57 protein-coding genes and 1 pseudogene are annotated in these 55,650 nt (G+C 61.0%); 24 read left to right on the forward strand and 34 right to left on the reverse strand.

Going from position 1 to position 55,650, the window contains the following annotated elements; translation table 11 throughout:
- Window positions 1-183: 183 nt before the first annotated feature.
- From paaK to paaY, 11 genes and pseudogenes are all read right to left on the reverse strand, one after another.
- Window positions 184-1,488: pseudogene (gene paaK / locus ACIPHN_RS14420) on the reverse strand (phenylacetate--CoA ligase PaaK); the annotation flags it as partial.
- Window positions 1,489-1,539: 51 nt separating this feature from the next.
- Complete coding sequence (gene paaI, locus ACIPHN_RS14425) at window positions 1,540-2,016, reverse strand: hydroxyphenylacetyl-CoA thioesterase PaaI (RefSeq protein WP_400437221.1); 477 nt, start codon at window positions 2,014-2,016, stop codon at window positions 1,540-1,542.
- Window positions 2,009-3,553 (reverse strand): 3-hydroxyacyl-CoA dehydrogenase, encoded by a 1,545-nt coding sequence (locus ACIPHN_RS14430; protein ID WP_400437223.1) that lies wholly within the window; start codon window positions 3,551-3,553, stop codon window positions 2,009-2,011. The genes paaI and ACIPHN_RS14430 overlap by 8 nt, the downstream gene beginning before the upstream one ends.
- 1 nt (window position 3,554) lies before the next feature.
- Window positions 3,555-4,346, reverse strand: coding sequence for a 2-(1,2-epoxy-1,2-dihydrophenyl)acetyl-CoA isomerase PaaG (gene paaG / locus ACIPHN_RS14435; RefSeq protein WP_400437560.1), 792 nt, complete (start codon window positions 4,344-4,346; stop codon window positions 3,555-3,557).
- Window positions 4,347-4,373: 27 nt separating this feature from the next.
- Window positions 4,374-6,053, reverse strand: a complete 1,680-nt coding sequence (gene paaN / locus ACIPHN_RS14440; protein WP_400437224.1) for a phenylacetic acid degradation protein PaaN — start codon at window positions 6,051-6,053, stop codon at window positions 4,374-4,376.
- 24 nt (window positions 6,054-6,077) lie between these two features.
- Complete coding sequence (gene paaE, locus ACIPHN_RS14445) at window positions 6,078-7,151, reverse strand: 1,2-phenylacetyl-CoA epoxidase subunit PaaE (RefSeq protein WP_400437225.1); 1,074 nt, start codon at window positions 7,149-7,151, stop codon at window positions 6,078-6,080.
- 55 nt (window positions 7,152-7,206) lie between these two features.
- Window positions 7,207-7,785 carry a 1,2-phenylacetyl-CoA epoxidase subunit PaaD gene (gene paaD, locus ACIPHN_RS14450; RefSeq protein WP_400437226.1) on the reverse strand — a complete coding sequence of 193 codons (579 nt, stop codon included), beginning with the start codon at window positions 7,783-7,785 and terminating at the stop codon, window positions 7,207-7,209.
- Window positions 7,782-8,534: a 1,2-phenylacetyl-CoA epoxidase subunit PaaC gene (gene paaC / locus ACIPHN_RS14455; protein ID WP_400437228.1), complete on the reverse strand. Its 753-nt coding sequence runs from the start codon at window positions 8,532-8,534 to the stop codon at window positions 7,782-7,784. The genes paaD and paaC overlap by 4 nt, the downstream gene beginning before the upstream one ends.
- Window positions 8,535-8,548: 14 nt before the next feature.
- Window positions 8,549-8,833: a 1,2-phenylacetyl-CoA epoxidase subunit PaaB gene (gene paaB, locus ACIPHN_RS14460; RefSeq protein WP_400437230.1), complete on the reverse strand. Its 285-nt coding sequence runs from the start codon at window positions 8,831-8,833 to the stop codon at window positions 8,549-8,551.
- Window positions 8,834-8,929: 96 nt separating this feature from the next.
- On the reverse strand, window positions 8,930-9,916 hold the full coding sequence (paaA, locus tag ACIPHN_RS14465) for a 1,2-phenylacetyl-CoA epoxidase subunit PaaA (RefSeq protein WP_400437232.1): 987 nt from the start codon (window positions 9,914-9,916) through the stop codon (window positions 8,930-8,932).
- A gap of 115 nt (window positions 9,917-10,031) precedes the next feature.
- Entirely contained in the window at window positions 10,032-10,634 is a 603-nt protein-coding gene (paaY, locus tag ACIPHN_RS14470) for a phenylacetic acid degradation protein PaaY (protein WP_400437234.1), read from the reverse strand.
- A 371-nt stretch (window positions 10,635-11,005) separates the two neighbouring features.
- Here paaY and ACIPHN_RS14475 point away from each other — a divergent pair, with 371 nt between their 5' ends.
- The 9 genes from ACIPHN_RS14475 (at window position 11,006) to ACIPHN_RS14515 (ending at window position 23,209) form a co-directional block, all read left to right on the forward strand.
- Window positions 11,006-11,626, forward strand: coding sequence for a TetR/AcrR family transcriptional regulator (locus tag ACIPHN_RS14475; protein WP_400437235.1), 621 nt, complete (start codon window positions 11,006-11,008; stop codon window positions 11,624-11,626).
- An 80-nt stretch (window positions 11,627-11,706) separates the two neighbouring features.
- On the forward strand, window positions 11,707-12,852 hold the full coding sequence (locus ACIPHN_RS14480; RefSeq protein ID WP_400437237.1) for an ABC transporter substrate-binding protein: 1,146 nt from the start codon (window positions 11,707-11,709) through the stop codon (window positions 12,850-12,852).
- Between the two features lie 119 nt (window positions 12,853-12,971).
- Window positions 12,972-15,032, forward strand: coding sequence for a phenylacetic acid degradation bifunctional protein PaaZ (paaZ, locus tag ACIPHN_RS14485; RefSeq protein WP_400437239.1), 2,061 nt, complete (start codon window positions 12,972-12,974; stop codon window positions 15,030-15,032).
- Window positions 15,033-15,283: 251 nt separating this feature from the next.
- Entirely contained in the window at window positions 15,284-16,336 is a 1,053-nt protein-coding gene (locus tag ACIPHN_RS14490) for a branched-chain amino acid ABC transporter permease (protein WP_400437241.1), read from the forward strand.
- Between the two features lie 10 nt (window positions 16,337-16,346).
- Window positions 16,347-18,137 (forward strand): ATP-binding cassette domain-containing protein, encoded by a 1,791-nt coding sequence (locus ACIPHN_RS14495; protein ID WP_400437243.1) that lies wholly within the window; start codon window positions 16,347-16,349, stop codon window positions 18,135-18,137.
- Window positions 18,137-18,937, forward strand: coding sequence for an ABC transporter ATP-binding protein (locus ACIPHN_RS14500; protein WP_400437245.1), 801 nt, complete (start codon window positions 18,137-18,139; stop codon window positions 18,935-18,937). The genes ACIPHN_RS14495 and ACIPHN_RS14500 overlap by 1 nt, the downstream gene beginning before the upstream one ends.
- 147 nt (window positions 18,938-19,084) lie before the next feature.
- Window positions 19,085-20,557: a pyridoxal phosphate-dependent decarboxylase family protein gene (locus tag ACIPHN_RS14505; protein ID WP_400437246.1), complete on the forward strand. Its 1,473-nt coding sequence runs from the start codon at window positions 19,085-19,087 to the stop codon at window positions 20,555-20,557.
- 11 nt (window positions 20,558-20,568) lie between these two features.
- Complete coding sequence (locus ACIPHN_RS14510; protein ID WP_400437248.1) at window positions 20,569-21,807, forward strand: RimK family alpha-L-glutamate ligase; 1,239 nt, start codon at window positions 20,569-20,571, stop codon at window positions 21,805-21,807.
- Entirely contained in the window at window positions 21,800-23,209 is a 1,410-nt protein-coding gene (locus ACIPHN_RS14515) for a hypothetical protein (RefSeq protein WP_400437250.1), read from the forward strand. Before ACIPHN_RS14510 ends, ACIPHN_RS14515 begins: the two co-directional genes overlap by 8 nt.
- Before the next feature lie 110 nt (window positions 23,210-23,319).
- Here the strand turns inward: ACIPHN_RS14515 and ACIPHN_RS14520 are convergent, their stop codons facing one another.
- From ACIPHN_RS14520 to ACIPHN_RS14545, 6 genes are all read right to left on the reverse strand, one after another.
- The gene (locus tag ACIPHN_RS14520) at window positions 23,320-24,648 is read right to left on the reverse strand and encodes a purine-cytosine permease family protein (RefSeq protein WP_400437252.1); all 1,329 of its coding nucleotides are present in this window, start codon (window positions 24,646-24,648) and stop codon (window positions 23,320-23,322) included.
- Window positions 24,649-24,777: 129 nt separating this feature from the next.
- Entirely contained in the window at window positions 24,778-25,755 is a 978-nt protein-coding gene (locus ACIPHN_RS14525) for a biotin-dependent carboxyltransferase family protein (RefSeq protein ID WP_400437254.1), read from the reverse strand.
- Window positions 25,745-26,626 (reverse strand): allophanate hydrolase subunit 1, encoded by an 882-nt coding sequence (locus ACIPHN_RS14530; RefSeq protein ID WP_400437256.1) that lies wholly within the window; start codon window positions 26,624-26,626, stop codon window positions 25,745-25,747. Before ACIPHN_RS14530 ends, ACIPHN_RS14525 begins: the two co-directional genes overlap by 11 nt.
- Before the next feature lies 1 nt (window position 26,627).
- Window positions 26,628-28,016, reverse strand: a complete 1,389-nt coding sequence (locus ACIPHN_RS14535; RefSeq protein ID WP_400437257.1) for an acetyl-CoA carboxylase biotin carboxylase subunit — start codon at window positions 28,014-28,016, stop codon at window positions 26,628-26,630.
- Between the two features lie 9 nt (window positions 28,017-28,025).
- On the reverse strand, window positions 28,026-28,274 hold the full coding sequence (locus tag ACIPHN_RS14540) for an acetyl-CoA carboxylase (protein ID WP_400437259.1): 249 nt from the start codon (window positions 28,272-28,274) through the stop codon (window positions 28,026-28,028).
- A 42-nt stretch (window positions 28,275-28,316) separates the two neighbouring features.
- A complete protein-coding gene (locus tag ACIPHN_RS14545; RefSeq protein WP_400437261.1) occupies window positions 28,317-29,075 on the reverse strand; it encodes a 5-oxoprolinase subunit PxpA in 759 nt (252 codons plus the stop codon).
- Between the two features lie 129 nt (window positions 29,076-29,204).
- Here ACIPHN_RS14545 and ACIPHN_RS14550 point away from each other — a divergent pair, with 129 nt between their 5' ends.
- Window positions 29,205-30,122: a LysR family transcriptional regulator gene (locus tag ACIPHN_RS14550; protein WP_400437262.1), complete on the forward strand. Its 918-nt coding sequence runs from the start codon at window positions 29,205-29,207 to the stop codon at window positions 30,120-30,122.
- Here the strand turns inward: ACIPHN_RS14550 and ACIPHN_RS14555 are convergent.
- Both ACIPHN_RS14555 and ACIPHN_RS14560 read right to left on the reverse strand, forming a co-directional pair.
- Complete coding sequence (locus ACIPHN_RS14555; protein ID WP_400437264.1) at window positions 30,076-30,273, reverse strand: hypothetical protein; 198 nt, start codon at window positions 30,271-30,273, stop codon at window positions 30,076-30,078. The genes ACIPHN_RS14550 and ACIPHN_RS14555 overlap by 47 nt on opposite strands.
- A gap of 1,058 nt (window positions 30,274-31,331) precedes the next feature.
- Entirely contained in the window at window positions 31,332-31,631 is a 300-nt protein-coding gene (locus ACIPHN_RS14560) for a hypothetical protein (protein WP_400437265.1), read from the reverse strand.
- A gap of 687 nt (window positions 31,632-32,318) precedes the next feature.
- On the opposite strand from ACIPHN_RS14560, the gene ACIPHN_RS14565 reads away from it, so the two are divergent.
- Window positions 32,319-33,032 (forward strand): hypothetical protein, encoded by a 714-nt coding sequence (locus tag ACIPHN_RS14565; RefSeq protein ID WP_400437267.1) that lies wholly within the window; start codon window positions 32,319-32,321, stop codon window positions 33,030-33,032.
- Window positions 33,033-33,342: 310 nt separating this feature from the next.
- On the opposite strand, the gene ACIPHN_RS14570 is transcribed toward ACIPHN_RS14565, so the two are convergent.
- The 11 genes from ACIPHN_RS14570 to ACIPHN_RS14620 all read right to left on the reverse strand — a co-directional run bounded on the left by ACIPHN_RS14570 (window position 33,343) and on the right by ACIPHN_RS14620 (window position 40,375).
- A complete protein-coding gene (locus tag ACIPHN_RS14570; protein WP_400437269.1) occupies window positions 33,343-33,792 on the reverse strand; it encodes a type II toxin-antitoxin system MqsA family antitoxin in 450 nt (149 codons plus the stop codon).
- A 333-nt stretch (window positions 33,793-34,125) separates the two neighbouring features.
- On the reverse strand, window positions 34,126-34,527 hold the full coding sequence (locus ACIPHN_RS14575; protein ID WP_400437271.1) for a phage antirepressor KilAC domain-containing protein: 402 nt from the start codon (window positions 34,525-34,527) through the stop codon (window positions 34,126-34,128).
- 12 nt (window positions 34,528-34,539) lie between these two features.
- A complete protein-coding gene (locus tag ACIPHN_RS14580; protein ID WP_400437273.1) occupies window positions 34,540-34,782 on the reverse strand; it encodes a hypothetical protein in 243 nt (80 codons plus the stop codon).
- Window positions 34,783-35,538: a hypothetical protein gene (locus tag ACIPHN_RS14585; protein WP_400437274.1), complete on the reverse strand. Its 756-nt coding sequence runs from the start codon at window positions 35,536-35,538 to the stop codon at window positions 34,783-34,785. It lies immediately after the preceding gene.
- A gap of 70 nt (window positions 35,539-35,608) precedes the next feature.
- A complete protein-coding gene (locus tag ACIPHN_RS14590) occupies window positions 35,609-36,232 on the reverse strand; it encodes a hypothetical protein (protein ID WP_400437276.1) in 624 nt (207 codons plus the stop codon).
- A 142-nt stretch (window positions 36,233-36,374) separates the two neighbouring features.
- Window positions 36,375-36,644, reverse strand: a complete 270-nt coding sequence (locus tag ACIPHN_RS14595; protein WP_400437277.1) for a hypothetical protein — start codon at window positions 36,642-36,644, stop codon at window positions 36,375-36,377.
- Window positions 36,645-36,684: 40 nt separating this feature from the next.
- The gene (locus ACIPHN_RS14600; RefSeq protein ID WP_400437279.1) at window positions 36,685-37,566 is read right to left on the reverse strand and encodes a hypothetical protein; all 882 of its coding nucleotides are present in this window, start codon (window positions 37,564-37,566) and stop codon (window positions 36,685-36,687) included.
- 24 nt (window positions 37,567-37,590) lie between these two features.
- On the reverse strand, window positions 37,591-38,328 hold the full coding sequence (gene arsH, locus ACIPHN_RS14605; RefSeq protein ID WP_400437281.1) for an arsenical resistance protein ArsH: 738 nt from the start codon (window positions 38,326-38,328) through the stop codon (window positions 37,591-37,593).
- Entirely contained in the window at window positions 38,294-38,722 is a 429-nt protein-coding gene (arsC, locus tag ACIPHN_RS14610) for an arsenate reductase (glutaredoxin) (RefSeq protein ID WP_400437283.1), read from the reverse strand. Before arsC ends, arsH begins: the two co-directional genes overlap by 35 nt.
- Before the next feature lie 24 nt (window positions 38,723-38,746).
- Window positions 38,747-40,027 carry an arsenic transporter gene (locus ACIPHN_RS14615; protein ID WP_400437285.1) on the reverse strand — a complete coding sequence of 427 codons (1,281 nt, stop codon included), beginning with the start codon at window positions 40,025-40,027 and terminating at the stop codon, window positions 38,747-38,749.
- 12 nt (window positions 40,028-40,039) lie between these two features.
- Entirely contained in the window at window positions 40,040-40,375 is a 336-nt protein-coding gene (locus ACIPHN_RS14620) for an ArsR/SmtB family transcription factor (protein WP_400437286.1), read from the reverse strand.
- 209 nt (window positions 40,376-40,584) lie between these two features.
- Between ACIPHN_RS14620 and ACIPHN_RS14625 the strand changes: the two genes are divergently transcribed.
- A complete protein-coding gene (locus ACIPHN_RS14625) occupies window positions 40,585-41,280 on the forward strand; it encodes a helix-turn-helix domain-containing protein (protein WP_400437288.1) in 696 nt (231 codons plus the stop codon).
- 25 nt (window positions 41,281-41,305) lie between these two features.
- Window positions 41,306-42,010 carry a hypothetical protein gene (locus ACIPHN_RS14630; RefSeq protein WP_400437290.1) on the forward strand — a complete coding sequence of 235 codons (705 nt, stop codon included), beginning with the start codon at window positions 41,306-41,308 and terminating at the stop codon, window positions 42,008-42,010.
- Between the two features lie 153 nt (window positions 42,011-42,163).
- Here the strand turns inward: ACIPHN_RS14630 and ACIPHN_RS14635 are convergent, their stop codons facing one another.
- The 4 genes from ACIPHN_RS14635 to ychF all read right to left on the reverse strand — a co-directional run bounded on the left by ACIPHN_RS14635 (window position 42,164) and on the right by ychF (window position 46,950).
- Window positions 42,164-43,261 (reverse strand): hypothetical protein, encoded by a 1,098-nt coding sequence (locus ACIPHN_RS14635; RefSeq protein WP_400437291.1) that lies wholly within the window; start codon window positions 43,259-43,261, stop codon window positions 42,164-42,166.
- 304 nt (window positions 43,262-43,565) lie between these two features.
- Window positions 43,566-44,408 carry a hypothetical protein gene (locus ACIPHN_RS14640; RefSeq protein ID WP_400437293.1) on the reverse strand — a complete coding sequence of 281 codons (843 nt, stop codon included), beginning with the start codon at window positions 44,406-44,408 and terminating at the stop codon, window positions 43,566-43,568.
- On the reverse strand, window positions 44,398-45,669 hold the full coding sequence (locus ACIPHN_RS14645) for a tyrosine-type recombinase/integrase (protein ID WP_400437294.1): 1,272 nt from the start codon (window positions 45,667-45,669) through the stop codon (window positions 44,398-44,400). Before ACIPHN_RS14645 ends, ACIPHN_RS14640 begins: the two co-directional genes overlap by 11 nt.
- 189 nt (window positions 45,670-45,858) lie before the next feature.
- On the reverse strand, window positions 45,859-46,950 hold the full coding sequence (gene ychF, locus ACIPHN_RS14650; RefSeq protein ID WP_400437296.1) for a redox-regulated ATPase YchF: 1,092 nt from the start codon (window positions 46,948-46,950) through the stop codon (window positions 45,859-45,861).
- 378 nt (window positions 46,951-47,328) lie between these two features.
- Here ychF and ACIPHN_RS14655 point away from each other — a divergent pair, with 378 nt between their 5' ends.
- From ACIPHN_RS14655 to hisG, 11 genes are all read left to right on the forward strand, one after another.
- A complete protein-coding gene (locus ACIPHN_RS14655; RefSeq protein WP_400437298.1) occupies window positions 47,329-48,132 on the forward strand; it encodes an ABC transporter ATP-binding protein in 804 nt (267 codons plus the stop codon).
- On the forward strand, window positions 48,129-48,908 hold the full coding sequence (gene mlaE, locus ACIPHN_RS14660; protein ID WP_400437299.1) for a lipid asymmetry maintenance ABC transporter permease subunit MlaE: 780 nt from the start codon (window positions 48,129-48,131) through the stop codon (window positions 48,906-48,908). Before ACIPHN_RS14655 ends, mlaE begins: the two co-directional genes overlap by 4 nt.
- 91 nt (window positions 48,909-48,999) lie before the next feature.
- On the forward strand, window positions 49,000-49,476 hold the full coding sequence (gene mlaD / locus ACIPHN_RS14665) for an outer membrane lipid asymmetry maintenance protein MlaD (RefSeq protein ID WP_400437301.1): 477 nt from the start codon (window positions 49,000-49,002) through the stop codon (window positions 49,474-49,476).
- Entirely contained in the window at window positions 49,473-50,207 is a 735-nt protein-coding gene (locus ACIPHN_RS14670) for a VacJ family lipoprotein (RefSeq protein WP_400437303.1), read from the forward strand. The genes mlaD and ACIPHN_RS14670 overlap by 4 nt, the downstream gene beginning before the upstream one ends.
- Before the next feature lie 218 nt (window positions 50,208-50,425).
- On the forward strand, window positions 50,426-51,067 hold the full coding sequence (locus ACIPHN_RS14675; protein WP_400437305.1) for a phospholipid-binding protein MlaC: 642 nt from the start codon (window positions 50,426-50,428) through the stop codon (window positions 51,065-51,067).
- Between the two features lie 40 nt (window positions 51,068-51,107).
- Window positions 51,108-51,401, forward strand: coding sequence for a lipid asymmetry maintenance protein MlaB (locus ACIPHN_RS14680; protein WP_400437307.1), 294 nt, complete (start codon window positions 51,108-51,110; stop codon window positions 51,399-51,401).
- 316 nt (window positions 51,402-51,717) lie between these two features.
- On the forward strand, window positions 51,718-52,638 hold the full coding sequence (locus tag ACIPHN_RS14685) for an ABC transporter ATP-binding protein (protein WP_400437309.1): 921 nt from the start codon (window positions 51,718-51,720) through the stop codon (window positions 52,636-52,638).
- Window positions 52,635-53,399, forward strand: coding sequence for an ABC transporter permease (locus tag ACIPHN_RS14690; protein ID WP_400437311.1), 765 nt, complete (start codon window positions 52,635-52,637; stop codon window positions 53,397-53,399). Before ACIPHN_RS14685 ends, ACIPHN_RS14690 begins: the two co-directional genes overlap by 4 nt.
- 38 nt (window positions 53,400-53,437) lie before the next feature.
- Window positions 53,438-53,674: a BolA family protein gene (locus ACIPHN_RS14695; protein WP_017453768.1), complete on the forward strand. Its 237-nt coding sequence runs from the start codon at window positions 53,438-53,440 to the stop codon at window positions 53,672-53,674.
- A gap of 9 nt (window positions 53,675-53,683) precedes the next feature.
- Window positions 53,684-54,934, forward strand: coding sequence for a UDP-N-acetylglucosamine 1-carboxyvinyltransferase (murA, locus tag ACIPHN_RS14700; protein ID WP_400437313.1), 1,251 nt, complete (start codon window positions 53,684-53,686; stop codon window positions 54,932-54,934).
- Window positions 54,935-54,962: 28 nt separating this feature from the next.
- The gene (gene hisG, locus ACIPHN_RS14705; protein ID WP_400437315.1) at window positions 54,963-55,613 is read left to right on the forward strand and encodes an ATP phosphoribosyltransferase; all 651 of its coding nucleotides are present in this window, start codon (window positions 54,963-54,965) and stop codon (window positions 55,611-55,613) included.
- The last annotated feature ends 37 nt before the right edge of the window (window positions 55,614-55,650 follow it).

Raw genomic sequence — 55,650 nt, forward strand, 5'->3', positions numbered from 1 at the left:
GGTGGTGTGCGTTTGGGCGTGGTTGTTGTTTTTGGGTGGTGGGTTGTTGTGGGGTTGGGGGTGGGGGCGGGGGGGGGGGGGGGGGCGGCCGCCCCGGCGCCGGGGCCGGGGGGGGCGGGGGGGGGGGGGGGGGGGGGGGGGCCCGGGCGGGCCCCCCCCCCCCCCCCCCACGGCCGCATCGGCCTTCCTGCGGTTGTCGATCACGCGCTTGGCCTTGCCCACCGAGGAGCGTTCGATCATGCCCGCCGGGACTACCGTGACCTTGGTGGAGATACCCACATAGGTCTTGATGCTGTGCTGCAGCTCGCGCTCCAGCGCCTCCACGTGCTCGGCCGAGGCATCCTCGCGCAGCTCGGCGAAGACGCACATGCTATCCATGTGGCCATGGCGCTCGATCTGCAGCTGGTATTGCGGCGCCAGTTGCGGCAGCTTCAGAATCAGTTCCTCGATCTGGGTCGGGAACACGTTCACGCCACGGATGATGAGCATGTCGTCGGAGCGGCCGGTGATCTTGCCGATGCGGCGCATCGAGCGCGAGGTCGGTGGCAACAGGCGCGTGAGGTCACGCGTGCGATAGCGGATCATCGGCAGCGCTTCCTTGGACAGCGAGGTAAAGACCAGTTCGCCTTCCTCGCCATCGGGCAGCACTTCGCCGGTCTCGGGATCGATGATCTCGGGATAGAAGTGGTCTTCCCAGATCACCGGGCCATCCTTGCTCTCGATGCACTCGCAGGCCACGCCCGGTCCCATCACTTCCGACAGGCCATAGATATCGACGGCGTCGATGCCGGCGCGTTCCTGGATCTCGCGGCGCATGGCATCGGTCCAGGGTTCGGCGCCGAAGATGCCGACCTTCAGCGAGCTGGCCGCCGGGTCCAGGCCCTGGCGCTGGAATTCCTCGATCACGTTGAGCATGTAGGAGGGCGTGACCATGATGATGCTGGGCTTGAAGTCCTGGATCAGTTGCACCTGCTTCTCGGTCTGTCCGCCCGACATGGGGATGACGGTGCAACCCAGCTTCTCGGCGCCATAGTGGGCGCCCAGGCCGCCGGTGAAGAGGCCATAGCCATACGAGACCTGCAGGATGTCACCGGCGCGGCCACCGGCGGCACGGATAGAACGCGCCACCACGGTGGCCCAGGTATCGATATCGTTCTTGGTGTAGCCGACTACGGTGGGCTTGCCGGTGGTGCCGCTGGATGCATGCACGCGCGCGACCTGTTCGCGCGGTACGGCGAACATGCCGAAGGGGTAGTGGTCGCGCAGGTCCTTCTTGGTGGTGAAGGGGAACTTGCCGAGGTCGGACAGGCTCTTGAGGTCGTCCGGATGCACGCCGGCGGCATCGAAGGCATTGCGGTAGTGGGCCACGTTCTCGTAGGCGTGTTTCAGGCTCCACTTCAGGCGTTGCAGCTGCAGTGCCTGCAGCTCGTCGCGGCTGGCGGTCTCGATCGCTTCCAGGTCACCGGGTTGGGGAATGCGGGTGGTCATGTCGTTCTCCAGTCTCTGTTGAATTGTGTCTTGTTTTTGTACGTATCGCTATCACAGCGCCGCTTGCAGTCCGGCAATGACCTCGCCCTTGATGCGGTAGGATTTCCCGCGGAACAGGGCGATCAGCTTGCCATCCTGGTTGCTCACCGTGATGTCGTAGACGCCGGTGCGCCCGGCCAGCATGCGTTCCTGCGCGTGAGCGGTCAGGACATCGTTGCGAAAGGCCGGCGCCACGTATTCGATGCTGCAACCCGATGCCACGGTATTGAGGTTACGGCTGTTGCAGGCGAACGCAAAGGTGCTGTCGGCCAGGCAGAAGATGAAGCCGCCATGGCAGGTGGCATGGCCGTTGAGCATGTCACCGCGCACCAGCATGCTCATGCGGGCATGGCCGGGGCCGACGTCGAGGATCTTCAGTCCCAGCGCCTGCGAGGCGTTGTCGCGCGGGTACATGGCTTGCACGGTGGCCTCGGCCAGGGCTTGCGCCTGTTCCGGGGTGGGTGGGGACGCTTGCGTTGTATCACTCATGGAAAGTCCTTCCGGAAGCTTGCAGACGTTGGATCAGCGGCGAGACCCGGTAGCGGTCCTCGCCATAGGTTTGCGACAGGTTGCGCAATACTTCGCCCACGGTGCGAATGCCGATGGCATCGGCCCAGGCCAGCGGACCGCGTGGATAGTTGACGCCCTTTTTCATCGCCATGTCGGCATCGGCGATGCTGCAGACTCCCTGGTTGACGGCGTCCGCAGCTTCATTGGCCAGCATGCAGACGGTGCGCATGACAGCCAGGCCCGGCACATCGGCCAGGCGCGTGACGGCAAAGCCGCAGGCCTGGAGCACGGCCGTGATCGACGACAGGGCGGCCGGCTGGCATTGGTCGGCTGCCGCCACGGCCAGACGGGTGGCCTTCTCATAGTCCAGCGCCAGGTCGACCACCACGGTGTCGGGGCAGTTGAAGTCGTAGGCGCGCTGGGTGGCGCTGCGGCCATCCGTGATGAAGAGGCGACCCGAACCCGCCTTCATCAGCATGTCGCTGGCGTGGGCCGGGTGCAATTCGACATGACCCTTGAGGCGTTCACGCAGCACCTGGACCAGCGGATGGTTGCCATAGAGTTGCACCGTCGGGGCAGGCAGGGGGCAGGGTTCTTCGGTCGCCGGCGCGGGAGCGGACTGCTTGCCGTCCGCGCCATAAGTGTAGAAACCGCGTCCGCTCTTGCGTCCCAGGTAACCGGCGTTGACCAGCTCCTGCTGGATCAGCGAGGGCGTGAAGCGGGGATCGTTGAAATAGGCACGGAACACCGATTGCGTCACGGCGAAATTGACGTCGTGGCCGATCAGGTCCATCAGTTCGAACGGCCCCATGCGAAACCCTCCGCACTCGCGCAGCAGGGCATCGATGGTATGCGCTTGCGCGGCCTGCTCGTGCAGCAGGCGCAGGCCTTCGGCGTAGTAGGGACGGGCCACGCGATTGACGATGAAGCCCGGTGTGGACTTGGCAAACACGGGCGACTTGCCCCAGAGCCGGGCGGTGTCGTACACGCGTTGCGCCACCAGCGCATCGCTGGCCAGGCCATGGATGACTTCCACCAGTGCCATCATCGGCACCGGATTGAAGAAGTGCATGCCCACCAGGCGCTGCGGCCGATGCAGCCGGGCGGCGATGCTGGTGATGGAGAGCGAGGAGGTATTGCTGGCCAGGATGCAGTCGTCGGCAACGATCTCCTCCAGCCGGCCGAACAGTTCCTGCTTTACGTCCAGCTGCTCGACGATGGCTTCCACCACCAGGCCGGCACCGGCCAGGTCTTCCAGCACGTTGGCGGCGCGCAGGCGCATGCTGGCGGCATGGGCGGATTCGCCGCTCATCTTTTCCCGGATGACCAGCTTGTCGTACATGGCGCGGATCTGCGCGATGGCTTTCTCGGCCGCGCCCGGGCGGGTGTCGAACAGGTAGACGACATGGCCGGCGGCGGCGGCCACCTGGGCAATGCCGGCCCCCATGGTACCGCTGCCGATGACGGCCACCGTGACCGATGGCGGCAGGGCGTGTGTGGCGGAATGCGCGCTCATGTCATTGCCCCGTGAATTGCGGTGCGCGCTTTTCCAGGAAGGCAGCCACGCCTTCGCGGTAGTCGCGGCTGTGGCCCAGGGCGCGCATGCGGTCGCGTTCCAGGTCCAGTTGTTGTTCCAGCGTGTTGGCCGGGCTCTGGTAGAGCGTGGCCTTGGTGGCGGCCAGGCCCTTGGTCGGTGCCTTGGAGAAGTGCAGTGCCATGGCGCGGGCCTGCTCCATCAACTGGTCGTCGTCGATGCATTTCCAGATCAGGCCCCACTGCTCGGCCTGCTCGGCGCTGATCTTGTCACCCAGCAGCGCCATGCCCATGGCGCGTGCCGTGCCCACCAGACGCGGCAGGAAGTAGGTGCCGCCGGTATCGGGGATCAGCCCCAGCTTGCAGAACACTTCGACGAAATTGGCCGAGCGTGCCGCCAGCACGATGTCGCAGGCCAGCGGGATATTGGCGCCGGCGCCGGCGGCCACGCCATTGACGGCGCAGATCACCGGGAAGGGCAGGGCGCGTAGCGACTTCACCAGCGGGCCGTAGTATTTCTCGATGGATTCGCCCAGGTCGACGGCGGAGTCGCCCGGCTTGACGGCGCGGTCGCCCAGGTCCTGGCCGGCGCAGAAGCCCCGGCCGGCGCCGGTCAGCAGCAGCACGCGCACCGAGGCATCGGCCTGCAGGCGGGCGATGGCGTCGCGCAGTTCCAGGTGCATGGCGACGGTGAAGCTGTTGAGCTTGTCCGGGCGATTGAGGGTGATGACGGCGATGCCGTCGCGGTTTTCGAAGAGGATGGATTCGTAGTGCATGGCAGTGGAGGAAGTCATGGAGGCAGCCTAGGCGGGATTGGGGACCGGTTCGCGGGTTTGCACTACGCGGAAACGCTTGGCCACGAAGGCCGCATCGGCCAGCGCGCAATTGGCGGCCGGGTTGGCGCCGGTGCCGTGGAAGTCACTGAAGGCAGCCGACTGGTTCACGAAGACGCCACCGGTGAGATTGAGCGACAGCGCCACGCCGGCATCGGCCGCTGCGTCTTGCATCACCTGCTTGACGGCGGCATCGGTGCTGTAGCCCGACAGGGTCAGTGCACCGTGTTCGCTGGCGGTGCGCTGGGCCAGCGCAATCGCGGTGGCGGTGTCGTCGACCGGGATGATGAAGCTGACCGGGCCGAAGTATTCCTGGGTGATGGCCTCGTTGCGTCGCGCCTGCACCACCAGGGGCGTGCGGATGCGTGCATGCGGGAATTGCGGATGAACCAGGGTGGTGCTCTCCAGCAGCACCTGGCCGGCCTGGCGGGCCGTATCGATGCGCTGCAGGACGGCCTCGTTCTGGATCGCGCCCAGGAATTCGACCGCCTTGGCCGCGTCCACCGTCAACCTGGACAGGGCGCGCACGATGGCCTGCGCCACGTCCTCGAAACCGACCCGCCCCTCCGGTGTGGCGATGCCTTCCTTGGGGATGTAGATGTTCTGTGGCGTGGTACACATCTGGCCCGAGTACAGCGCTAGCGAAAAGGCAATGTTGTGCGCCATCCCGGCCAGGTTGTCGGTGCTGTCGATGATGATCTGGTTGATGCCGGACTTCTCGGTATAGACCTCCGCCTGCCGGGCCTGGCTTTCCAGCCAGTTGCCGTTGGCGCTGCTGCCGGTGAAGTCGATCAGGCCGATCTCCGGGCGCAGGGCCAGGGTGCGGGCCATCTCGCTATCGGCGGCATCATGCGCGGCCAGCGTGACGATGTCCGGGTTGAAGCCGGCCTCGGCGATGACCTGGCGCGCCACCTCCACCGTGATGGCCAGCGGCAGGATGGCACCCGGATGCGGCTTGACGATGACCGCATTGCCGGTGGCCAGGTTGGCGAACAGGCCGGGGTAGCTGTTCCAGGTCGGGAAGGTGCAGCAGCCGATCACCAGGCCGATGCCGCGCGGCACGATGCGCCAGGACTTGTTCATCACCAGCGGCGCATGCTTGCCTTGCGGCTTTTCCCATTGGGCCGTGGCGGGGATGGCGCGCAACTGCTGCCAGGCGCAGGCGATGGCTTCCAGCGCGCGGTCCTGCGCATGCGGGCCACCGGCCTGGAAGGCCATCATGAAGGCCTGGCCGGTGGTGTGCTGGACCGCATGGGCGATCTCGAAGCTGCGCGCGTTGAGGCGCGCGACGATCTCCAGCGCCACGCCGGTCCAGACCTGCGGGCCGGCATGGCGCCAGCCGGCCGCGGCCAGCTGCATCGCCGGCAGCAGGCGATCGAGATCGGGGCGCGGATAGCGGATGCCCAGGGCGAAGCCATAGGGCGAGACCTCCGCCCCGACCCGCTGGTCGCCACCGGCCTGCTCCGGCGTGAACACGAAGGGGTGTTCCAGCCTTGCCTCGTAGGCCAGGCGGCCGGCCTCGGCAGCGCCCTCGCCATAGATGCGCGGGCTGGGCGATTCGCTATGGGGGCTCCAGTAGCCGCGCTGTTCCAGGGCCTGTACGGCCTGCTCCAGCGTGTCGCGGTGCCGTTCGAAAAATGCGGTGCTCATGCGTTCTCCCTTGATGCCGGTGGCTCAGTTGTCCTGGTCGAAGTCCAGCAAGACCTTGTCGCTCACCGGGAAGGACTGGCAGCTCAGGACGAAGCCGCGCGCGATTTCATAGTCTTCCAGGGCGTAGTTGGCATCCATGTCGACCTTGCCTTCGACCACCTTGCAGCGGCAGGTGGCGCATACGCCGCCCTTGCAGGAGTAGCGCAGGTCGATGCCATGCTTCAGGCCTGCCTCCAGCACCGATTCCTTTTCCTTGTCCATGGTGAAGACGTTGTGATAGCCATCGACGATGACGGTCACTTCACACTCCTTGTTGCCCACCACCGGGCGCGCCGTATTGCTCTTGTGCTGCGGCAGGGTGGCGGCGAACAGTTCGGTCTTGATGCTGGACTTGGCCATGCCATGGGCCTGCAGCGAGGCCGATACCGCCTGCACCATTTCCTCGGGGCCGCACAGGAAGGCGGCATCGATATCCTTGAGATTGATCCAGGAGGCCAGGAAGGCATCGCACTTGGCGCGGTCGATGCGGCCATTGAACAGCTCCACGTCCTGCTGCTCGCGGCTCATCACATAGACCACGTTGAGGCGTTCCAGGTAGGCGTCCTTGAGGTCGCTCAGTTCTTCCTTGAAGATCACCGAGGACGAGGCGCGGTTGGCATAGACCAGCGTGAAGTGGCTATGCGGCTCGGTCAGCAGCGTGGTCTTGATGATCGACATCATCGGCGTGATGCCGCTGCCGGCGGCAAAGGCCAGGTAGTGCTTGCGGTTGGCGGCATCCAGGGGGACATTGAAGTTGCCCATGGGCGGCATCACCTGGATGCTCTGGCCGGCCTTGAAGGTCTCGTTGGCCCAGTTGGAAAACAGGCCGCCCGGATTGCGCTTGATGGCCACCCGCAATTGCCGCTCCTGCACGGCCGAGCAGATCGAATAGGAGCGGCGCAGGTCTTCGCCACCGATCTCCGAGCGCAGCGTCAGGTGCTGGCCCTGCTGGTAGGCAAAGGTATCCTGCAACTCGCCTGGCACGGCGAAGGAGACCACGATGGTGTCGCGGGTTTCCTGCTTCACGTTCGAGATGGTCAGTGGATAGAATTTACTCATGATGTTGTGCCTTCTGTTCTGGTGGACCGGGCCGGCATATCCGTAGTGGGCCGGCTCAGTGGGCCTTGAAGTAATCGAACGGCTCGCGGCAGTCCTTGCACTGATAGAGCGACTTGCACGAGGTAGAACCGAACTGGCTCACGCAGACCGTCTGCATCGAGCCGCAATGCGGGCATTGCACTTGCGGTGCCGCATGCTGGCGCGGGCTGATGCCACGGATGTCGATGACCTGCTGGGCCGGTGGCGCGATGCCGTACTGCTTGAGGTTGCGGCGGCCTTTCTCGCTCATCCAGTCGGTGTTCCAGGCCGGTGCCAGCTGCGTGCGGATGGTCACCTGCGGCAAGCCCTTTTCCTGCAGGGCAGTGGTGATCTCGTCGGCGATCAGGCGCATGGCCGGGCAACCGGAATAGGTGGGCGTGATGACCACGGTGCAGCAGAGCGCGTTGTTGGCGTTGGCATCGGCATCGGCATCGGCGGCGCGGGTGATTTCGACGTCGCGCACGATGCCCAGGTCCACCACCGAGATCACCGGGATCTCGGGATCGGGGACCGCTTCCAGCCATTCCCAGACGCTGGCCTTGATGGTGGCGAGCGCGTCCGGGCCGGCCTGCGCAACGAGGAGGGGATCGCTCACCAGCTGGCTCCCGGATAGGTGCGTTGCAGGAACTGCATCTCCGCCAGCAGGTAGCCGAGGTGTTCGGTGTGGCGACCGGCCTTGCCACCGCTCTGCATCCACAGGCCGGCGGCCGGGATCTGCAGGGTGGCCTGCAGCAGTACATCGGTGACGTGCTGCTGCCACTTCTGTTGCACCTCGTGCAGCGGACGCGCCAGGCCCTGCTGCACCATGGCCTCATCCAGTGCATCGGCGCTGAACAGTTCGCCGGTGTACATCCACAGCGCATCGATGGCGTCCTGCATGCGGCGGTGGCTTTCCTCGTTGCCGTCACCCAGGCGGATGATCAGGTCGGTGCTGCGGCGCACGTGGTAGGTGACTTCCTTCAAGCTCTTCTGGGCGATCTCGGCGATGCGCGCATCGCTGGACTCGCACAGTCCTTCGAGGACGAAGTAATGCCACACATCGAAGAGGAACTGGCGCGCCAGCGTGTCGGCGTAGCTGCCGTTGGGCAGCTCCACCAGCAGCAGGTTGTGGAACTGGTGGGCATCGCGCAGGAAGGCCAGCTGGTCTTCGCTGCGGCCCTGGCCCTCCAGTTCAGCGGCATAGGTGAGCCACATGCGGGCCTGGCCGATCAGGTCCAGCGAGACATTGATCAGGGCCATGTCTTCTTCCAGCGCGGGACCCTTGCCGCACCATTCGGAGAGGCGTTGCGAGAGCACCAGGGCGTTGTCACCCAGGCGTCGCACGTAGTCGGTTTTCTGTGTCATGTCGTTCTCCGGCCTCAGAGGTTCTTCAGTTCCGCCGGCATGGGGAAGAAGGTCGGGTGGCGATAGACCTTGCTGTTGGAGGGCTCGAACAGCGGCGCCTTGTCGCCCGGGCTGGAGGAGACGATGTCGGCCGCGCGTACCACCCAGATGCCTACGCCTTCGTTGCGGCGGGTATAGACGTCGCGCGCATTGTTGACGGCCATCTCGCCATCGGGGGCGTGCAGGCTGCCGACGTGTTTATGGGCCAGGCCGTGCTGGCTGCGGATGAAGACTTCCCAGAGGGGCCATTCCTTGCTCATGATGTTTTCCTTGTTGGCGGGCCGGCCTAGGCGCGGCCACTGGCATGTTGTTGACGGAGTGCTTGCTTGACTGGACGGTAAATCAGGGATCAGGGATCAGGCAGCCTTGCGGGCCTCTTGCTTGTCGGCATGCGCCACCAGGCCTTCGCGGAACCACTGGCCGTCGTCGTAGGCTTTCTTGCGGGTGGCGATGCGTTCGCGGTTGCAGGGACCATTGCCGCGCACGACCTCATGGAATTCATCCCAGTTGACCTGGCCAAAGTCGTAGCGGCCGCGTTCCTCATTCCACTTCAGGTCGGGGTCCGGCACGGTCAGGCCCAGGTATTCGATCTGCGGGACGGTCTGGTCGACCATGCGCTGGCGCAGTTCATCGTTGGAGAACAGCTTGATGCGCCATTGCATCGATTGCGCGCTGTTGACCGACTCGGTATCGGAGGGGCCGAACATCATCAGCGCCGGCCACCACCAGCGGTTCAGCGCATCCTGCGCCATCTGCTTCTGCTCGGGCGTGCCGCGGCACAGCGCCAGCATGATGTCGTAGCCCTGGCGGGCGTGGAAGGATTCCTCCTTGCACACACGCACCATGGCGCGCGAATAGGGGCCGAAGGAGCAGCGGCACAGCGGGATCTGGTTGATGATGGCCGAGCCATCCACCAGCCAGCCGATGGCGCCCATGTCGGCCCAGCTGATGGCCGGGTAGTTGAAGATGCTGGAGTATTTGGCGCGACCGGCGTGCAGGTCGTCCAGCAGCGCATCGCGCGACACGCCCAGGGTCTCGGCGGCACTGTAGAGGTAGAGGCCGTGGCCGGCCTCGTCCTGGATCTTGGCCAGCAAGATGGCCTTGCGCTCCAGCGTCGGGGCGCGCGTGACCCAGTTGCCCTCGGGCAGCTGGCCGACGATTTCCGAGTGGGCGTGCTGCGAGATCTGGCGCACCAGGGTCTTGCGATAGGCCTCGGGCATCCAGTCCTTGGGCTCGATCTTGACGCCCTCATCGATGCGCGCCTGGAAGGCGCGTTCTTGCGGCGACATGTCGTCCAGGGTACGTACCTTGGACAGGCCGGTTTCTACCATTTGTGCATACATGCTGCTTCTCCGTGAAAGGGTGGCACGCTGAGTGACGGGCGTACACGGTCCTGGCCGCATTGGCCCGCTTCAGGTGGGTAAAACCAAAAAACTGAAAACTGCGAGGTCCGGTTGGCTAGGCCCGCTTGGCTGCAATGAGCGGCTCTACCTGCGGGGTGACCAGCCTGGGACGGTTCTCTTCGATCTTGCTCAGGGGTGTTGCTTCACACATGCTGCGCAGGCAGCGCTTGGTCAGGTCGTGATAGGTGCGGGTACCGGCCTGCTTCCAGCTGATCTCTTCCTCGCTCAGGGCACGCACCACCTTGGCGGGAACGCCCGCCACCAGCGTGCGCGGCGGCACCTGCATGCCGGCCCGCACAAAGGCGCTGGCCGCGACGATGGCCTGTTCGCCGACCACCGCTTCATCCATCACCACCGCATTCATGCCCACCAGCGCATCGCGCTTGACCACGCAGCTGTGCAGGACGGCGCCGTGGCCGATGTGGCCGTTCTCTTCCACCACCGTATCGTGGCCGGGGAAGCCGTGGATCACGCAGGTGTCCTGCACGTTGGCCCCACGCTGCAGCACGATGCGACCGAAGTCGCCGCGCAGGCAAGCCGCCGGGCCGACATAGCAATCGGGGCCGACGATGACGTCGCCGATCAGTACCGCCGTCGGATGGACATAGGCGTCCGGGTCCACCACCGGGATCACGCCTTCGATTGAATAGCAGGGCAAGGTCGTCTCCTTTGTCGGCAAGCCACCGCTGTGGCTGCTACCGGTTCGTTGCAGCGGCACGGCTTTGCGCTTCATTTCCGGTCGTTTCAGGTCCGAAAAAAGCATTTGCCTGTCGCTGTTTTTTAGGGAATAATAATTTCGACCGACCGGTTGGTCAATAATGTTTTGAAGTTTTTTTGCTGACCGGTGGCGGCAAAGCATCGATGGCGATGGCCATCTGGGCGGGGCCTCTGTATTTCCAGCCGCATCCAGCCAGGACGCGGATCCCGAATTGCAGCAGCAGCGGGATCCAGGTCAAGGCAAATGCAGCGAAAGAGTTTTGATTTGCGGCACAATCATGACTTTGCGGAAATAACCAAGAGGACGCACTTATGCCACGCAAGCGTGCAGCGGGATACGAGAACCAGCGCGAAGCCATCATCGAACAGGCGGCAGCCTTGTTCGCGCGCAATGGTTTCGTGGGCACATCGATGAATGAAGTGGCGCTGGCATGTGGCCTGTCCAAGGCCTCGCTGTATCACTACTTTGCCGACAAGCATCAGCTGCTGATGCACATCTGCGAGAACCACATCGACCGCCTGTGCGGCCTGGTCGATGAAGTCGCGCAGCAGGACCTGAGCCCGGAGCCGCGTTTGCGGCTGCTGGTGCAGCGCTTCGTGGAGGAATACAGCGATGCGCAGAGCCAGCACCGGGTGTTGACCGAGGACGTGCGCTTCCTGGAGCCGGGAGACCAGGAGCGCATCCTGGCCGGGGAGCGCAAGGTGGTAGCGGCAGTGGCCGACGCCATGAGCGCGGTACGCCCGGAGCTCGATCGCAGTCGCATGGCCAAGCCGCTGGCCATGCTGCTGTTCGGGATGATCAACTGGATGTTCATGTGGCTCAAGCCCGATGGCGAGCTGACCCATGAGCGCATGGCCGTGGTCGTCTCGGACTTGCTGTTTGGTGGCATCGGCGCCGTGGGCCTGGACGGCGGCGGGAAGAAGAAAAGATGACGTGAGCGCTCCATGGTCGCGTCATTGACAGGCAGGCAGCAGATGCACCCAACAATGACAACACCATCTAGGAGACCTCCATGCAGTTCGCTCGTTCATTGATCGCGCTGGCGCTGGCCGGCATGGCGCTGACCGCCCACGCCGACATCAACGTCGGTGTCACCGTATCGACCACCGGCCCGGCCGCTTCGCTGGGCATTCCCGAGAAGAACACCGTGGCCCTGCTGCCCACCACCATCGGCGGGCAGAAGATCAACTACATCGTCCTCGACGATGCCTCCGACACCACGCAGGCGGTCAAGAACGCGCGTCGTTTCGTCTCCGAAAACAATGTGGACGTCATCGTCGGCTCCTCGGTTAGCCCCAACTCGCTCTCGATGATTGAAGTGGCCGCCGAGTCGCAGACGCCGATGATTTCGCTGGCCGCTGCCGCGCGCATCGTCGAGCCCATGGATGCCAAGAAGAAGTGGGTCTTCAAGACCCCGCAGAACGACATCATGATGTCGCTGGCCATTGCCAAGGACATGGTCGCGCGCGGCCACCAGCGCATCGCCTTCATCGGCTTCGCCAATGCCTATGGCGACGGCTGGTATGAGGAATTCAAGAAAGCTGCCGGCCTGAAGAAACTGGAGCTGGTCGCCAACGAGCGTTTCGCCCCCACCGATACCTCGGTCACGGCGCAAGCCCTGAAGCTGGTGGCGGCCAAGCCTGATGCGATCCTCATCGCTGCCTCCGGCACCCCGGCCGTGGTGCCGCAGCGCGCCCTCAAGGAGCGTGGTTTCAAGGGCCAGATCTACCAGACCCATGGCGTGGCCAATGCCGACTACCTGCGCGTGGGCGGCAAGATGCTCGATGGCACCCTGTTGCCCGCAGGCCCCGTGCTGGTGGCGGCACAACTGCCGGCCAGCAACCCTATCCGCAAGGTCGCGCTGGACTACGTGGGCAAGTATGAAGCGGCCCATGGCAAGGGCAGTGTCTCGCTCTTCGGCGGCTATGCCTGGGATGCCGGCCAGTTGCTGCAGGCCGCCATTCCCGTGGCATTGAAGCGTGGCAAGCCGGGAACCCCGGAATTCCGCGCCGCCCTGCGTGATGCGCTGGAATCGACCAAGGAAGTCACCGGCGTGCACGGCGTCTACAACATGTCGGCCACCGACCACCTGGGCCTGGACCAGCGTGCTTCGGTGATGGTCAAGATCGTCGACGGCGCCTGGCAATACCAGCCCTGATCCGGACCCGGCCTTTTCACTTTGCATTGCTCGCTTGCCGCGACCAGGCTGCCCGGGCCTGGCGCGGTCGCTGATCTCTCTGCCTCACCGTTTTCAATCGTTCTCCACAGGAGTCCCCGATGACTGCCCGTCCTCCCCTGCTACAGAGTTTCATCGCCGGCCGCTGGTTCGGCGAAAGCCCGGCCCAGGCACTGCATAGTGCCGTCAATGGCCACGCCGTCGCCAGCACCCACGGTGAATCCATCGACTTCGGCGAGGCGCTGGCGCATGCGCGTGGCCGTGGCCTGGCCGGTCTGCTGGCGCTGGATTTCCAGCAACGTGCCGGCATCCTCAAGGCCTTGGCCAAGTACCTGACGGAACACAAGGAGACGCTCTATGCCGTCTCCGCCCACACCGGCGCCACCCGCGCCGACAGCTGGATCGACATCGAAGGCGGCAGCGGCACGCTGTTCACCTATGCCAGCATCGGCACCAATGAATTCCCGTCCTCCAACCTGGTCCACGAAGGTCCGGCCTTCCCGCTGGGCAAGCAGGGCCGCTTCGCCGGCAGCCACATCCTGGTGCCACGCGGCGGCGTGGCGGTACACATCAACGCCTTCAACTTCCCGGTCTGGGGCATGCTGGAGAAATTCGCCCCCAGCTTCCTGGCCGGCATGCCCTGCATCGTCAAGCCTGCCACTGCCACCAGCTATCTGGCCGAAGCCGCCGTGCGCCTGATCCAGCAATCGGGCCTGTTGCCCGAGGGCAGCCTGCAACTGGTGATCGGTTCCACCGGCGATCTGCTCGATCGCCTGCAATCGCAGGACGTGGTCACCTTTACCGGCTCGGCCGATACCGCCGCCAAGCTGCGCGCGCATCCCAACCTGATCGCCAATTCGATTCCCTTCAATGCCGAGGCCGATTCGCTCAACAGCGCCATCCTCGGTCCCGACGTGACCGCCGATGACGAGGAGTTCGATCTCTTCGTCAAGGAAGTGGCGCGCGAGATGACCACCAAGGCCGGCCAGAAATGCACCGCCATCCGTCGCGCCATGGTGCCGCGCCGTCATCTGGATGCGGTGGCCGAACGCCTGGTTGCGCGGCTGTCGAAGATCGTCGTCGGCGACCCCGCACTGGAGCAGGTGCGCATGGGGCCGCTGGCGTCCAGGGCGCAGCAGAAGGATGTCGAGGAACGCGTGGCCCTGTTGAAGCGCAGCGCCGATGTCATCCTCGGTGCCGGTGGCGCCTTTGCGCCGCAAGGCGAGGGCGTGGGCGAGGGCGCCTTCTTCGCGCCGACCCTGCTGCTGGCGCGCGACACCGCGGCCGGCAGCCCGGTGCACGAGCTGGAAGCCTTCGGCCCCGTCAGCACCCTGATGCCCTATGACGACCTGGACGAAGCCCTGGCCCTGGCCGCACGCGGACGTGGCAGCCTGGTGGCCAGCCTGGTCACGCGCACGCCGGCCGTGGCGGCCCGCGCCATTCCGGTGGCGGCGGCCTGGCATGGTCGCCTGCTGGTGCTCGACCGCGAATGCGCGCCGGAATCCACCGGTCACGGCTCACCGCTGCCGCAGTTGAAGCACGGCGGCCCGGGGCGTGCCGGCGGCGGCGAAGAACTGGGCGGCTCGCGCGCCGTTAAGCACTACCTGCAACGCACTGCCGTGCAGGGTTCGCCGACGATGCTGGCCGCCGTGGTGGGCGAGCATGTGCGCGGCGCGCAGGTGCGCGAATCGGGCATCCATCCCTTCCGCCACTACTTCGAGGATCTGCAGATCGGCGATTCGCTGGCGACCCATCGCCGCACCGTCACCGAGGCTGACATCGTCAATTTCGGCTGCCTCTCGGGCGACCACTTCTACATGCACTTCGACGAGATCTCGGCGCGTGAATCGCCCTTCGGCAAGCGCATCGCGCACGGCTACTTCGTACTCTCGGCGGCAGCCGGCCTGTTCGTTTCGCCCGCGCCCGGTCCGGTGCTGGCCAACTACGGGCTGGACACGCTGCGCTTCGTCAAGCCGGTGGGCATTGGCGACACCATCAGCGCGCGCCTGACCTGCAAGCGCAAGATCGACCGCAACAAGAAGGATGCCAAGGGCCAGGGGCAGGGCGTGGTGGCCTGGGACGTCGAGGTCAGCAACCAGGACGGCGAGCTGGTGGCCTCCTACGACATCCTCACCCTGGTGGCCAAGAAGCCGGCCGCCTGATGTTTCCTGATGAGAGTCGATGACCGTTCGTCCTGAGTAGCGGCATCGCCGCGTATCGAAGGCGCGCGGTCCTCGCACTGAATCGACAGGAGTTTGGCAAGAACCGCTTCATTGCCTCCTCAACAGGGGGCCGCAGTACAGCAGGACGGCAGCACCGCGCCAACACAATAAAAAGGTCGAACAAGACCCGGGACATCTCCGGCCAGTCACGGCAAGAACCGTGGCGGCCGGATTCAACAGGAGGAGATAAGGTGGATACAAGCATTCTGACGGTGCTGGTCCAGGACGGCATCACGACCGGCGCGATCTATGCGCTGTTGTCGCTGGCGCTGGTGCTGGTGTTTTCGGTGACGCGAGTCATTTTCCTGCCGCAGGGGGAGTTCGTTGCCTTTGGCGCCCTGACCCTGGCGGCCATCCAGAACGGGCAGGCGCCCGGGACGGCCCTGCTGCTGGTGGCGCTGGGCGTGGTGACGCTGGCGGTCGAGAGCGGCACCGCGCTGCGCCTGGCCGATTCGCGCGCACGCATCTTGAGGCGCCTGCCGCTGCTGGTGCTGGTGCAGCTGGTCTATCCGCTCGCGCTCTACGTACTGGCACGCCACGTCGCCCTGCAGGAATTGGCCATGCCGCTGCAGATTGCGCTGGCGCTGGGCATCGTGGTGCCAATGGGGCCGATGATTTATCGCGTGGCCTACCAGCCGCTGGCGCATTCCAGCGTGCTGGTGCTGCTGATCGTCTCGCTGGGCGTGCACCTGGCCATGGTCGGCTTGGGCCTGCTGATGTTCGGCCCGGAAGGCAGCAATACCAAGCCCTTCACCGACCTGCAATTCACCCTGGGTGACAGCCCCGTCTCGGGCCAGAGCGTGATCGTGCTGGTGACGGTAGCCGCGCTGATCGCAGCCATCTATGTGTTCTTCGAACGCACCCTGACCGGCAAGGCGCTACGCGCCACCGCCGTCAACCGCCTCGGGGCAAGGCTGGTGGGCGTGGGCATCAACCAGGCCGGCAAGCTGTCCTTCGCCATGGCCGCCGGCATCGGCGCGTTGTGCGGCATCCTGATCGCGCCCTTCACCATCGTCAACTACGAGTCCGGTTTCATCATCGCCTTGAAGGGCTTCGTGGGCGCCATCTTCGGCGGCCTGGCCAGCTATCCGGTGGCGGCGCTGGGATCGGTGTCGGTGGGGCTGGTAGAGAGCTTCTCCTCCTTCTGGGCCAGTTCCTACAAGGAGTTGATCGTCTTCACGGTCATCCTGCCCATCCTGTTGTGGCGCTCCCTGACCAGCCACCACGTCGACGAAGAAGCCTGAGGAGACCGCCATGCAATTCCTGACCAAGCATCGCGCCGCCTTGCCGGCGCTGTTCTTCGCCCTGGTGCTGGCCTTGCCCACACTGGGCCTGCCGCCGTTCTGGGTAACCCTGCTGTCCTACGTCGGCCTGTATGCCATCGTCGCCCTGGGCCTGGTGCTGCTGACCGGCGTGGCCGGGCTGATCTCCTTCGGGCAGGCGGCCTTCGTCGGTATCGGCGCCTATACCACCGCCTACCTGACCACCCAGTATGATCTTTCGCCGTGGCTGGGCCTGCTGGCCGGCATCGCCCTGACCGCTAGCTCGGCGCTGGTGATCGGCGTGTTGACCATGCGCATCTCCGGTCACTACCTGCCGCTGTCTACCATCGCCTGGGGGCTGTCGCTGTACTACCTGTTCGGCAACCTGGAGCTGCTGGGCAAGTATGACGGCATCAATGACATCCCCTCCATTGCCATCGGCAGCATCGAGTTCGGCAATGGCGCCTCCATGTACCTGCTGATCTGGGTGGTGGTGGTGCTGGCCCTGGTGTCGGTGGTCAACTTCCTCGATTCGCGTGCCGGCCGCGCCGTGCGCGCCCTGAAGTATGGCTACGTCATGCCCGAGGCCATGGGAGTCGATACGGCGCGCCTGAAGATCGTCATCTTCGTCTATGCGGCCGTGCTGGCCGGCATCTCGGGCTGGCTGTACGCGCATCTGCAGCATACGGTCAATCCCACGCCCTTCGGTCTCAAGTACGGCATCGACTACCTGTTGATGGTGGTGGTGGGCGGTGCCGCGCATGTGGGTGGGGCGCTGCTCGGTGCGGGTCTCTTGGCGGTGCTGAGCAATGCCCTGCAGTCGTGGCTGCCCAGCCTGCTGGGGGCGGATGGCAATTTCGAGGCCATCGTCTTCGGCATCGCGCTGGTGATCTTCCTGCAGTTCGCCAACGAAGGGGTGTGGCCGCACCTGCAAGCCAGGTTCGGCACCCGCCGGCCACGCAAGGTGGCCACCGATGCCGCGCCGCTGGCGCAATTGCCCAAGCCGCAGCGCGGCGACGTGATCCTGGAGGTGGACGCGGCGCGCAAGCAGTTCGGTGGGCTGGTCGCGGTCAACGATGTGAGCTTCTCCGTCAAGGCTGGCGAGATCGTCGGCCTGATCGGCCCCAATGGCGCCGGCAAGTCGACCACCTTCAATCTGGTGACCGGGGTGCTGGCGATCACCAGCGGCAAGCTCAACTATCGCGGGCAATCGCTGGCCGGCCTGTCCTCGCGCGCGATTGCCAGTCGCGGCATCGCCCGTACCTTCCAGCATGTGCGCCTGGTACCGGGCATGAGCGTGCTGGAGAACGCCGCCATGGGCGCCTTCCGCCGGGGCGAGTTCGCGCCCCAGCGCGGCATCCTGGCCAGCCTCCTGCGCATCAATCGCGGCGAGGAGGCACGCATCATGGCCGAGGCCAGGCGCCAGCTGGAACGCGTCGGCCTGGGCGACCTGCTGGACCGGCCCGCCGGCAGCCTGGCGCTGGGCCAGCAGCGCATCCTGGAGATCGCCCGCGCCCTGTGCTGCGATCCGGCCCTGCTGTTGCTGGATGAGCCCGCCGCCGGCCTGCGCCTGAAGGAGAAACAGGCCCTGGCCGAGCTGCTGGCGAAGTTGCGCGGCGAAGGCATGGCCGTGCTGCTGGTGGAGCACGACATGGACTTCGTGATGCAGTTGACCGACCACATCGTGGTCATGGAATTCGGCACCAAGATTGCCGAAGGTACGCCGGCCCAGATCCAGGTGCATCCGGCGGTCCTTGAAGCCTATCTGGGAGGAACCCAATGATGAGTCTTGCCACCGTGACGCCGGATGTGGCCGTCGTGTCCGAATCCCCCCAGGCGCCGGTCGCGCCCGTGCTGCTGGAAGTCAGTGGCCTGTCGGCCCGCTACGGCAAGGTCGCCGCGCTTACCGGGGCGACCCTGAAGCTGCGCGCCGGCCAGATCGTCACCGTCATCGGCCCCAATGGTGCCGGCAAGTCGACCCTGCTCAACGCCATGATGGGCGCCTTGCCCGCGGGCGCTGCGGCCAGCGGACGGATCAGCTTCCAGGGCGGCGATGTCAGCCAGATGGACGTGGAGGAGCGGGTGGCGCGCGGCCTCTCGCTGGTGCCGGAGAAGCGCGAGCTCTTCACCACCATGTCGGTCGAGGACAACCTGCTGCTGGGCGCCTACAAGCGCCGCCGCAATGGCGAGTCTGGCTACCTGGACCAGCAGGAGTTCGTCTACACCCTGTTCCCGCGCCTGAAGGAGCGGCGCCGCCAGGCCGCCGGCACGCTCTCCGGCGGCGAGCGCCAGATGCTGGCCGTGGGCCGGGCCTTGATGGCCAAGCCGCAGGTGCTGATGCTGGACGAGCCCAGCCTGGGGCTGGCACCGCTGGTGACCAAGGAAATCCTGGGCATCGTCAGCCAGTTGCGCAGCACCGGTGTGACCACCCTGCTGGTGGAGCAGAACGCCCGCGCCGCCTTACAGATCGCTGACTACGCCTACGTGCTGGAGATGGGCGAGATCGCCTGCGAAGGCCCGGCCGCGACCCTGGCCGCCGACCCGCGCATCGTCGAGAGCTACCTGGGCGTGGCCCGCCACTGAACCGGCCTGCCGGCTCTAGCAGCGCCAGCCCCGCATTTCTTCCAAGGAAATGAGGGGCTGGAGCGCCTTTATCTGCCGGTTTGGCCCCGGCGTTACCGGCTATACTCTTCGCTCTCGGTGTTGACTCGCCATGCGAGAGGTAGATGGATGGATGCAGCAGGTAAGGACTGGAAAAGCCCTCTGGACCCGGACGACTGGGCGGCATTGCGGCGTCAGGGGCATGCCATGCTCGACGACATGCTCGACCACCTCCAGGGCGCAGCGGCCGGCGCAGGACCGGTGTGGCAACAGCCGGGCGCGGCCATCCGCGACTCGATCAGGGAAGCCCTGCCGGCCACCGGCGCGCCGCTGGACGAGGTCTACCAACAGTTCCGTACGTCAATACTCCCTTATTCGGTCGGCAACACCCACCCCGGTTTCATGGGCTGGGTGCATGGTGCCGGCACGCCCGTGGGCATGCTGGCCGAGATGCTGGCCGCCGGCCTGAACGCCAACGTGGGCGGGCGCGACCATATGCCGGTCGAGCTTGAACGCCAGGTGGTGCGCTGGGTGGCCCAGCTGTTTTCCTTCCCCGAGGAGGCCAGCGGCCTGTTCGTGACTGGCTCCTCCATGGCCAACCTGATCGGTGTACTGGTGGCGCGCCGCCGCGCACTGGGCGCCGAGGTGCGTACCCAGGGCGTGCGGGACCATGCGCAGACGCTGGTGGCCTACGCGGTGCGCGGCACCCACGGTTGCGTCTCGCGCGGCATGGACATGGCCGGCCTGGGCAGCGCCAACCTGCGCCTGATCGACCAGCAGGCCGATGGCAGCGTCAATGTGGCCGCCATGCGTGCGGCCATCGAGGCCGACCTGCGCGCCGGCCTGCGCCCCTTCCTGATCGTCGGTACGGCCGGCTCGGTCGACATCGGCAGCATCGACGACCTGCACGCGCTGGCCGACCTGGCTGCCGAACATGGCGTGCATTTCCACGTCGACGGCGCCATCGGCGCGCTGTGCCTGCTGTCGCCGCAACTGGCGCCCAAGTTTGCCGGCATCGAGCGCGCCGATTCGATTGCCATGGATTTCCACAAGTGGATGCACGTCCCCTATGACGCCGGCTTCATCCTGGTGCGCAGCGCCCAGTGGCAGGTCGAAACCTTCGCCGACCTGAACCAGAGCTACCTGGCACGCGAACCCGGCGGCCTCTCGGCCGGCTCGCCCTGGCCCTGCGACCTGGGCCCGGATCTCTCGCGGGGCTTCCGCGCCCTCAAGGTGTGGATGAGCCTGAAGGTACTGGGCGCGGACAAGCTCGGCCAGGCCATGGCCGAAAGCTGCGAGCGCGCGCAATACCTGGCCGAATGCATCGCCGCCACGCCTGAACTCGAACTGATGGCACCGGTGCAGCTGAACATCGTCTGCTTCCGCTACCGCACCCCGCCCGAACTGAGTACCGACATCAATGCCCGCCTGTTGCGGGACATCCAGCTCTCCGGCGTCGCCGCACCGTCCTCCACCCGGCTGGGCGGGCAGTACGTGATCCGGACGGCACTCCTCAATCACCGCACCGGCCGCGCCAAACTGGACGAGCTGGTCGAGTTCACCCTCACTACCGGCCGCGCACTGCTTGCCGCGCAAGCCTGACAAGGACCCTCATGACCACTTCCTCCAGCGAACTGGATTTCGTTCCCGGCTCCCCCTTCCTGCTGGGACAGCAGGCGCTGCTGCATGCCGGCTTCCAGGGGCAGGACCTGAACCCGCTGGGCAACCGCATCATCGCCCACCTGGGTGAGCATCCCGAGGATGCGGTGCGCTACATGGACCTGTCCTTCCTGATGCAGGTGCGCGGCGACGAAGTCATGGCCGACAAGCTGCAGATGGCCGCACTGAGCCTGCAGCGTCACTACCGTATCCCGACGACCGAGGGCGAACCCGCGCTGCGCCTGCTGGCGCTGATGGCGCCGGGCAATTTCATGGCCAATACGCCGCTGGAATTCCTGGTCTCGGGTTCCGAGATCGGCCTGGAAACGCTCTACCTGATGCCCGGCGAACCCTTGCCGCAGACCCTGCCGCCGCACGACGTGTTGTTCGTCGCCATCGGCGAATCGGCCGCCACGCAGGACCTGCTGGCCGAGTTGGGCAGCGCCGTGGACGGCTGGAATTCGCCCCTGCTCAACACCCCCCTGCACTCGCTGTGCCTGGCCCGCGACACGGTCTCGCTGATCCTCAACGGCGAAGCCGGCATCAGCATGCCGCTGACCGCACGCGTCTCGCGCGCCGATGCCCTGGCCATCGCCGGCGGCGCCGACATCGCCGGCTGGCTGGCCGATGGCCAGTGGCCGCTGATCGTGCGTCCGGTCGATTCGCATGCCGGCAAGGAGCTGCAGCAGATCGCCGACAGCGCCACGCTGGGCGAGTACCTGGCCGCTCACGCAGAGATCGGTGAATTCTACGTCTCCAGCTTCATCGACTATCGCAGCGCCGATGACCTGTTCCGCAAGTACCGCATCGTCTTCATCGAGGGCCAGCCCTTCCTCTGCCACATGGCGATCTCGTCGAACTGGATGGTGCACTACCTCAACGCCGACATGACCGAGCGCCAGGAACGCCGTGACGAAGAAGCCCGCGTCATGCACGACTTCGACCGGGACTTCGCGGCCCGCCACAAAGACGCCTTCGCGCGCCTGCATGAGGCCTTCCCGCTGGACTACTTCGGTATCGACTGTGGCGAGACCCCGGACGGCGAGTTGCTGATCTTCGAGGTCGACACCGGCATGATCGTCCACGCCATGGACCCGGTGGACATGTTCCCCTACAAGCAGGGCGTGATGCAGCGCGTCTTCGACGCCTTCCAGGCCATGGTGCGCAAGAGCGCCGGCCATCGCCATGCCTGAGCTGCCGGGCCTGTCCGCCCTGCTGGTGCAGGGCGGCGACGAGCGCATCGCCCTGCAAGGCGAGCGCGGGCAGAACAAATATGGCGTGAGCCCGGCCCCCCGTGCCGGGCTGGTCGAGTTTTCCTCTTCTACTGCTTCGCACATCTCCGCCGAAGCCTGGGCCGCGGTCGATGCATTCCGCCAGCGCATGCATGGCGAATGCAGCGATGACCCGGATCACCAGCCCGCCCTGTGGCAGCGCGAAGCACAACGTATCCGCACGAGCTTCTGTACCACCTGGGGCCTGGATGCGGCGCGGTTGTCGTGGCATCTGCATCGCTCCGGCACCGACGCCCACGCGATGGCCTCGGCGCTATCGCTGCGCAAGTTCGGCCGGCCTTTTCGCATCGTCATGGGCGAGGCCAGCGAGACCGGCAGCAAGGTCGCGCAGGCCTTGCTGGAGGGCAGCCGCCAGCAGGGCAAGCTGATGGCCGAGCTGACCGAGATCGCGATCCGTGGCGCGGACGGCGCCTGTCGCAGCGCGCAGGCGATCGACCAGGATTTCCTGCGGGTGGTGAGGCAATCGCTGGCCGAGGATGTGCCGGTGATGGTGGTGCGGGTCGATGAATCCAAGTCAGGCTGCTGCTATCCCGGCCAGGCCCTGGTGCAGCAGATTGCCGCCATCTCGCCGCAGCACACCAGCGTGCTGGTCGATTGCTCGCAACTGCGCTGCGAGGCGCAGGTCTTGCAGGATTACCTGGCCCGTCACTATCTGGTGGTACTGACCGGCTCCAAGTTCTATGGCGCCCCCGCCTTCTGTGGCGCGCTGCTGGGAGGCGCGGACTGGGCCGCCGTGTGGCCGCAGGACGCGCCCGATGTGGATGCACAGGGCCAGCCCAACTTCGGTGTGCTGGCGCGCTGGGAAGCGGCGCTGTATGCCATGCAGCGATATCAACGTCTACCCGCCGAGGTGCGCCGGGAATGGCTAGCTTGTTTCGAGGATGCACTCACGCAGCGAGTGGCGGCATCGCCCTCGCTGGGCTTGCTCGATGTGCTGCGCGACGGCCGCGGCGAACCACGCAGCCTGTTTGCCCTGCGGTGCAGGGACAGGCGTGGCCAGCGCAGCCTGAGCCGGGCGGAAGTGGAAACCGTCTATCGCCACCTGAACCAGATGCAGCCGCAGCAGGCGCAAGAGCACGTCTACGCCATCGGCCAGCCGGTACCCTGCATGGGCGCCGACGGCCAGCGCAGCCAGTACCTGCGCGTGAGCCTGTCGGCACCGATGTTGCTGATGCTGGCGCAGATGCCGCAGGAGCAGGGCAGGGCCTGGTTGCGGGCGCGCATTGATGGGGTGGTGGGGGCGCTGGAAGAGGAGATTGGGCGGCTGGATCAGCATGACAGCAGCGCAGCGACAGGCGATTAAGAACCTCGATATGGCGCGCCCGAGGGAGGAGCTCTCGTATTCACCGCAGAAATTGCGGTGAATAAAGAGCCTATTCACCGCAAGCCAGTGATCGGGCCCTCACGTCGCCCTCATTCGCCAGCCGTCACCACTTGTCCGACGCGGCTGCGCAGTTGTCCGCCGGCATAGACCGCCATCGAGACCACGAAGCTCAAGGGCGCCGACAGTGAAGACCAGAAGCCCGTCATCTCCATCAGCACGAAGCCGGCCAGCGTGCCGCACAGCCAGGCACCCAGGCCGAGCTTGTTCAGGGCGGCATGGTGGGCCGATTCCTCTTGCGAGCGACCCGCCAGGATATGCGCCAGCGCCACCCCGACCCAGGCCACTACGAACACGCCCTGGTAGGCCAGCGCCTTGAGCAGGTAGGCGAACACATCGGCCAGCATCAGTGCGTACACCACCATCCCGACCACCACCGCCCACACCAGCCGCGACAGGCGCAGCCCCAGCAGGTTGCGGAAGAAGGCCTGTATGTTGATCGTGGCCAGGTAATAGTTGGCGGTATTGATACGGGTCTGCGTGACCCACACGAAGAGCAGGCCCCAGAAGCCCATCAGCTTGAGGATGGCCATCACCACCGAGACCTCGCTCAAGGCGCCGTCCTGGGGGATGCTGGCGGCCAGGTAGATGCCGGCCATGCCATTGAGCAGGATGGTGACCAGGTAGAAGGGCATGCCGAAGTTGAAGCGGCCATGGTACTGGGCGTCTTGCGGCTTGCCGAAGCGGGCGTAGTCGAAGGTGAACATCATCAGCACCCACACGCCCATGTAATACGTGAAGCAGCTCCACCAGCCGTCCGCAGGCGGTACGGCCGGGCCGAAGTCCAGCCACTGCGGCTGGTAGCCATACTGGCTCACCGCCAGTCCCACCGCCATCAGCAGGCCCAGCAGGTAGAAGGGCAGCAGCACGCCGTTGAACTTGTCCAGCCAGTGCTGCACGCTGCCGAACACCAGCGGTACGCTGTAGAGCACCACGATCAGGGCCGCCACCGGATAGAGCAGCGAAGGATAGAGGTGATGCAGGGCCACCGCGATCACCGAACCCTCGAAGACGGCGTAGTAGATGGCGGTGGAAAAGAAGATCAGCGTGGCCAGCGAGGCCCCCAGGCGGCCGAACAGGATGCGCGAGAACAAGGCCACCGACCAGCCGGTGCGGATGGCGTAGCGGCTGATGCAGGCATTGATGAGGCCATAGCTCACCACCGAGAGCAGCATGCCGATGATGGCATTGCGCGCGCCATAGCTGAGCGCCAGCGACGCCCCCACGACGATATAGAAAATGGCGCTGCACACGGCCCACCAGGCCATGGTCAGCGACAGCTTGCCCATGCGCCCGGCGACCGGGATGGGGTGGGTGGAATGATCGATTTCCTCATGCTCGGTGTGCGATAGCGCGGCCATGTCAGGATCTCCCTCGAAAAAGGATGTGGATGTCGATGTGACGGTGGATGAAACGAAGGCGAAGCAGCCCCCCTCGCCAGGGCGGGCCCTGGCGATGAACAGCGAGGTGGTGAAGGGGGCTTGGCCCGGTCAGGCAGAAAACAGGTGGCTCAGGCGCTGCAAGCGTTGTTGCTGGTGTCGTCTTGCCTGCAGGGCCTGCTCCAGCGTGACCCGCACGAACTGTGCCTTGTGATTGGGCTGCAGCTGGCCGATCAGGTCCAGGTCGGCGCTGATGACCGTGCCGATGGTGGCGTAGCCGCCGCCGGAGACCGCATCGCGCAGCAGCACGATGGGTTCCAGCCCACCGGGGATCTGGATCGAGCCGATGGGATAGCAGGCATCGACGATGTTGGACGGATCGGAACCGGCGCCAAAGGGTTGCTCGCGCGGCACGAACTGCATCGGCTGGCCGCCCTTGAAGCGATAGCCGATGCGGTCCGCTTCCGAGCCCACGGTCCAGGTATCGTCAAAGAAGCGCTCGACCGCTTCCGCCGTGAGACGATGGATGTACAGGCCTGGTACCACGCGCAGGGTGGCCTGTTTTTCGTGTACGGGAATTTGCGACAAGGGCAGGCGGCGTCCTTCTGCTGCCTGCGTCGGGGCGGAGCCCAGCGGCAGCAGATCGCCCACGGCCAGCTTGCGTCCCTGCCAGCCGCCCAGTGCACCCAGGCCATAGGTGGAGCGGCTCTCCAGCACCAGCGGCACGTCGATGCCACCGGCAATGGCCACGTAGCTGCGCGCCCCCGCCTTGGGATAGTCGAAGCTCAGTACCTGCCCACTCCTGACCCTGAAGGCCGTGTCCAGTGGCTGTTCCATGCCATCCACGCGGGGTTGCATGCGCGCCCCGGTCACGGCCACCAGGGCATCGCGCTGGAATTCCAGTTGCGGCCCCAGCAGGCTGCATTCCAGGGCCGCTGCCGTGGGGGCGTTGCCCACCAGCAGATTGCCACTGCGCAGGGCGAACTGGTCGAGCGCCCCCGAGGGCGGGATGCCCAGGTGGTAGTAGCCTTCGCGTCCGCCATCCTGGACCGAGGTCGCCAGGCCGGGCTGTTTCACCTTAATCGTCATGGAGGGCCTCCTTGAGAGCACGGATACAGGCTTGCGGATCGGCCTGGAAGGCATCCAGGTCGAAGCCGGTGGCGCGGATGCGCAGGTCGAAGCGGCCCTGGTCCACGGCTGTGATGGCGGCATCGTAGTCGGCGCGATCGATGGGCTTGAATTGCACGATGTCGCCGGCGCGGAAGAACACCATCGACTCCTGCAGGTAGGGCAGGCCCTGCTGCGGATCATAGATCGGGGCGGGCGTGACGCCGAACATCTGGTAACCCCCCGCACCGCGCACCGAGTAGATGCAGCCGAAGCAGCCACCATGGCCCAGCGTCAGGCGCGGTGTGTCGGTGCGCGGGCGCAGGTACTTGGGCACCTGCAATTGCCGCTCCTGCTCCACCATCTGGAACATGAAGGGCAGCCCGGCCACGAAGCCCACCATGGACACGAACCAGGGGCTGCCGCTATGGGCCGCGATGAAATCCTGTACATCGGCATAGCCATTGATGCGGGCAGCGTATTGCAAATCGGTGGAGGAGGGATCCTGATGCCGGTCGCGGAAGCGCGCCTGGGTCTCGTTGGTCCAGGGATCGTCGTAGAGCACCGGGATCTCGATGATGCGCGTCTGGATGCGCCGCTCGGCGCGGGTCTGCGCTTCCAGCGCCTTGACCTGTTCCAGCAGCGCCAGCGGATGGATCAGGTCGGGATTGAAGCGGATCTGGAAGGAGGCATTGGCCAGGCAGATATCCAGGATGCCTGGCAGCGCCAGCTGCTCCGCGGCGCGGGTGATGGCCATGGCGCGGAAGAAAGCCTCCAGCGACATCGCCTCCGAGACCTCGGCAAAGAGGTGTTCGTCCCCGGCGATGCTGTAGCGGATGGGCGTGGTCTGCATGTCAAAGCTCCTCAAGCTGGACTGTACGCAGGGTCGTCGGTTCGGCCAGCCAGCGTTCCAGCGAACCGGTATCGAACTGCGCGGCGTGCATCCGGGCATCGGCCAGCAGCCAACGGTGCAGCGGCATGGTGGTGGTCATGCCAGCCAGGCGAGTCTGCTCCAGCGCCTGGGCAGCGCGCGCCAGGGCTTGCGCACGATCCTGCCCATGCACCACCAGCTTGGCCAGCAGCGAATCATAGTAGGGCGGCACGCGATAGCCGGGATAGAGATGGCTTTCCACCCGGATGCCTTCGCCCTGTGGCCAGGCCAGCTCGGTCACGGTACCGGGGCAGGGGAAGAAATTGCGTTGCGGATCTTCGGCATTGATGCGCATCTCCAGTGCGACACCCTGCATGCGGATGTCGGACTGCTGCAGACCCAGCGGTTCGCCACCGGCGATGCGCAGCATGGCTTGCACCAGGTCGATGCCGGTGATCATCTCGGTGACCGGATGCTCGACCTGGATGCGGGTATTCATCTCGATGAAGAAGAACTCGCCGCTGTGCGCATCGAAGAGGTATTCCAGCGTCCCCGCGCCGCGATAGCCCAGACCCTCGGCCAGGCGCACGGCACTCTCGCACAGGGCTAGTCGCTGCGCCGGCGTGAGGGCAGGCGAGGGGGCCTCTTCGAAGACCTTCTGGCGACGTCGCTGCAACGAACACTCGCGCTCGAACAGATGCACCACGCGCTGGCCGTCGCCCAGGATCTGCACCTCGATATGGCGTGCCGCGCGGATGAAACGCTCCAGATACACCGCCGCCGACCCGAAGGCCGCTTTCGCCTCGCTCTGCGCCACCGGAAACTCGCGCGCCAGTTCCGCCGCATCATGGGCGATGCGGATGCCGCGCCCGCCACCCCCGGCCGAGGCCTTGATGAGCAGCGGATAACCGACCTGCTCGGCGCAGGCCAAGGCGCTCTCCAGGTCCTCCAATTCCCCGGGCGAACCCGGCACCACCGGCACGCCGGCCGCCGCTGCGGTACGTCGCGCCTCGGCCTTGTCGCCCATGCGGCGGATGGTCTCGGCCTGCGGACCCACGAAGATCAGGCCTGCCGCCGTGACCGCCTCGGCAAACGCCGCGTTCTCCGACAGGAAGCCATAGCCGGGATGGATGGCATTGGCACCGCTGGCGCGTGCCGCCTGCAGTAGCGCCTCGACATTGAGATAGCTGCGATCGGCCCGCGCCGGCCCGATCAGCTGAACCTCATCGGCCATGCGCGCAGCCAGCGAATCGGCGTCGGCCTCGCTACAGGCCGCCACCGTCGGGATGCCCAGTGCCTGCGCGGCACGGATGATGCGCACCGCGATCTCGCCGCGATTGGCCACCAACAATTTACGGATGGAGCTGGTCATGGGCGTTCCTCAGGCATCGCCGTCGATCACGGCCAGCAACTGGCCCGGCTCGACCGGGTCGCCGTTGTCGACATGGAAGGCCTGCAGGGTGCCGGCGTGCTCGGCCTGCAATTCCGTAAATTGTTTCATCACCTCGATGAGCCCAATCACCTGGCCCGCCTGGATGCGCTCGCCGGTCTCGGCATAGACGGGCGCGTCGGGGCTGGGCCTGCGATAGAAGGTGCCGGGCAGCGGCGAGTGGACATCGTGGACCGCCATGATTTTCTCCTTGTTGAGCGTGTGACAGGGACAGACAGAGGTTCAGGAAGGTGCGCCGATGGCGATATCGGCCGCCTCCAGGCGCGCGCGCGTGGCCTGCACCAGGGCCAGTGCGCCGGGTGTATCGCTATGGATGCAGACCGAGTCGAAGTGGATAGGTACATCCTCGCCCTCGACGGTACGCACCACCCCTTCCTGACAGGCGCGCAGCACCTTGGCCGCGACCTGCTCGGCATCGAGCGCACCGACGTGGCGGGTGAAGACGATGGAGCCGCTGCGGTCATAGTCGCGATCGGCGTAGAACTCGCAGACCACGGCTTGCCCCAGCTCCCGCGCCACGCGCCACACCGCCGAGCCGTGCATGCAGAAGAGAAGCAAGTTCGGGTCCAGGCGACGCAGGGTCTGGACGAAGACACGGGCCGCCTCGTCATCGCGGGCCAGGTGCATGTAGAGCGCCCCATGCGGCTTGATGTGCTGCAGCGGCAGGTGATGCAGGCGTGCGAACTCGCGCAGCGCACCCAGCTGGTAGAGCATGTCGTTGACCAGTTCGTGGGCGGGTGCATGGATGTGGCGGCGACCGAAGCCGACCAGGTCGCGCAAGCCCGGATGTGCGCCAATGGCCACGCCATGACGCTGGGCCAGTGCCACGGTACGCTGCATGGTGGCCGGGTCGCCTGCATGGAAGCCCGTGGCGATATTGGCCGAACTGATCAGGGGCATGATGTGTTCGTCGACGCCATCGCCGATGGTCCAGGGGCCGAAGCCTTCGCCCATGTCTGAATTCAGGTCGATTGTCCTCATTGTCTGTCTCTCCTGCGTGGCCGGAATCCACGCTTGAAATCGAGTATAGGAATCGGTCCTGGTATTGGATAGATGTATTATCAGAGGGGGTGATATCGAAAAATCCGATAGCTTTGGGAGGCATCAAACGTGGCCATCACGCTCAGGCAGATCCGGTATTTCGTGGCGACGGCGGAGGTCGGGCAGATCTCCCAGGCCGCGATTCATTTGCACATTTCGCAGTCCTCGGTGACCAGTGCGATCCAGGAGCTGGAGAGCCTGCTGGGCGCACCGCTCTTTGTCCGCTCGCCGCAGGGCATGAACCTGACCGACAGCGGCCGGCATTTTCTCAATCACGCCTATTCCATCCTGCGCAGCGTCGACGATGCGATGAAGAGCCCGCTACCCGACGACAGTGCCAGCGGCAGCCTGCGGGTGGCGGCCAGCTACACGGTGCTGGGATATTTTTTGCCACACCATCTGCAGCGGCTGTCGCAGTCCTACCCGGGCATCAAGATCAAGCTGCACGAGAAGGAGCGTGCCGAGATCGAGCAGAGCCTGGTCGCCGGCGAGATCGACATGGCCGTGGTGCTGACCTCCAACCTGCGCCACCGTGATATCGCCTACGAGACCCTGTTCAGCTCCGTGCGCCGACTATGGCTGCCAGCGCGCCACCCGCTGGGGAAAAGGACGGTGGTGAGCCTGGCCGAAGTCGCCAACGAGCCCTTCATCCTCCTGACGGTGGACGAGGCCGACCGCACGGCCTTGCGCTACTGGGACCAGAGCGGCCGGCGGCCCAACATCCTCATGCGCACCAGCTCGGTGGAGGCGGTGCGCAGCATGGTCGCCAATGGGACGGGTGTGGCGATTCTGTCCGACCTGGTGTATCGGCCGTGGTCGCTGGAGGGTTTGCGCATCGAGACGCTCTTGCTGATGGATCATGTGCCGGCCATGAATGTGGGGCTGGCGTGGCGCAAGGGGGTGGCGTTTACGCCGGCGATGGAGGCGGTGCGGGAGTATTTCAGGCAGTCGTTTTTGATGCCGCAGTTGAGTAGTGGGAGGAGGTGAGGGCAGTATCAGGCGGCAGGGCCTGTATCGGTGTCAGGCAGCCTTTGTCAAATTCGCGCATGGTCTGCTTGTCGATGGCGCCGATGACTTGCAGCGCCTCCATCGTCTCATGGATTGCCGCATGGGATTCGCTACGATATTTCCTGGTCATGGTGGCTTACTCCTCGTCAATCGTCCCTTGGCTCTCAATATATCGCGAGCGGTCCTTCCGATAGTCTGAGTGCATGTTACACACAATGAAACTGTCTAGTGGTGAGCAATAAAAAACCCCGAGTGTGAGTCGGGGTTTGAGAAAGCTTGGTACTTGAGTGAATCTGGATGAAGAGGCTCAGACGTTAAACAAGAATATCTTCCTGAAATCCTTATAAATACTGGTCTTTAAATCTAATATGCTAATTTCATACCCTCTTTTATACCCTATTTTTTTAGCGCTTGCGCCGAACATATTCAAAGAAATTTCTTGTTAGAGGGGAAATTGTTTTCATTTTCCTGGGCCCGCCAAGTGGGGATTAGTCCTTGGTTTTTTCCTATGCTTCTAGCGAAGGGTATGAAGAGTCTCGCTATGGTGGATGGGCATCGTGCATCTATTGGCTGGCTAAACATCTTGATGACGTGGGACGGGGATGGACGGGATTCATCAGCGCTGATCGAGAAACAGTTCTCGTAAGGCCGCTGCGGCCGAGCAGTACGTAGCCTCATACATTTGATGCATCTTGGCCTGACCGTGCATGTCAGCAATTCTGGAATTCCCGGGAAAGATCTTGTTATCTACAAAGATGGATTCGACCGAGAGTGCACCGTACAGGTATATGGAGAATCCATTAGCTATGCAAAAATCAGCTCCAACGCGTGCTTTGACTTCCTTATATGCATAACGCCAGGTCCTTCTGTATTGGTGAATACGGGCTGGAGAAGTCAACCTGAACGGCAGCAGCTACCATGCTACATCCTTCCGGAAAACGAATTCGAGCGCGATAAGAGCGAGAAGTCTCGATACGCTAGCTATATCGAAAATTTGGGGGGGCTCTATTTCTTTGAGGAATCGACTGATCAAGGCTACCGGAAATCTAATGTAATTCTTTAGTGAGTGCACCTGTGATTCTTCGTACTATCGATGAACGGTCTTGACGAGGTCCGGATATCACCTCTAAATGTCCGTATATGGATCCTTTTCATTTCTTTCGCGGTGAAATTCTCTAAGGCGAGATGTTAGTTCCTGCCGCGTCCCGTTTTGATCGCAACCGAGTTGATTGCTGAAAGTAGCTTCGCCAGCGCCGAAAAGGAATGTGAGTCGCCCGCAATGTTGGAAATTACATTGAGCGTATTTTCTGTGATGGGATCTGGTTCCGAGTCATTGTTTTTGACATATTGAGCAGCCATTAGCGCCAGGCTAGTCACTTGCTCGTTTTTCCGCTCTAATTCTGCAAGGTGGGTTTTGGCCAATTGCGACAGCATGCCAATGTCCGATTTTGCTTGATGAATCATTGCGTCGATGTCTATTGGATTCATAGATTAAGTGTCCTGAATATGTAGTGAGAATTTATTTATTGTGACACATTAATTATTTTTTTTATATATTTTTTGTACAACGAAAATAAGCCTTTTTGCATTTCTTGTTCCTTGAGTGTTGTGATAGTCTCTTTAGATGGATGAGAAAAAGCTAGGCCGAGGAAGGCCGCCAAAAGCCCCAGAAGATCGGCTCGAGCTACGCTCAATACGGCTGACGGCGGAACAGTGGAAAAAAGTCGATGAAAATGGGCTCGACTGGTTGCGCGCGCTTATACAAAGAGCTAAAGGAAAAGTCCCTCCGCCTTAAAAATGACTTCTAAAAGTTATGTCGCGAGGAAATACCTAATACTCAATATGTATTCAACTTGATCAAAGATGCTGCTCTACTAGAGCGCCCCGTAAAATCAAGTACTTAGAATTTTTAGTCGATGAGCGGATTGGAATTTCGATGTTGATATTTACCCCTCTCCATTTGTCCCGCTTTTCATTGCCTTCCGAAGTCCGCTACGCGGTCTACGACCCTTCATATCTCAGCTCCCTAAAGTCTAGGAACATCTGTTTCAGGGGCATCTCCGCTTGCGCGAGTTTATCGCCTTAGCGCTGAGTCAGGCTGGAAGTCCAGGTATCCCCAAATTTGGGGATACCTCCATTGATGGGGCACCATTGTCTATCTAAAACTCTCGAATCATGGCGCAGCTAAAACAATCGGTAATTAACCTCATTTATATCCATCTGGAACTAGAAGATTTTTGCGCGGCAGACTTTGATGCAAATTTTTCTGATGACACCAAGCAGTTGGCCAAACTGACGTTTCGAGCAAAGCCAGCATATACGTTCATCATTGGAGAGGCATCCGAGAGTGGTTTTTTAGCTTTGATGGCGACGCCAAGGGAAAGAGGAAAGAAGGGCTTCGAGACGATCGAGCGGCCAGGCGACTACAAGAATGTCGAAGTGAAAAATCATGACGACATCAATGCGTGTATTGGGCGTATTGGAAATTGGTTGAAAAATATACGCGATGACCTGGCTAGCGGTATGAATAACTTTGATACGGAGTTTGTAGAGGCGGCTCAAAATCTTTTTGCTGAAGCTGCAGCTTCAGAGAGCGATCCAGCTGGTTATTTTAATTCCGACGAGCGAAAGGAGATGGCTAAAAAGCTTGATGAATTGCAGATTAGGGTGAAAGATCTAGAGGCCAAATTTAATATTACGCCTGAAGAGCAACAGGCGTTTGAAAAAGCGATAAGTAAATCTAAAGCTGATCTTTCTGTCTACCCCAGAGAGGTTTGGTGGAAAACTACTTCAACCAAGATATGGAACGCTATGGTGATGATCGCGAAGAGCAAAGAGGGGCGCGATTTACTCGTTAGTGTGGTAAAGAAGTTTTGGCTCGAGAGATAGCGAGCAAACTAAATGCAGGGCCGTATTCATCAATATTGAGTCGCGAGAGGAAAAATTCTCTATCTCAGAATTAAGTTCAGAGAAGGATTCAGTGCCGCCCCTGTACTGACTTTCTGCTTGGTAAAAGAACTGCACCGGCGATTGTCGAGTGCAACCAGTGCGAAAAATTAAAAGTTGCTTCGCTTCAACCATAAACGGTGCTGTTGGCGTAGATAAGATAATTTTCCTGGTGTCTGACGTTCAGGTGCTGTAATGGAGGATTCCCCTCCAAGAACGACACCTGATGGATTGCTGCTATTTCGATTTCAGATCAAGGCATATCGATCCTACGTCTGAAGTCGCGTACAAAGAGTCCATACCTGTCACCATTGCTTTTGTCGAGAATCACTTCTCCACACGAGGTGCAATAGTCACCCTCAACGTCGGGTAGTTCGGCTGTTACCCCCTTGTACGTATAGGAAAGGGGAAGGACCGCATGTACTAACCCATTCGCCCCGCAAGCGCCGCACAGAGAATATGCCGATGAATCGTATTTGTGGGATTCTAGGAGTTTGAGGATGGGAGCGTTGACTTTCCTATGAAAGGTATGCATTGCGTCGATAACACGGGCGGATTCTGCGTCCTCTAAAACAACGTCGCCGCATGCTGAGCAGTAGTCGCCGGTCACCGCTTTAATCACGGTGCTTTCTCCGTCATAGTCGTAGTCCATGTTGCGCGTATCGCGAACGAGATTTGTACTTCGACAATATGGACATTTCATTTCACTATTCCCATGTCAATATAAGTCAGTAGAACGAAGCACTATCGGCCATTTCAATATGAAAAGCACGCAAGAGATGTTCGCTGACTATCGAGAAGAAAGTCGTATTTAGCACCGCCTTCACGCGCGTATGTAAGAAAAGTCCGAAAGCATGGCGAATCGGCCTTCAATACGGGGGCCTTTTCCTCGCCTCTCCCAATAGCAGGCGCTCCAGTGTTCGCCCATTGCACTCTTTCGATCTGCGTCGCCCGCGGAGATGCTCCGCGAGCTCGGGGCAGATCCAGATGGAGATTCTCTTGAATCCTGCTGAGGTAAGCTTAGCGCGATATACCCTCATGCGTCTTGTCTTGTATGTGTCCATTTTGAAAATGATTGAATTTGATCTACGAGATTTAATAGTGAACGCCGGCCTGAAGGAGTGATGACTACGAAATCTGGGAAGCGTGTTCTTGGCTTCTCAAGTAGCCGGTACGTTACATCTCCCCTGGCCAGCGCAGCATCGTTGGCCCGCCAACATGAGCTCCCGGCATCTCTGATAATCCAATTATTTTCTCTTAGCCAAATTGCGAGGATCGGCGAGTTCACGTAGAGTTCTTTTGCCATCTCTTCGAAGGTTAAACAGCCAGGTGCTGCATACTCTTCTGCGATTTTTGGGTGCGGCTTTTTACGCCAGTTGTGGCGCGTAAGCATGATGTTAATGTCTACCGGTTTGCGGCGTATCGGTTTTTTACTCATTTCAGTTACTCCTCAACGAGTTTCTTTAATTGCAGACGTTAGCTGATGAATCGCCTCGGTAAGCTCCGTGATTGCATCGCGAGCAGGCGCTTCATGTCTGGCCGGGCTTTCCTGTCGCCATTTTTCTCGTGAGCATCTGCTGTGAATGGTGGCTTTCGAAACCCCGAAGAGTCCGCTCAACGCCCAGGCAGTCTGACCAGCTAAATGCTGCGCCTTGATGGCTTCCCAGTCTTTCTTTATTAAGCGTGGTGGCATCTAATTTCTCCGATATAAATCTCTGATGTCGCGACGATCAATGGCTGTGAGCGTCGACATCGTAAGTTGAATTGACGTATTGACAAGGGAGCCATCCGAGTAGATCGGCCCCGTCAGAGGCTTATTGACATCGTCGATGACCAGCGGGGAATAGACCTTCCCGGCGTATTCCATCGCGATGACCTGCGGCGAAAGAGACGGGAAAACGGTGTTTATGACGCCGGCACTGAGGCCATTCTTCAGTGCCGAGACCAAGAGTCCATCGTTAGCGAGATATTGAGGTGATGCCCATTCCAAGAGCTGTTGGATAGGTTGTTCGACCTCTTCGAACGGATCTAAGAGGGCACGAAAATGCAGCGTGACCTGGAATTTCACCGGTGGCATGCCATTGAAGACCTGGGTGGAATTCAGCTTAGTGATACCGGTCCGTCCGAATGCTGCAGCTAGAGCGCCAGAAGTGGCGCTACTTTGACCATCGCCGATTTTCCCTCCGCCGAGTGATTGAACGAAAGAATTGAGCGAGCCACTCTGTAGGAGGGCTGATATCGTTGGAATCTTGGACTCAGCACCAGCACCCTCGAAAGGTGATGTCCAGTTAAACGACATATGCTGATTGCCATCCGAAATAGGGCAGTGCACTTCGAAGCCATCATCGACGACGAACTTGTCGGCAGCGGAGATATTGCGCGTACCCCGGCTCGGCCCCCACTTGTCGCTCTCCATGCGCTTGACCGGGTAAAACTTCGCGATCAGCATGGGCGAGAGTCCGGTCCATAGTGACGTTAAGATCTTCGCCTCTGGAGACGTACTCCGGCGCTTTGTGCTCTCAACCATTCGATTCTTCCGATGCGAGAAGCAATTTCTCCTCGTACATTGGCGCGCTATCGAGGAAAGCCAGAATGTCCCGCTTCCGCTTTTCGATTTGCTCAAGAGATCCGCGCCAGGCATCAAGATCTGAAGAAGCAGGGGTAACCGGTATTGCTGCGATTTCCGTAGGGGAGAGGCCAGCATCGCGGAATCTCTTTGCGGCGTTTTCACGCATTTCCGCGAAATTTGCGATTGACTTTGATAGCAGGCTAGCTTGCTCTTCCAGTTCAAGCAACTCTCTTGTAACGCGCTTCAGAATCGGCTGCACTTGCGTTTCAGTGACTTTGCATGCTTCGATGTAAATGCGGCGGGCCTCCACGGCGGCTGCAATTTGAGTGGTGAGGTGTGTGTATCGTTCTTGCAGCACGCTATCGACGGTGGTATTCCCTGCAATGGAGAGAAGGACCGCATTCTCTAGTTCATTGCTATATGACGTCACATCGATGAGCCGATGCTGGACAAGCGAAATTCGGGCGAGCAGTGAATTCGTCTCTTTCTGCTTTGTAGCGAGCTTATAAGCTAGTTTAGTTGCGATGGAAGTGCGGGTATCTGCGACAAGCAGATCGGTGCGAATTTTTGTCATTGTCATTCCTGTGAAAGAAAGCCACATTTTCTGTGGAAGACAATGATCAGCCAGACCGACTTTTCCAATTTCGCAAACCTACTGCAAATTCAATGCAAAGACGGCAAGACTATGGTCCCTGTAAAAGCTCACCTTCAGGATTTCACCATGCCTTAATAACGCCTATTGCAGAGACAATTAATGCGACCAGCGCCAGTAAAATCGCTCCGGCGGCAATTAGCAGATTGGCCGTAGCTATCATTCTGCTGTAGTAGAACTCCCTCATTTGCTTGATCGTTTCCTCACGATTTGGTGAGATCTCCGGGAAATGACGCTTATGAGCCTCAATAACACGATGCTCGATTTCACGATGCATCTCCTGATTCCAAGAATCAGTCCAACCTACGAACCACCGAATTAGTAGTCTTTTCATGCTTGTTTTTCCTGAATTTGAAATCGATGGCGACTTCTGGCTAAACAGCGTCAAGTGATTCCACTGCTCTGCACCTCAATCCGGCTTCGTTGATAAAACGACGCAGGCGGCGGTCACGTGTAACGATCAGGTCGCAGTGAACAACTGGCAAGATCACGTGTTGAGTGTCGGCAGCGTCATTTGCATCAATTCTATTGTTTGTGAGCAAAGCTTTTCTATAGCGAAGATCGTCGGCCAATATCGTTGGACAGGATTCCAATACCCGTCCAATCGACTCGGCGGCAAAGCGCGCCGCGGACTCTCTATATGCCAATGGTATAAATCGGCCTTGCCGGTCTCTTTCTGGCAAATGATCAAACAGCCACTTTCGATTGACGATGGCTTCGGCGCCAATCAAACCGGGATCTTCCTGAATCGCCTCGCGCGCGGCCCTTACCAACTCTGGCGCTTCGGCTAGAGGCGTCATGATCTGTGCCCGCAGTTGAGGATCAGCGGCAAGTTGCTCAACAAACTCACCAAACTGTTCGCCAATGAAAACTGGGCCGCCATAAGTGGTCCACATTCCGGCTAGGCTATCGTGAAATGGCGACCGCTCTTCTCCATCTTCCATCCATGCACCGGCATTAAAGAGATAACGAACTAACTCATTCTGCTTCACAAAATTGTTATTACTGAGAAAGAGTGGCTGTAACTCGGTAATCATGGCGCTGTAGGATCGGCGCTCCCGATCATCACGAGCCTTGGCGTTCTCCACCATGTGCCATGCCGAGAGCACTGCTCTTGCAGATAGGTGTGCAAGTTTCGACTGAAGCTCGTGCCACACGCCCCAGTTTTCCTCAAGCCGAGCATGGTTTGCATCAATCAGGACGTTGTGGTCGAAATAGACGTACATAGCTCCTCCCTGTGCAAAGATATTCGTCATCCCACTGCTGGGGCGGAAGAAAGACTAGAGCTTCTGTTGGTTCATACGTGTAGCCAGTGCGGTTGCGGTCTCACGACGTTCGCTATATCGGTCGGTTAAAAACGATGAGACATCCCTGGTGAGCAGGGTGAACTTGAACAATTCCTCCATCACGTCAACCACTCTTTCATAGTAAGGAGATGGTTTCATCCTGCCGGCATCGTCAAACTCCTGATAAGCCTTGGCCACGGATGATTGGTTTGGGATGGTAAGCATCCGCATCCAGCGTCCAAGCACGCGCATCTGATTGACGGCATTGAAGGACTGCGAGCCTCCCGATACCTCCATAACGGCCAAAGTCTTACCTTGAGTAGGACGAATGGCTCCCTGGGAAAGCGGGATCCAGTCGATCTGGGCCTTCATGATGCCGGTCATGGCGCCGTGGCGCTCCGGTGAGCTCCACACCATTCCTTCGGACCAATTCGCCAATTCACGTAGTTCGACGACCTTCGGATGTGTTTCCGGCTCGCTGTCTGGTAGCGGCAAGCCGCGTGGGTCGAATATCTTAACCTCGCCGCCCATCGCCTCCAGCAAGCAGGCCGCTTCCATTGTCAACAGTCGGCTGTAGGAGCGTTCACGGACAGAACCGTACAACAGAAGGAACCGCGGAGGATGGGTCGAAGAGCCAATTCCTGCGAAGTCTGCTGCCGCCGGCACTCTGAATTGGCTGGCATCGATGTTAGGCAGCTCAGTTAGCTGGCGCGACACGTTGTCCCTCCGCATTGATTACAACTTCGCCGTCTTCCTTTGTGAAAGCGCCTTGCTGGGGCTTTTCGAGAATATCCAGAACCAGCTCTGACGGACGGCACAGGCGTGTGCCCTTGGTGGTTACGACGAAAGGACGATTGATTAGGATGGGATGCTCCATCATGGCGTCAAGCAACTGCTCGTCGCTCAGCGCGATGTCGTCTAGACTGAACTCGGCGTAAGGCGTACCCTTCTGGCGGATTGCTTCGCGCACAGTCAGGCCAGCGTCCAGGATCATCTTGGCCAATTCGCCGCGGCTGGGCGGGTGCTGCAGATATTCGATGACGGTTGGCTCATCTCCGCTATTGCGGATCATGGCCAGGGTATTGCGGGAGGTGCCGCAGGCGGGGTTGTGATAGATCTTGGTCATGTCATTCCTTTGTTCGTGAAGGCGTTATTGAAGCCTAAGGGCCAGAGCCGTTAGGGTGACCACCAGCACCGGCAGCGTGAGCATCGCACCGACACGGAAGTAGTAGCCCCATGAGATGTGGACTTGCTTCTTATCCAGCACGTGCAGCCAGAGCAGGGTTGCGAGGCTACCGATTGGCGTGATCTTTGGCCCCAAGTCGCAACCAATGACGTTGGCATAGACCATCGCTTCGCGCACTACACCCTGCACGGTCGTAGCATCGATGGCCAGTGCGCCCACCAGCACCGTCGGCATGTTGTTCATGATTGAGGAGAGGATCGCCGTCAGCACACCGGTCCCCAGCGCTGCTGCCAACACCCCCTGAGCGGCTAGGACGTTAAGAACCAGCGTAAGGTGATCTGTCAGGCCCGCGTTACGCAGACCGTAGACCACCAGGTACATGCCGAGGGAGAAGAACACGATCTGCCACGGGGCACCTGCAATGACGTCCCGGGTCGGAATGACATGTCCCCGAGCCGCGACCACTAGGAGGATAGCTGCGCCGGCGGTGGCAACCACGCTAATCGGCACACCTAGCCCCTCCAGCCAGAAGAATCCCAGCAGGAGTAGGCCTAGCACCCACCAGCCGGCCGCAAACGTCGCACGATCTCGTATGGCCGTCGACGGCAGCGCTAACTGTGTGACGTCGTACCTGACAGGGATGTCCTTGCGGAAGAATGCATAGAGCATCAATAAGGTCATGCCCATAGAGGCCAAGTTCACCGGGAGCATGACACTGGCATAACGGGAAAATCCCAGCTTGAAATAGTCGGCAGAAACAATGTTGACCAGGTTGGAGACCACCAGCGGCAGGCTGGCAGTGTCTGCGATGAACCCCGCGGCCATGACGAACGCCAACGTGGCCTGCGGCGAGAAGCGCAACGCCTGCAGCATAGCGATGACGATCGGCGTCAGGATCAATGCAGCACCGTCATTGGCGAAGACACCGGATACGGCCGCGCCGAACAGGATCAACAGGACGAACAACAACCGTCCTCGGCCGCCGCCCCACCGGGAAACGTGCAGTGCTGCCCATTCGAAGAAACCGGCCTTGTCCAGTAGCAGGCTCGTGATGATGATGGCGATAAAGGTGGCGGTCGCGTTCCACACGATATGCCACACCAGCGGAATATCCGACAAATGGATGGCGCCACTGGCCAAGGCCACCGCAGCGCCGGCACAGGCGCTCCACCCGATGCCGAGTCCCTTGGGCTGCCAGATGACAAATACCAGGGTGATGAAGAAGGTAGTGGTGGCAGCAAGCATCAATGGCACCCGTCAGGCTTCAGTGCGGACTGGCGGATTGCAGGTCTTGACGGGCGAACACGGGTTGCCGCCGCAGCAGTTCTCAGTGAGGAACCCAAGCACATTGTTCATCGCTGCGAAATTGGCCGAATAGATCACATACCGACCTTCGTGGCGCGAAGTTACCAGGTCCGCGTGTGCCAATTCCTTCATGTGGAAAGACAGCGAGGACGGGGCGATATCAAGGGCTTCGCCTATCTTGCTGGCGGCAGCGCCTTCGGGACCAATCTGTACCAAGTGTCGGAAGATGGCCAGACGAGACTCCTGTGCCAGTGCCGCCAAGGCGACGATGACCGCTTTGGTTTCCATGCCTATTGCTCCCTTTATTCAATAATTCAATTATTATTGAAATATAGAGTCAAGACAAGATGCTGTGGCTTTTTGCCAATTGCAGCGGATCAAGGCTACGATGGCACAGGCTAAGCAGGCATGTCAGAGCGGTGTCGGGTTCCTGTCGTGTTGCCTGTCCAGGGACGCCACCATACTTCAGGCATCGAACACACCATATGGAGGTCTGAATGAACACTGCTGAACAAACGACTCAAGCCCGGATGCTGTCGCCCGAAGAATTAGCTGTATGTATCAAGTTTTTCCGTGAGGTCCGACAGTGGTCTCAGGAGCAGTTGGCGGAAATCTCGGGGCTGAGTGTACGAACAGTGCAGCGCATTGAGCAAGGAGAGCCCAGCAGCATAGACACTCGCCGAGCGCTCGCGTGTGCTTTTGAGTTTGAAGATATTGATGGCCTCAATAAGCCCTTCTTAATTCCAAGTCCCGAGGAGCTGGCTGCCCAAAAGGAGAAATTTGATCGCGAACATGTCACGTTGACGGCATTGCCTTTGACCACCGGGAAGCAGTTAGCGCAGCTGGCTGAAACATGTTCGATGGATCTCTTCGAGGCAGCCTATGACGTACCTCGAGAGCTGGATCAGGTACTGGCTGGCCTCATCGACTATTTCAGAGAATATCGCGACAGCTACGATCTCTATACTCAAGTGGATAAATTCGACGTGTATGACGAGATGCAAGGAAAGATTGACTCTCTGCGCTCCCTTGGAATGTCGCTACGGTATGCCCAACGCCGTATGGCCGTGCGCTTTGGAATGGGCGACGGCAAATCTATGCCGGCGGAGGTTGCCTACATTGTGGGATTTCCACTTGGGAAAGAGCCCGAAACCTTCGCGACCCCGAAAAATGGAGGAATCCGGGCGGGATGATCAAGATATAAATGGGGGAGATAAGATGGATACTTCAATAGAACCGCATCACATCTATCATACCTATATGGTGGATGCCAAAATCCGTCTATTGACGGCCGAGAAGATTGTGGCCAGCAAAACGCCGATTAGCGGCTATGGCAGTCTTGATGCGGAATTTTGCCTTTTGCAAATTCGTCGAATAGTCGAGAGCATTACCTTCGGGGCAATGACTAGAGAGCGTGGGCGTTATTCAGCACTACACTTGATACAGCAGGCCGAGAATCCACGTGCTAAGGGCTCTCCCACAAGTGATTGGAAGGCGAGCGAGATCCTGAAACGACTCGTGGAAATAAGTCCGCATGTATTACCCATCCCCGTGCGAGACGAGCCTACACAAACGGCACTAGGAATATTTCACTTTGATCGCAAGGATATTGAAGTGAATCACGCGCGTCTTATTGAGTTCTACAAGCGCGCAGGGGGCTTTCTACATGCTCAGAATCCGCTTGTTTCTGATTTTGTACATCGACTGAATGAACAGAGAAAAGCATATGACGGAATGCCGAAAGAGTTGGCAGGGATCCTGGATTTCTTGCGAAAACTCCTCTGGAAACATGTTGCTATCACCCTGGAATTTGAAGAAGGGACCGATCCCCGGACGTCTGATTCGCCTAAGTTCGCTTGGATCGTCGACTTTATGACGAATAACGATCATCAGGTTTCCATCCAGCTCGCCGAATCGACCTAGATTTGATTGTGAAAAAGCCCACGCGGGCTTTTTCAAGAGTGTCTACTTGCGGCACCGATTGCTGATATCGCCGTTCAGCGTCCCCGACATGCTCCTACTGCTCAACTTGGCGCACTGTCACCTGTACATGCGGAAGGCGAGTCGGAGATATGGTCAGTGGGTGCGTCGAATGTCTCCACTCCTCGCGCCCGTGATGGCCTTGAGCTGAGCCAGCGCAGCATCCTTCAGCACGCTGCCAGAGTTGTCGCGTTCAATCTGCTCGATTGATTCGCGGATGACTGGCGCTGACGACGATGGTATGCGCGCCGGTCGGCGGCCGCCGTTGTCGATGGCCTCCCGGATTCTCGCCTCCCAGGCGCTGTCATGCTCGCCTGGCCGAGCTGGCCCGACTCCCACCTCGTTGGCCTTGACCAGCTTGGCGGCATCTGATGCCCACCAGGCGCCATGACCGCCGACAGTCTTTAGGGCTGCCGCATTGCGTACCCAGTTGCGCCAAGTGGCGAACCAGTCCAGCTTGGTTGCGTCCTTTCCAGACTTGGCTACCCAGTAGTCACGGAACTTGTCTGCTTCGGCGGACACATGTTCTACCGTCCATGTCTGTTGGTGCTCCATTGCCCACTTTTCCCATTCATTAGGCAACTGCCAGTCAACTAGGAGACGCGAGCCTCGGTTCGGCCCTCTTTTCTCTTCTCGTTGGGGAGGTGAGGATGAGCTAATCGGCTTTGAGGGGGGATTACCAATTTCGGTAGAAATTGGTACTTTCGTGTTCATGTTCGTGTTCGTGATAGTGGTAGTGTTGTCCGTCACTCGTATGTCACGCGTGACATTTGCGTGAGTCCCATTGGAAATAATGTCGGCGGCTTGACCGAGCGCTGTTCGCTCGCGTACGCGTTGCGCTTGTTTGCGTTGGGTGGCGCCGAGTTTGCGGTCGATCATTCCTAGAACGAGGTCCGTCATTACTGGATGATAGAGGCGCCCGTCAGTTGCCTTTATCCAGCCTCGCAACAAAACGGGGCTATGCTCCTGGAATTCTGAGAGAGATTGTCCGAGGCGGGCCGAGATGAGTAAATCTTCGCCTGGTAGTGATCCGCAGGGCTTTTGTGTCCATGCAATGGCAAGCAACATCAGTAGAATCGGACGTTGCTGAGGGTTGGCGAGTGCCCAGGTATCAGACTGAAAAAGTCGATCGCAATCGAGCTCAAGCCTGAATCCTCCTGCTTTTGTCTCAGCTGGGTAAGGTGGTTCTTGCATTGCTGTCTCGATCAAGCTTGTTCGATGAGCTTACGAATATCTTCGACTCTCCAGCATACGGTCTTTGGTCCGAGCCTAATCGGCTGAGGAACGCGGCCACTTTTGACCCAATTCCACCAGGTAGTGTGGCTCACAGGAATAATGGGAGGAATGCCGCGGCGAAGATCCCCGATGATTTGTTTTTCGCGGAGTAAGCCGCTTTCAGGCATAGCGTTCAGGACAGTCATTTTTGTTCACTTTCATCAAATTTGGATGAGGCGAACTATCTGATATGTCCGGAATCCGGTCACATTCTTTAATTGGGCTACTTTGATATTCCTTTGCGGGCATTCCTGCGATCACGTAATTCTTGAGATCGTTCTATGCGGGCGCCTCTCAGAAGCGTGACTAGGCGAGAATGTGAAAGATGCATTCCGGCGAACGAGAAAATCATTCCAGTGAAGTTCACAATGGCAGATTGATTGCCTGTTCCAGGACTTTGCCAAGGCTTGCGCTGATCGGGCCGCCCATAACCCGCCCACATAGACACACATGTCATGGCGAGTTTAGTCTGATATGTCTTCTTGAGATTTCCTGCCTGACTAGTTGGATGAATACGAAAACTAGGCAGATGAGTTGCTCCGGGTAGTGGTGTATCACTGTCAATGGACTGGAGGGCAAAGTTTATTGCTTTGCGAATCCCTGCAATGCCCATCGGCAAATAGGGGAGGATGTTGCTTTGTTTATGGTGTTCCCCATATAGCTCGATTTGGGGGGCGAACTGATGTATGTGTCCATGTACGTCAACGAAATGATGAGCTTGGAGCACAATTTCATTGATGATCTCCGCATGGCACCATTGAATGGCTTCAAACGTCATACGATCACATCCGCGGAGTGCATGGATCAGCTTATCGTCATCTTTTGTGCGAGTCATAGCCTTGAGCTGTGCCAGCGCATCTTTCCGGTTCGGTCGATCATGGCCCGTTTGAGCGGAATTCTCCATATTGGCAATGGCTAATGCATCTACCAAAATATCCAGGTCTACTTCGCTAATTGGGCGGAGAAAAAAGCGACTGAGCTCCTCGCGAAGTCCTGATAGTCCCGTCTTGTGTCCCGAGCGCGAAGAGTGTCTCTGTCCCGCCCTGAAAAAAACTCTACCTGCCATGATTTTCTAGTGGTGCTCCATTCGATTGTTTTTCTTGCCAGATCAGAAGCGTATCCGCCCAGTGCTGCATCATCTTAGTGCGCTCGTTCAAGTATTGAGCGTGATTGTAGGTGCGGCGGACAGCATTCGGCTCTGTATGTGCAAGTTGACGTTCGATCCAGTCGGATGCGTAGCCCATTCCGTTAAGAAGGGTGCTACCCGTGGTCCGGGTTGCATGAGGACTATATTTGCCGGCCCAGCCTAGACTTAGCAATGCTTGGCGGAACGAGGCACTGGACATGGGCTTGCTACGATCATCTCTGTTGGGAAAGACCTGGTCGTAGCGGCCAGTAACTCCGTGCAAGGTTCGTAGCATTTCGACTGCTTGAGATGGGAGCGGAATGACGTGATCTTTGCGCATCTTCATGCGTGCCGCAGGAATACGCCATATGGCTGCTTCAAGGTTAAACTCGGCCCATTTCGCCTCTACTGCCTCACTAGGACGGCAAAGTGTCCACCACATTAGCCAGAAAGCGCACACTGTTTCGAATTTGCCGCCGTGACGACTGAAATCGAGAAGAAGTTGGCCAACCTCTTCTGAATCGAGAGGGCGCTTGTGTTGAGTCTTGTTTGGGGGGAGCGCTTTGCGCACCGGATACGTCGGATCTGTGTCGGCCCGGAGAGTCGCGACGGCAAGCTCAAATACCGCCGACATTGACCGCTTTGCCTCTGCGGCAACGCTAGGCCCATTCTCCTTGGCGGCCGTGTTCAGCACATTCAAGATGTGTGCCGAAGTAATTTGCCTTAACGGAAGTGAACCAATTTTTTTGAAAACAACCCGACTCAGCATATCGAGTCGGCGCTTCTTGGTTGTTGGTTCCCAACTTTTAAGAGCAACCCACTCTCGAGCAACTACCTCAAATGTATTTATGCCTTCTTGTTCGCGTTTCAATCGCTCCATCTGACGATGATGTGCGGGATTGATGCCTTGTTTGACCAAGTCCCGTGCCTTTACTCTTTCTTCACGAGCTTCTGCAAGAGTGAATCTACCTCCCGCGCGCCGAGCGAAAGCTGCCTCAGTAGTTTCACCAGGTGGGGACACGGCGTATTCGCCTATCGCGAACATGCTTTCTTTGATTTCGCCCTCACGGGCAAGCTTGAAACGATAGCGCCAAGCCTTCACGCCATTCGTTTTAACCTCAAGATATAGATTATTGCCGTCGGCCAGCTTATAGGCCTTTTCTTGAATCTTGGCGGTTCGGCACTTGGTATCTGTCAGCACAGTTGTATGAAAAGGGCTATACCCTATTTTTTCGGAGATGGGGGTTAATGTATACCCACTAAGATACCCACCTTGGGAGTGGTTGGCAATGAATTGCACTAAATCAAATAAAACAAAAAACCCCGCTAGTTAGCGGGGTTGGAAGGGTATTTTGAATTCGATTGAATTCGTCTGAACCTTACTTCTTGGTTAGACGTTGAACAAGAAATTCATCACATCCCCATCCTTGACCACATACTCCTTGCCTTCCGCCCGCATCTTGCCCGCTTCCTTGGCGCCGGTCTCACCCTTGCAGGCGATGTAATCCTCGAAGGCGATGGTCTGCGCGCGGATGAAGCCGCGCTCGAAGTCGGTGTGGATCACGCCGGCGGCTTGCGGGCCGGTGGCGCCGATGGGGACTGTCCAGGCGCGCACTTCCTTCACGCCTGCGGTGAAGTAGGTCTGCAGACCCAGCAGCTTGAAGGCGGCGCGGATCAGGCGGTCCAGGCCCGGCTCTTCCATGCCCATGTCGGCCAGGAAGTCGACCTTGTCGGCGTCGTCCAGGTCGGCGATCTCGGCTTCGATGGCGGCGCAGATGGCCACGATGGGGGCGTTCTGTTCCTTGGCGTAGCCGGTCAGCTGATCCAGCAGCGGGTTGTCGGTGAAGCCGCTATCCGATACGTTGGCCACGTACATGGCCGGCTTGGCGGTGATCAGGCACAGCGGTTTGATCAGCAGCATTTCTTCGGCGTCCAGGCCCAGCGCGCGCACCGGCTTGGCTTCGTCCAGCGCCGGCATGATGCGCTCCAGCAGGGCCACCAGCTTGGCTGCGTCCTTGTCACCGGAACGGGCTTTCTTTTGCTCGCGGTGGATGGCCTTCTCGACCGTGCCCATGTCGGCTAAGGCCAGTTCGGTCTGGATCACGGCGATGTCGTCCAGCGGGCTCACGCGGCCGGCGACGTGGATCACGTTCGGATCTTCGAAGCAGCGCACCACGTTGACGATGGCGTCGGTCTCGCGGATGTGCGACAGGAACTGGTTGCCCAGGCCTTCACCCTTGGAGGCGCCTGCCACCAGGCCGGCGATGTCGACGAATTCGACAGTGGCCGGCAGGATGCGCTCGGGCTTGACGATCTCGGCCAGGGCCTTCAGGCGCGGATCGGGCACTTCCACGATGCCCACGTTGGGCTCGATGGTGCAGAACGGGTAGTTCTCGGCGGCGATGCCCGCCTTGGTCAGCGCGTTGAAAAGGGTGGACTTACCAACGTTGGGCAGACCCACGATGCCGCATTTGAGGCTCATGTCAGATTCTTCCGAAAGCAAAACCGACATTGTAGCAAGCCGCGCGGCCACGCCCTATCGTTTGCGTTGCAGCATGCGTTGTGTGGTGTTTCCGGATACGTTTTGTGAGACGATGCGTATCGTTTGTTTTGGTTCCCTGACAAACCGTTGCGTACATGCCACGCAATGAGAATTTTCTGAAATCTGCAATATATAACTGACTCAGTCGTCAGCAAGTTGGTTGGCGGCAATAGTTGGCATCTTCGGTGAAGATGCTGGCAAACTGTAAAGAACGGGGCGGTTCAGCCGGGGTCATTTACACGCTGTATTGCCTTCTTGAAAGCGATTTGTAAAATTTGCTCTACAATGTCGGTTTTCCAAAGAACTCAAAGAATCCCTTTGCCTAATATCGTAGAAATCCGCGATCTGCATTTCCGCTATGGCGACCGGCCTATCCTGACCGGTCTGCATATGGATTTCCCGCGCGGAAAGGTGGTGGCGGTCATGGGCGGTTCCGGTTCCGGCAAGACCACCATCCTGCGCCTGATCGGCGGGCAGCTGCAGCCGCAGCAGGGCAAGGTGGAAGTGGATGGCGAGAACGTGCCCGAGCTGGCCACGAAACAGCTTTATCTGTTGCGCCGCAAGATGGGCATGCTGTTCCAGAACGGCGCCTTGTTCACCGATATGACGGTGTTCGATAACGTGGCCTTCCCGCTGCGCGAACATACCGACCTGGACGACACGCTGATCCGCGACCTGGTGCTGATGAAGCTCAACGCCGTGGGCCTGCGCAATGCCGCGGCCCTGAAGCCGGCCGAGATCTCCGGCGGCATGGCGCGACGCGTGGCGCTGGCGCGGGCGATCGCCCTGGATCCGGCACTGATCATGTATGACGAGCCCTTCGCCGGCCTCGATCCGATTTCCATGGGCGTGACGGCCAACCTGATCCGTCGCCTCAATGATGCGCTGGGTTCGACCTCCATCCTGGTGTCGCACGATGTCAACGAATCCTTTGCCATCGCCGATTACGTGTACTTCCTGTCGGCCGGCAAGATCGTCGCCCAGGGGTCGCCGCAGGAGATGCGCGAGTCTTCCGATCCCTACGTGAAGCAGTTCGTCCATGCCCAGGCCGATGGCCCGGTGCCGTTCCACTATCCCGGCAAGTCGCTGGCCGAGGACCTGGGACTGGGAGGCCAGGCATGATTGTCAATTTCCTCAGTGGCCTGGGTCGCAGCATCCGTGAATTCGCCGTGGGCGTAGGCTTTGCGGCGCGCATGTTCGTCAGCGTGTTGGGTTCCTCGCTGGGCCTGTTGCGCCGTCCGCGCCTGATCACCGACCAGATCCACTTCATCGGTAATTACTCGCTGGTGATCATTGCGGTGTCGGGCCTGTTCGTGGGCTTCGTGCTGGGCCTGCAGGGTTACTACACCTTGAACAAATATGGTTCCGAGCAGGCCCTGGGCTTGCTGGTGGCCCTGTCGCTGACGCGCGAACTGGGCCCGGTGGTGACCGCGTTGCTCTTCGCCGGGCGCGCCGGTACGTCGCTGACCGCCGAGATCGGCCTGATGAAGGCTGGCGAGCAGTTGTCGGCCATGGAAATGATGGCGGTCAATCCGCTGCAGCGCGTGGTGGCACCGCGCTTCTGGGCGGGCGTGATCGCCATGCCGGTACTGGCGGCCATCTTCAGCGCCGTGGGCGTGATCGGCGGCTATGTGGTCGGCGTGCTGCTGATCGGTGTGGACGAAGGCGCATTCTGGTCGCAGATGCAGGGCGGCGTGGATGTGTGGGCCGATATCGCCAATGGCGTGTTGAAGAGCATCGTCTTCGGCGTGGCCGTGACCTTCGTGGCGCTGTTCCAGGGCTACGAGGCCAAGCCGACGCCGGAGGGCGTGGCCCGTGCCACGACCCGTACCGTGGTGATCGCTTCGCTGATGGTGCTGGGCCTGGACTTCCTGCTGACGGCGCTGATGTTCAGCTGATGGGCCGGACGGCGGCCACCGCAAGACCCCGATAACGATAGAGAGCAAGGCGCCAGTGCTTGGCGCGACGACGAACAAGAAGGAAAGGACTATGCAACGTAAATCACTGGATGCCTGGGTTGGAATCTTCGTGCTGCTGGGTGTGGCAGCACTGGCGTTCCTGGCGCTCAAGGCCGGCAACATGAGCTCGATGTCCTTTGGCCAGAAGACCTATGTCATCAAGGCCAGCTTCGACAATATCGGCGGCCTGAAGTCGCGTGCGGCCGTCAAGAGCGCGGGCGTGGTGGTGGGTCGCGTGGACTCGATCCGCTTCGATGACCAGACCTTCCGTGCCGTGGTCGCGCTGAACATGGATGCGGGCTACAAATTCCCCAAGGACAGCTCGGCCAAGATCCTCACGTCGGGTCTGTTGGGTGAACAATACATTGGCCTCGAGCCGGGTGGCGATACCGCTAACCTGGCCGCGGGCGATACGATTAAGATGACACAATCCGCGATCGTGCTGGAGAACCTGATCGGTCAGTTCCTCTACAGCAAGGCGGCAGAGGGAAAGGATGATTCCAAATGAATAAGAAGACCATCAATACCGGCAACGCGGCCCGTCTCGGCGCCTTCGCCCTGGCGGCGGCAGCCCTGACCGGCTGCGCCAGCACCAACAATCCCAACGATCCGCTGGAAGGCTTCAACCGTGCCATGTTCAGCTTCAACGACACCGTCGACAAGGTGGCCCTGAAGCCGGCAGCACAAGCCTACGACACCGTCGTGCCGACCCCGGTCCAGCATGGCGTGGGCAACTTCTTCGGCAACCTGGGCGATATCTGGTCGTCCATCAACCAGCTGCTGCAGGGCCGTATCGAGCAGGGCGTCTCGACCTTCATGCGCGTGGCCATCAACACCACCTTCGGTCTGGGTGGCGTGCTGGACGTGGCAACCGAAGCCCGCCTGCCGCGCGAGAAATCCGACTTCGGCCAGACCCTGGGCAAGTGGGGCGTCGGCTCCGGTCCGTACGTGGTGCTGCCGTTCTTCGGCCCGTCCACGGTGCGTGACACCGCCGGCCTGCCGATCGACTTCTATGGCGACGTCTGGACCTACAAGCGTCCGACCCGCTGGCGCAACGTCGGCACGGTGGTCCGTATCGTCGACCGCCGCGCCCAGTTGCTGGATGCCTCGACCCTGCTGGAAGACGCCGCGCTGGACAAGTACGACTTCGTGCGCGATGCCTATGTGCAACGTCGCCAGAGCCAGATCGATGGCGCTGGTGCCGGTCGCGAGCGCAAGGAAGACGCCATCAAGCCCTGATGATCGTCGCTGGATCGCTGCGCGCTTGTCGTCGGGATGCGCACAGCGATCTTGAAAAATGCCGGATCTGCTCCACTTGTTCTACCTGCCTCATCTGTAACACCTGTGCCCATCTGTGACGGCGCGGGAACCCCGCTGCTAAGCGGGTTTCGAAGGACATGCCGGGTGCGCGCTGCGCTGCACCGGTACCTTCTGCTGACTCGAATGGAAAACGACTTATGAAGATGCTCACCAAATTCTTTGCTATCGCCGCACTCGCCGCTCCCGCGCTGGCCTTCTCGGGCGCCGCTTCGGCTCAGGAAGCCCCGGATGCGCTGGTCAAGCGCATCAGCTCCGAAGTTCTGGACACGGCCAAGGCCGACAAGGATATCCAGTCCGGCAACAACGGCCGCATCATGCAACTGGTCGAGCAGAAGATCCTGCCCTACGTCGACTTCGAACGCATGACCCAGCTGGCGGCTGGCCGCTTCTGGCGCCAGGCCACTCCTGAGCAGCAAAAGCAGCTGATCACCCAGTTCCGCAGCCTGCTGGTGTTCACCTACTCGGGCGCGCTGTCGCAGGTGCGTGACCAGAAGATCGAATTCAAGCCGCTGCGCGCCGCTCCTGGCGACACCGAAGTGGAAGTCAACTCCCAGGTCATCTCGGCCCGTGGTGGTGACCCGATCCAGCTGAGCTATCGCCTGGAAAAGAAGGCCGACGGCTGGAAGCTGTATGACGTCAACGTGCTGGGCGCCTGGCTGGTGGAAGCCTACAAGGGCACCTTCGCCAACGAGATCAACAAGGGCGGCATCGACGGCCTGATCAAGGCGCTGACCGACAAGAACCAGCAGCTGGCCTCGCGCGCCAGCGGCAAGAAGTAAGCCCGTTTTTTGATCCGCTGATCCGATCCGAAAGAGCCTCATGTTCAAGCCCGGCGCCTCGCTGACCTTCACCAATGCCAGCACAGTCCTGCGCGACGGCCTCTCGGCCATCGCCAGCGGCCAGGCCAGCATCGATGTCAGCGAGGTGACCGTGGTCGACTCCTCGGCCGTGGCGACACTGCTGGCCTGGCGTCGCGCCGCCGCCGCACGCGGCGCGGCGCTGGACTTCGGCGCCTTGCCGGCCAATCTGCAGAGCCTGGCCGAGCTGTATGGCGTGTCCGCCTTGTTGCAAGGCATTGCTGCACCCACCTCCGCGACCGACCGACATCACTGATCCGGTCTCCACTTTCCGGCCAGGGCTTTCCTGCTTTGGCGGCCCGGAAAATCGAATTCCCCTATAATCGAAGGTTTTTGCAGGCCGCTTGCGGCCTCGTGCACCGGACTTCCTCCCTTGAACGCGGCCTCTCACCGGCCGGGCAAAACCGACCGCTATCTTCGATAGCAACAACGACAACACGGCCTCGTCATGACCGGTCCGCCAAGGACGCAGGGAGGGCAGCGGGGCCAGGGCGAGGTGACAGCGAATCTCCTGGGGGATTTCCTGCTTCCTTATTTCTTTCTGGCAAGTAACGTATCGAATGGGCGAGGCAATGGCCGCTCTGCACATCAAAGACATCAAGAAGCGCTACCAGTCGCTGCAGGCACTGGGTGGCGTCTCGCTGGCGATCGAAGAAGGCGAATTCTTCGGCCTGCTCGGCCCCAATGGCGCCGGCAAGACCACGCTGATCTCCATCATCGCCGGTCTCAATCGGGCCGACTCCGGCTCGGTCACCATCCATGGTCACGACGTGGTGAGCGACTATCGCGCCGCCCGCATGAACCTGGGCGTGGTGCCGCAGGAGCTGGTGTTCGATCCCTTCTTCACGGTGCGCGAGACGCTGCGCATGCAGTCCGGCTATTTCGGCCTGACCAACAACGACAAGTGGATCGACGAGGTCATGGAAAACCTCGACCTCACCAACAAGGCCGATACCAACATGCGCGCGCTCTCGGGCGGCATGAAGCGGCGCGTGCTGGTGGCCCAGGCACTGGTGCACAAGCCGCCGGTGATCGTGCTGGATGAACCGACCGCCGGGGTGGACGTGGAATTGCGCCAGACCCTTTGGCAGTTCATCGGGCGCCTGAACCGCGAAGGCCATACCATCGTGCTGACCACGCACTACCTGGAAGAAGCGCAAGCCCTGTGCAACCGCATCGCCATGTTGAAGTTCGGCAAGGTCGTGGCGCTGGATTCGACCGATGCCCTGATCCGCCGCATTTCCGGCTCGCAGATGGTGTTGCGCCTGAAGCAGGGCAGCCTGCCGGATGGCTTGAAGGCACTGGTCACGCATCCCGAAGAATTGCTGGCTGACAATGCCGCGCGCAAGTACACCCTGCGCGTCAATGACTACAAGGAAGTCGAACCCATCCTGGCCACGCTGCGCGCCTCGGGCGCCGAGATCGATGATCTGCAGTTGCAGCAGGCCGACCTGGAAGACGTCTTCATCCAGATCATGGGAGATGAAAAATGATCGGTTTCCGTACCCTTTTCTACAAGGAAATCCTGCGCTTCTGGAAGGTCGCCACCCAGACCATCACCGCGCCCATCGTCACCGCCTTGCTGTACCTGCTGATCTTCGGCCATGTGCTGCAGGATCGCGTGCAGGTCTATCCGGGCGTGAACTACACCGGTTTCCTGGTGCCGGGCCTGGTGATGATGAGCGTGTTGCAGAATGCCTTTGCCAATAGCTCCTCCTCGCTGATCCAGTCCAAGATCACCGGCAACCTGGTGTTCGTGCTGCTGACGCCGTTGTCGCACTGGGAATTGTTCGGCGGCTACGTGCTGGCTGCCGTGGTGCGCGGCCTGATGGTGGGCGCCGGCGTGTTCGTGGTGACGGCCTGGTTCGGTCACCTGGACTTCGTCGCACCCCTGTGGATCCTGGTGTTTGCCCTCTTGGGCGCGGGCATCCTGGGCACCATGGGCTTGATCGCCGGCATCTGGGCCGAGAAGTTCGACCAGCTGGCGGCGTTCCAGAATTTCCTGATCGTGCCGCTGACTTTCCTGGCCGGCGTGTTCTATTCGATACACTCGCTGCCCCCGTTCTGGCAGGCGGTATCGCATTTCAACCCGTTTTTTTATATGATCGACGGCTTTCGCTACGGCTTCTTCGGCCAGTCCGACATTGCTCCCATGACCAGCCTCGGTATCGTCGCCGTGTTCTTCGTGGCGCTGTCTACCCTGGCCGTGCGCATGCTCAAGAGCGGCTACAAGCTGCGCGCAGGATCCCATTGAGCCAGCCGCCCGTCCCCTTTTCCGTGAAGAGCCTCACCATGCTACCCACACCTGAACTCGTCAAAAGCTATATCGCCGCCGGCCTCGATTGCCAGCATCTCGAAGTGGAGGGCGATGGCCAGCACTTCACCGCCGTCATCGTTGCCGAGGCATTCGCCGGCAAGCGCCTGATCCAGCGTCACCAGCTGGTCTATGCGGCGCTGGGCGACCGCATGCGCGAGGAAATCCACGCGCTGTCGATGAAGACCCTGACCCCTGAAGAATTCCAGAAATAAGGCAAGACGATGGACAAGCTTTTGATCCGTGGCGGCCGTCGCCTCTCCGGCGAGGTCACCATTTCCGGCGCCAAGAATGCAGCCCTGCCGATCCTGTGCGCGGGCCTCTTGACGGCCGACGACCTGCGCCTGAGCAATGTCCCGCATCTGCAGGACGTGGTCACCATCACCAAGCTGATGAAGCAGATGGGCCTGCGCGTGCAGGAGAACGGTGATGAAGTGGTGCTCAACGGCAACGACATCACCCGGCCGGAAGCCCCCTATGAGCTGGTCAAGACCATGCGCGCCTCGATCCTGGTGCTGGGGCCGCTGCTGGCGCGCTTCGGCCAGGCCAAGGTGTCGCTGCCGGGTGGCTGCGCCATCGGTTCGCGTCCGGTGGACCAGCACATCAAGGGCTTGCAGGCCATGGGCGCCGACATCCATATCGAGGGCGGCTACATCCATGCCAAGGCCAAGCGTCTGAAGGGCGCGCGCATCGTCACCGACATGATCACCGTCACCGGCACCGAGAACCTGCTGATGGCAGCGGTCCTGGCTGACGGCGAGACCGTGCTGGAAAACGCCGCGCGCGAACCCGAAGTGGGCGACCTGGCCCACCTGCTGGTGAAGATGGGCGCGAAGATCGAGGGCATCGGTACCGACCGCCTGGTGATCCAGGGTGTGGAGAAGTTGCATGGCGCGTCCCATGAAGTCATCGCTGACCGCATCGAGACCGGTACCTTCCTGTGCGCGGTGGCTGCTGCCGGTGGCGACGTGACCCTGCGCCGCACCCGCGCCGGCCTGCTCGATGCCGCGCTGGACAAGCTGCGCGACGCTGGCGCCATCCTCACCTCGGGCGAGGACTGGATCCGCATCCAGATGGCGCGTCGTCCCAAGGCGATCAGCTTCCGTACCACCGAATACCCGGGCTTCCCGACTGACATGCAGGCGCAGTTCATGGCGATGAACTGCATCGCCGAAGGCACCAGCCATGTCACCGAGACCATCTTCGAGAACCGCTTCATGCACGTGCAGGAATTGAATCGCCTGGGCGCGGCTATCGATGTGGAGGGCAACACCGCCATCGTCACCGGTGTGGACAAGTTCATCGGCGCGCCGGTGATGGCCACCGACCTGCGCGCCTCGGCCTCGCTGGTGATCGCCGGCCTGGCCGCGCAGGGCGAGACGGTGGTGGAACGCATCTACCACCTCGACCGTGGCTACGACCGCATGGAAGCCAAGCTGTCGGCCATCGGTGCCGATATCCAGCGCATCAAGTAAGTTTCCGGAATCCAGAAAAGCAGACATCATGACCCAACAACTGACGCTGGCGCTCTCCAAGGGCCGCATTTTCGAAGAGACCCTGCCGCTGCTCAAGGCGGCCGGCATCACCGTGACCGAGGATCCGGAATCCTCGCGCAAGCTGATCCTGCCGACCAATGACCCGGCCGTGCGCGTGATCATCGTGCGCGCCTCGGACGTGCCGACCTATGTGCAATACGGCGCGGCCGACTTCGGCGTGGCCGGCAAGGATGTGCTGCTGGAACACGGCGGCGAAGGCCTGTACCAGCCCATCGACCTGAACATCGCCAAGTGCCGCCTGTCGGTGGCGGTGCAGGAAGGTTTCGACTACGCCAATGCGGTGCGCCAGGGTGCGCGCCTGCGCGTGGTGACCAAGTACGTCAAGACCGCGCGCGAGCACTTCGCCGCCAAGGGTGTGCACGTCGACCTGATCAAGCTGTATGGCTCGATGGAACTGGGCCCGCTGGTGGGCCTGTCCGATGCCATCGTTGACCTGGTCAGCACCGGTGGGACGCTGCGTGCCAACAAGCTGGTGGAAGTCGAGCACATTATCGATATCTCCTCGCGCCTGGTGGTGAACCAGGCCGCGCTGAAGTTGAAGCGCGAACGCCTGCAGCCGATTCTCGATGCCTTCGAGAAGGCTTCCCGGGCCAAGTAATCCCCGTCGTCCAAGTAGCTGACCGATTCAACGATAC

Source organism: Herbaspirillum sp. NPDC087042, assembly GCF_044745245.1.
Lineage (GTDB): Bacteria > Pseudomonadota > Gammaproteobacteria > Burkholderiales > Burkholderiaceae_D > Herbaspirillum.

What these genes read in the sequence shown, in the direction of transcription:
- paaI (WP_400437221.1), bottom strand. Translation starts at nt 2,016, where the DNA reads ATGAGTGATACAACGCAAGCGTCCCCACCCACCCCGGAACAGGCGCAA.
- ACIPHN_RS14430 (WP_400437223.1), bottom strand. Translation starts at nt 3,553, where the DNA reads ATGAGCGCGCATTCCGCCACACACGCCCTGCCGCCATCGGTCACGGTG.
- paaG (WP_400437560.1), bottom strand. Translation starts at nt 4,346, where the DNA reads ATGCACTACGAATCCATCCTCTTCGAAAACCGCGACGGCATCGCCGTC.
- paaN (WP_400437224.1), bottom strand. Translation starts at nt 6,053, where the DNA reads ATGAGCACCGCATTTTTCGAACGGCACCGCGACACGCTGGAGCAGGCC.
- paaE (WP_400437225.1), bottom strand. Translation starts at nt 7,151, where the DNA reads ATGAGTAAATTCTATCCACTGACCATCTCGAACGTGAAGCAGGAAACC.
- paaC (WP_400437228.1), bottom strand. Translation starts at nt 8,534, where the DNA reads ATGACACAGAAAACCGACTACGTGCGACGCCTGGGTGACAACGCCCTG.
- paaB (WP_400437230.1), bottom strand. Translation starts at nt 8,833, where the DNA reads ATGAGCAAGGAATGGCCCCTCTGGGAAGTCTTCATCCGCAGCCAGCAC.
- paaA (WP_400437232.1), bottom strand. Translation starts at nt 9,916, where the DNA reads ATGTATGCACAAATGGTAGAAACCGGCCTGTCCAAGGTACGTACCCTG.
- ACIPHN_RS14475 (WP_400437235.1), top strand. Translation starts at nt 11,006, where the DNA reads ATGCCACGCAAGCGTGCAGCGGGATACGAGAACCAGCGCGAAGCCATC.
- ACIPHN_RS14480 (WP_400437237.1), top strand. Translation starts at nt 11,707, where the DNA reads ATGCAGTTCGCTCGTTCATTGATCGCGCTGGCGCTGGCCGGCATGGCG.
- paaZ (WP_400437239.1), top strand. Translation starts at nt 12,972, where the DNA reads ATGACTGCCCGTCCTCCCCTGCTACAGAGTTTCATCGCCGGCCGCTGG.
- ACIPHN_RS14495 (WP_400437243.1), top strand. Translation starts at nt 16,347, where the DNA reads ATGCAATTCCTGACCAAGCATCGCGCCGCCTTGCCGGCGCTGTTCTTC.
- ACIPHN_RS14500 (WP_400437245.1), top strand. Translation starts at nt 18,137, where the DNA reads ATGAGTCTTGCCACCGTGACGCCGGATGTGGCCGTCGTGTCCGAATCC.
- ACIPHN_RS14505 (WP_400437246.1), top strand. Translation starts at nt 19,085, where the DNA reads ATGGATGCAGCAGGTAAGGACTGGAAAAGCCCTCTGGACCCGGACGAC.
- ACIPHN_RS14510 (WP_400437248.1), top strand. Translation starts at nt 20,569, where the DNA reads ATGACCACTTCCTCCAGCGAACTGGATTTCGTTCCCGGCTCCCCCTTC.
- ACIPHN_RS14515 (WP_400437250.1), top strand. Translation starts at nt 21,800, where the DNA reads ATGCCTGAGCTGCCGGGCCTGTCCGCCCTGCTGGTGCAGGGCGGCGAC.
- ACIPHN_RS14520 (WP_400437252.1), bottom strand. Translation starts at nt 24,648, where the DNA reads ATGGCCGCGCTATCGCACACCGAGCATGAGGAAATCGATCATTCCACC.
- ACIPHN_RS14525 (WP_400437254.1), bottom strand. Translation starts at nt 25,755, where the DNA reads ATGACGATTAAGGTGAAACAGCCCGGCCTGGCGACCTCGGTCCAGGAT.
- ACIPHN_RS14530 (WP_400437256.1), bottom strand. Translation starts at nt 26,626, where the DNA reads ATGCAGACCACGCCCATCCGCTACAGCATCGCCGGGGACGAACACCTC.
- ACIPHN_RS14535 (WP_400437257.1), bottom strand. Translation starts at nt 28,016, where the DNA reads ATGACCAGCTCCATCCGTAAATTGTTGGTGGCCAATCGCGGCGAGATC.
- ACIPHN_RS14540 (WP_400437259.1), bottom strand. Translation starts at nt 28,274, where the DNA reads ATGGCGGTCCACGATGTCCACTCGCCGCTGCCCGGCACCTTCTATCGC.
- ACIPHN_RS14545 (WP_400437261.1), bottom strand. Translation starts at nt 29,075, where the DNA reads ATGAGGACAATCGACCTGAATTCAGACATGGGCGAAGGCTTCGGCCCC.
- ACIPHN_RS14555 (WP_400437264.1), bottom strand. Translation starts at nt 30,273, where the DNA reads ATGACCAGGAAATATCGTAGCGAATCCCATGCGGCAATCCATGAGACG.
- ACIPHN_RS14560 (WP_400437265.1), bottom strand. Translation starts at nt 31,631, where the DNA reads ATGAATCCAATAGACATCGACGCAATGATTCATCAAGCAAAATCGGAC.
- ACIPHN_RS14565 (WP_400437267.1), top strand. Translation starts at nt 32,319, where the DNA reads ATGGCGCAGCTAAAACAATCGGTAATTAACCTCATTTATATCCATCTG.
- ACIPHN_RS14570 (WP_400437269.1), bottom strand. Translation starts at nt 33,792, where the DNA reads ATGAAATGTCCATATTGTCGAAGTACAAATCTCGTTCGCGATACGCGC.
- ACIPHN_RS14575 (WP_400437271.1), bottom strand. Translation starts at nt 34,527, where the DNA reads ATGAGTAAAAAACCGATACGCCGCAAACCGGTAGACATTAACATCATG.
- ACIPHN_RS14580 (WP_400437273.1), bottom strand. Translation starts at nt 34,782, where the DNA reads ATGCCACCACGCTTAATAAAGAAAGACTGGGAAGCCATCAAGGCGCAG.
- ACIPHN_RS14585 (WP_400437274.1), bottom strand. Translation starts at nt 35,538, where the DNA reads ATGCTGATCGCGAAGTTTTACCCGGTCAAGCGCATGGAGAGCGACAAG.
- ACIPHN_RS14590 (WP_400437276.1), bottom strand. Translation starts at nt 36,232, where the DNA reads ATGACAAAAATTCGCACCGATCTGCTTGTCGCAGATACCCGCACTTCC.
- ACIPHN_RS14595 (WP_400437277.1), bottom strand. Translation starts at nt 36,644, where the DNA reads ATGAAAAGACTACTAATTCGGTGGTTCGTAGGTTGGACTGATTCTTGG.
- ACIPHN_RS14600 (WP_400437279.1), bottom strand. Translation starts at nt 37,566, where the DNA reads ATGACGAATATCTTTGCACAGGGAGGAGCTATGTACGTCTATTTCGAC.
- arsH (WP_400437281.1), bottom strand. Translation starts at nt 38,328, where the DNA reads ATGCGGAGGGACAACGTGTCGCGCCAGCTAACTGAGCTGCCTAACATC.
- arsC (WP_400437283.1), bottom strand. Translation starts at nt 38,722, where the DNA reads ATGACCAAGATCTATCACAACCCCGCCTGCGGCACCTCCCGCAATACC.
- ACIPHN_RS14615 (WP_400437285.1), bottom strand. Translation starts at nt 40,027, where the DNA reads ATGCTTGCTGCCACCACTACCTTCTTCATCACCCTGGTATTTGTCATC.
- ACIPHN_RS14620 (WP_400437286.1), bottom strand. Translation starts at nt 40,375, where the DNA reads ATGGAAACCAAAGCGGTCATCGTCGCCTTGGCGGCACTGGCACAGGAG.
- ACIPHN_RS14625 (WP_400437288.1), top strand. Translation starts at nt 40,585, where the DNA reads ATGAACACTGCTGAACAAACGACTCAAGCCCGGATGCTGTCGCCCGAA.
- ACIPHN_RS14630 (WP_400437290.1), top strand. Translation starts at nt 41,306, where the DNA reads ATGGATACTTCAATAGAACCGCATCACATCTATCATACCTATATGGTG.
- ACIPHN_RS14635 (WP_400437291.1), bottom strand. Translation starts at nt 43,261, where the DNA reads ATGCAAGAACCACCTTACCCAGCTGAGACAAAAGCAGGAGGATTCAGG.
- ACIPHN_RS14640 (WP_400437293.1), bottom strand. Translation starts at nt 44,408, where the DNA reads ATGGCAGGTAGAGTTTTTTTCAGGGCGGGACAGAGACACTCTTCGCGC.
- ychF (WP_400437296.1), bottom strand. Translation starts at nt 46,950, where the DNA reads ATGAGCCTCAAATGCGGCATCGTGGGTCTGCCCAACGTTGGTAAGTCC.
- mlaE (WP_400437299.1), top strand. Translation starts at nt 48,129, where the DNA reads ATGATTGTCAATTTCCTCAGTGGCCTGGGTCGCAGCATCCGTGAATTC.
- mlaD (WP_400437301.1), top strand. Translation starts at nt 49,000, where the DNA reads ATGCAACGTAAATCACTGGATGCCTGGGTTGGAATCTTCGTGCTGCTG.
- ACIPHN_RS14670 (WP_400437303.1), top strand. Translation starts at nt 49,473, where the DNA reads ATGAATAAGAAGACCATCAATACCGGCAACGCGGCCCGTCTCGGCGCC.
- ACIPHN_RS14675 (WP_400437305.1), top strand. Translation starts at nt 50,426, where the DNA reads ATGAAGATGCTCACCAAATTCTTTGCTATCGCCGCACTCGCCGCTCCC.
- ACIPHN_RS14680 (WP_400437307.1), top strand. Translation starts at nt 51,108, where the DNA reads ATGTTCAAGCCCGGCGCCTCGCTGACCTTCACCAATGCCAGCACAGTC.
- ACIPHN_RS14685 (WP_400437309.1), top strand. Translation starts at nt 51,718, where the DNA reads ATGGCCGCTCTGCACATCAAAGACATCAAGAAGCGCTACCAGTCGCTG.
- ACIPHN_RS14690 (WP_400437311.1), top strand. Translation starts at nt 52,635, where the DNA reads ATGATCGGTTTCCGTACCCTTTTCTACAAGGAAATCCTGCGCTTCTGG.
- ACIPHN_RS14695 (WP_017453768.1), top strand. Translation starts at nt 53,438, where the DNA reads ATGCTACCCACACCTGAACTCGTCAAAAGCTATATCGCCGCCGGCCTC.
- murA (WP_400437313.1), top strand. Translation starts at nt 53,684, where the DNA reads ATGGACAAGCTTTTGATCCGTGGCGGCCGTCGCCTCTCCGGCGAGGTC.
- hisG (WP_400437315.1), top strand. Translation starts at nt 54,963, where the DNA reads ATGACCCAACAACTGACGCTGGCGCTCTCCAAGGGCCGCATTTTCGAA.